Origin of the sequence: Massilia sp. X63, from assembly GCF_041023745.1 — a bacterium.
Lineage (GTDB): Bacteria > Pseudomonadota > Gammaproteobacteria > Burkholderiales > Burkholderiaceae_D > Telluria.
This window is the reverse complement of record NZ_JBFTEF010000009.1, coordinates 1-52,749: the sequence shown is the minus strand read 5'-3', so window position 1 is coordinate 52,749 and position 52,749 is coordinate 1. Positions and strand designations below refer to the sequence as shown.

Below are 52,749 nucleotides of genomic sequence, written 5' to 3'. Positions count from 1 at the left end.
GGCGCCATCAACGCCGCTGACCTGACCCAGCCGATCACCCTGAAGAGCTACGTCTTCCCGGCCGGTAGCAAGGGCAAAGACAAGGAGGGCAACGAAGTCATCCGCCAGAAAGACGAAGTGCGTCTGGTCGGCTACCAGGGCGAGCAGAAGCTGGCCAACAAGTACGGCGAAGGCGAAGTGCAGATTCCGCGCGTCGAGAAGATCGAAGTGACGAACCCGGCCGGTAAAGTGATCAGCACCGTCAACGACTTCTCCGCGCAACACGAGTTCACCCTCGAACTGGCGCGCGCAGTGGACGCGAAAGTGAAGGCTGCTTCCGGCGCCCAGCCGGCACCGGTGGCGCCGCAGGCTCAGCCGGCACCGGCCGCAAGGCTCGACGAGGATACCTCGCTGAACGTGGCCGACATCCTGGGCGAAGAAGACGGCGGTGCCGCCGACGCAAACGCTTTCGGCAACAACCCGTAAGCGAACTCGGCCGCGAGAGCGGTCGTCTGTACAAAGCCTCGCCATGTGCGGGGCTTTTTTCGTTGTGCGCCCAGCATGGGCGCACTCTTGCGGGTGCAAGTCCCGCCGTGAGCTGACCACAGCGAGCGAAGTGAAGCGCAACTGCGTAAGGGCGACCGAACGTGGAGAGGAAGCGTGGAGCGAAACTGCGAGCCGATGGACAAGAACCGGATACAAGGCGCTACCGAGCAGGGCGAGCGGGCAATGATCCGCGAAGCTCTCGTGGTCAAGGCGAAGTGGCGTAAATCCGGCGGTTGTGCAGGGAAGGAGTGCGTTCTTACCTTGGGGAGATCTCGCCTTGTGCCTGAAAGGGCGACGTGGCGACACGGAGCGAGAAGTCAGCAGAGGCCATAGTAGCCGAGTCTTTTTTTTCAGCGAAGGGCCGAACGAGTAGGAGTGTCGAACAACTTGTCGATGAATCGTGTACGGCATCAGATGCCCGCACCAGCGGGGCGGGTCGCGGTAAGGCGGGGTGAAGCCTCGTCCAAAGCGGCCAGCGATGAAACAGGATTCCCGCGACAGGAACTGGAAGGCACAGGGCGAGACTTGCTCACGCAAGCGCTCGCGAGGGAAAACATGCAACGCGCGTGGAAACGCGTGAAGGCGAACAAGGGAGCCGCAGGCGTCGATGGTCTGGACATTGCCCAGACCGGACAACACCTGAAGCACGCTTGGCCTCTCATCAGGCAGCAACTGGTGAATGGCACGTATCGGCCCATGCCGGTACGGCGCGTCGGCATTCCGAAGCCGGATGGAAGCGAGCGTGAACTGGGGATACCTACCGTGACCGACCGTCTGATTCAGCAGGCACTATTGCAGGTGCTGCAACCGCTGATCGATCCCACCTTTAGTGAACACAGCCACGGGTTCCGGCCTGGTCGGCGTGCGCGCGATGCCGTGCTCGCAGTACAGCAGTACGTGCAGGAAGGCTACCGCACCGTGGTCGACGTCGATCTGTCGAAGTTCTTTGACCGGGTCAACCACGACATCCTGATCGACCGCTTACGGAAACGCGTGAACGATGCTGGAGTGATCCGGCTGGTGCGCGCCTACCTGAACGCGGGGATCATGGATGGCGGCGTGGTGGTCGAGCGGGGAGAAGGGACGCCGCAAGGCGGACCGCTCTCGCCGCTTCTGGCCAACGTGCTTCTCGACGAGGTGGATCGGATGCTGGAACGACAGGGGCATCGCTTTGCCCGCTATGCCGACGACTGCAACGTGTACGTGCGCAGCCAGAAGGCAGGCGAGCGGGTGATGGCCCTGCTCAAGCGTCGATACGACAAACTGCACCTGAAGATCAACGAATCGAAAAGTGCAGTGAGCCGGGCGTTTGGCCGCAAATTCCTGGGCTATGAGTTGTGGATGGGCCCTAAAGGTGAGGTGAAACGCGCGGTGTCGAAGAAGGCGCTGGAGGCATTCCGGCAGAAGATCAGGCAACTTACTCGTCGATCAGGTGGACGCAGCATTGCCGAGGTAATTGATGGGCTGCGTAGCTACGTATCGGGATGGAAAGCATATTTCGGACTGGCGCAAACTCCGACTGCCCTGCGAGAGCTGGACAAGTGGATGCGCCACCGCCTACGTGCAATTCACCTGAAACAGTGGCGATGTGGGCCTACCATCTATCGAGAGCTGCGAAAGTTGGGGGCAACGCTGAGAGTCGCTGCTCTGGTTGCGGGGAACAACCGCAGCTGGTGGCGCAACAGCAGGCTTGCACTGAACAGCGTATTGACGGTTGCCTACTTTGACCGCCTTGGCATGCCTCGCCTCACTTAACCTCAACTACTCGAACCGCCCGGTGCGGACCCGCATGCCGGGTGGTGTGGGAGGGGCCAGTCAGCACGCTGACTGCCCCTATCCCGATTTGTGGGCAAGAAGCGCAACCACGCCTGCACCGTTCCTTTACCGTAGAGCTATCGGTCAGTTGCACATTGCAGAATTCACATACAGGAGTAAATATGCCGACTTGGTTCGATCTCGGTAAGGAAGGGGTAACACTGCGGTTCATCAAGGAAGAGGGGTTCAAAGAGAGCCTGCTCATCATCGCCGGTGTGCCGATTGGCTCCCCTGAGTGGGAAGCGTGCCAGCGCGAGCCCCTGGGCTTCAAGAAGGTCAAAACTGGCAAGCCGTTCCTGATCCGTCCGTTCTCGCCGACCAAGACGCCGATGCTGTCCGACTTCCGCACGGTCTTCCCGCTGGCCCGCCAGATCCAGGTCCCAAGCGCGCAGGACGTGCGCCTGCGCCTGCAAGGCGGCCCCACGCTGTCGGCGCAAGAAATTGCGATCACGGCCGCACTGCGTGTGGCAGCGCCGATCGGTATGAACCTGATGGGCCAACGCGTCTTCGAGCGCCCTGAAGGGGAGCGTTTCGTGGTCGATGCCGAGGGCCAGCGAGTCGAAGAGGGCGCGCTGCCGGCGGCATTCATGCTGCGTGCGGACGATTCCAACCTGGTAAGCTGCGTGCGCGGCTTCATCGCGGGCCTCATGGCCGGCTCGCACGCTGATGTCGCCGACGTCAACCGCTTCGTCGACGTCCTGTACGGCCGCGGCGCCTCGCTGGATCGCCGCAAGGTGGAGGAGGTTGCCCAGACCATCGAAGCGGAGATGGCAAAGCGTGTCCTCGAGCGCCACGAGCTCGCCGGCGACGCGGCGTACCGCGAAGCCCAGCTGCTATACGAGAATTCGCCACCCTATGCCGGTCCCCAGAAAGATGCTGGTGCTATCCCGCTGCCGGCCGCCATCGCAGCCCAAGAGCTGGTGCGCGCCTTCGGCGGTGAAGGCTCGGTTCCGATCTACATCCCGCAACTGAACGACGGTGCCGTCGCGTCGCTCCTGGGCCGTAACTACGTCGCCCTGACTGACCCGGCGACGCCAGAATCGGCCGATGGGCGCCTGCGCAGCTTTGTCCCGGACTCGGTGACTGTCGTCGAGCGCGCCTTCACTGAATCGGTGCCGCCGCACCGCCTGTCCATGATCAGCCGCGACGACGTGACGGCCGAGACGCTCGAAGACGTGCGTGGCGCCATGGCGCGCCGGCACCAGAATGGCTTGACCATCCTGACCTTCCCAGAGTATTCGAGCGCCGTCGATGTCGACCGCCAGGCCGAGAAAGAGCGCGTGAACGCTTTCCTGCGCGGCCTGCAGACCGACTACGATGTCCTGGGTATTGGCCTCTTGTCGCCGGTGATGCGCCGGAAGATGAATCTCCAGTCCGGTCTCATGATGGTCACGGTCGGCCGCAAGTTCAGCGCGAAAGAGCGCGAGCTGCGAGGCGACGATTGGGTGCCGCGCCGCTTGGAGACGATGTACGACTGGGATGCCCTGCGCACCTACACCAACGACGTGCTGGTGCGCGTGCACGAGTCGGCCGGCCGCAAGATGACCGCCGAGGAAGAAGCGGCGCTGCGCGCCAACGAGAACGCCGAGAACAGCTACCAGCTGCCATACGAATCCTTCTCGCGCAATGGCGACGTCCAGCTCATGATCCCGCGCAATCTGGCCGGCCCGAGCTACAAGGCGCTGCAAAGCCTCCAAGACCGCAGCGGCAACATCGACGAGTACGTGCGCAATGCGATCGGCTTCTCGGAAGAGCAGTTTGCCTACCTGGCCCCGGAGCAGGTCGACGCAGCTGCCCTGATGGTCAGTGCCCTGGACCGCGACAAGGGTTTCGTGCTGGGCGACCAGACCGGCGCCGGCAAGGGCGCCACCATTGCCACGTCGGTATCCTATGCCTGGCAGCGTGGCCTGTCCGTGATCTTCGTGACCAAGCAGGACAGCCTGTTCTCGGACTTCTATCGTGACCTCAAGAAGACCGGCCTGCACACGCAGCTGCGCCCTATGGTGCTGAACCATGGCGCGCAAGTGGTCGACCAGTTCTCGGAGAACCTGGACAAGATCGCCAGCGGCGTGACGCGCAAGAAATTCACCGAAAACTTCCAGTTCGGCCTGGAAGGTTTCGACAACCCGAACTTGGTTTTCTGCACCTACTCGCAGTTCAGCAAGGGCGAGGACTCCGACAAGGCTGAGTGGATCAAGTCGATCGCGCCGAAGTGCATTGTGATCTTCGACGAATCGCACATTGCCGCCGGCGACACGTCCCAGCTGGGGTCGGTGTGCACCTCCGTGGCCAATGCTGCCAAGGCCGTCGTGTACTCGTCGGCGACCTGGCTCAAGGATGCGCGCCAGATGAGCTTCTACAGCCGCATGCTTCCCGCCTCGATCGATACGTCGATGGTCTCGGAGGCGATGCAGGCCGGTGGCGAGAGCATCCAGGAAGTGTTCACTGCCATGCTGGCCGAGGATGGCCTGTTCATCCGCCGCGAGCGCGATGCTTCCCAGCTCGACATCATGATGACTGTCGACGATGCGCGCCTGGCAGAGAACGAGAAGATCTCCGACCAGGTGGCGGTCATCCTGCAAGGCCTGCAACGCCTTTGCGGCGTCACCGACCAGGTGGGCCGCCGCCTGACCCGTGGCCAGATCCAGAAGCTCGACACGGCGCAGCGCTTCATCCAGGCCACGCTGGACCGCGCCAACAACTCGTCCCGTGAGGCGATCCTGGCGCTGCGCTCGCGTGCCGCCCAGGACGCTAACGCTCCCGAAGAGGAAGTCGACGGCGGCAACGACGAGGCGATCGACGAGGCCGCGCGCCAGGCCGCGGAGCTGGTCGCCGGCACCTACGCCCGGCAGATGGCGAACGACGAGGGCGTCGCAGGTCAGGCAGAGGCCGAGAACGAGGAGTTCCTGGCTGCCGGCCATGCGGCGCATGTGATCGACGCTGAAGCGATCGCCCTGGACGAGGCGCAGGCGCTGCTCGACGGCGGCATGCCGGCCGAAGGTGGCCTGGCGAACCTATTGGACCTGCGGATCGAAGACCTGGGCCTGACGGCCGAGCAGACTGCCAAGCTGTCGAGCGACATCGGCATGCTGGGCGAGGATGGGGACGCGCTGCGCCGTCTGCAGACCGAGATGCGCCGCATCAAGCGCATGATCGACGGCGTCAAGACCCAGACCACCAGCTTCGGCAGCCTGCTGTTCACGACCCAACGCACGCTCAACGTGGCGCTGCAGGCCCGCTTTGCCGGTGAGCGCGCGGTGGAGAAGATCCGCGAAGGCAAGAAGCCGATTATCTTCCTGGAGCAGACCTTCGAGCAGCGCATCAAGGAGGCGCTGGACGACCCGGATACCGAGAAGAACGAGGACGGCACCTACACGATCCGCCCGCAAACCCTGAAGTTGACCCTGCGCGCCATGTACGACACGGTCGTTCGCATGACCCACGTCGATGCCGAGGGCAATCGAATCGAAGGCACCGTGCTGGATTCGCAATTCATGGCGTCCGAAGACGAGCGCGAGGCCATCAAGGAGGGCTTGAGCACCCTGGATGACATGATCGACCAGCTGCCCGACGATCTGTACTGCTCGCCGATCGACACGATCTGCAACGCGATCCGCAATGCCGGTTTTACGGTGGGCGAGGCGACTGGTCGTAAATATAAGGTCATCGAAATGAACCATGACCACTGGACCGTAGCGCCGCGCACGGCCCAGGAGTCGAAGATCAGCAATATCGAGCGCGGCTTCAACTTCGGCGACTATGACGCCCTGGTAGGCAACAAGGCGATGTCGACCGGCATGAGCCTGCACGCCTCCGAGGACTTTACCGACCAGCGTCAGCGCACCGAGATGTTCTGCCAGGTCTTCGGCGATATCGTTGACTACGTCCAGGCGATCGGCCGTGCCGACCGTCGCGGCCAGGTGGTCCCGCCGGAAGTGGAAATGCTCGCATCCGGCCTGCAGTCCGAAGCGCGAATCATGATGGTGCACTACGGCCATCTGCGTAAGCTCTACGCCTCGGCCACCAGTAACCGCTCCAGCCGCTTCGAGCTCCACGAGCTGCCAGATCTCTTCAACAGCGTGGGTGATGCATCCGTGCGCGATTTCCTGCAGGCGAATCCGGCGATCGCGACGCGCCTGGGTATTGAGTTCCGCTCTTTCATGCCGACAGCAATTCACCCGGACGGCACCGAGGTCAACGCGTCCATGCACGGCCTGGCCAAGCGAACCGTCTCGCGCCTGGACCTGCTGCCGGACAAGGAGTCGCGTACCGTGTACCAAGAGATCACCTACAACTTCAACGAGGTGGTCGCGGAGCTGAACGAGCAGGGGATCAACCCGCTGCGCACCAATGTGCTCGACATGGCCAGTTTCGATGCCGCGGCGATCACGGGGTCGGAAGACCTGTTGCCGGCGCGCCTGAACGAGCAGGGCGACGTCGATTCCGTCTTCGACGAGGCTGTCGAGCTGCAAACGGTGACGACCCGATATCGCGTGGCTGCCCGCAAGTGGGCCGATACCCTAGCCGAGATCGAGCAAAATACGCACCAGATGTTCTTCGAGTCGCAGCGTGCGCGCGCTGGCGGCGGCACGCCAGACTTCGTGCCGGACCTGGAAACCCCGGCGATTTATCGTTCCGCGGGCGACGACGTGGTGGGGCCGATGACCGGCGCCATCCGCATGGTCCCCTCGGGCCTGCGCAGCCGCGTTGAGAAGATGTTCGACGCCATGCTGGTGATGATGCGTTCGTCCGACGCGGCGCGCCAGGGTGCCGACCAAACCGTTGAGCCGGGCCGCGCACGGGATGAACATGGGAACCAGCTGATCACCCCGACCCAGGTGATCGAGCGCCGCCGCAACTGGGTGCTGCAGCACCTGCAACACTTCATGCCAGGTCAACACGTGGTGGTGCGTGAGCGCCACTTCGGTATCGGTGAAGACAAGGTCCTGAAGGGCGCGGTGACGTCGCTGACGCTGCCGCCGCGCGGCCGCGAGACCAATCTGGCGCGCTGGGTGGTCACGATCCAGATGGCCGGCTGGACGGCGCCGCAGCGCTTTACGCTGGCCGATCTGTACAAGAAACAGTTCACCGGCTCGGACCTGTGGCTGCCGGGCGCCGAGCGTATCGACGATGGCCTGCTCAGCCGCGAGGTGCCGGACGAGTTCAATGCCTACCTCGAGCGCGACCACGTCGCGAAGCGCTACGTCCTGTGCGGCAACCTGTTCCGCGCGGCCTCGATCGCTGCTAAGCACAGGATCGGTGCTGGTGCGGTGCTGCAGATGCCAGCAGAGGCTCCGCGCCGCGTGATCAACATCCGTCCATACATGACGAAGGAATCGATCTACTCGACGGTGCCGGTTGAGCTGGCGCCGGAGGGCGTCACCACGCTGTTCTGCTCGACCTGGTCGGCCCTGAATCGTCCGCCGGCGAAAAACGCCCACTACTGGCAGGAGTTCCTGCGTTCGAGCCTGGAAAGCCGTGCGCTGCATTCGAACGCCGATTCGAAGAACGCGGATGTGTCGCTCTACTGGCTGCCGACGCGTACCACCTGGCAGCAGGACCTGCAAGAAGGCTTGAGCGAGGACGAAATGGATCAGCGCCGCGGCGCTCGTAGCCAGCAGGGTGAGCACCTCCTCGCCGGTGTCGGCGCGCGCATTCGCAAGACCTGCCTGGACCGTGAGGAGCAGTCAGCGCTGGCCACGGCCATCAACTCCGAGCTCGGCTACGAGATGGTCAAGATCGAGCGCGGCAAGCAGGGGGCGGCCACGGTCCGGATGATCTTGCGCTTCGTCGATGCTGACGGCAACCGCGACAGCGACGACAAGATCCGCGAGAAACTGGCTGTGTTTACGCGCCACGTCATGAGTGCGACCGAGACCCGCCAGTTCTACTCGACGTCGCCGGAGATGCGTCTGCTGGCCATGGCGGTCACCCAGCGTACCCGTGAGCAGTCGCGTGCCCTGCGTGAGGCTGCGCACGAGGACAAGATGATGCGCCGGCAGATGCAGCGCCTGCACCTGGACGGGGACGATGAAGACCAGGGCGACGTCGAGGGCGAAGTCGAATCGGAACCAGGCGACGATGATGTAAGCGAGCCGCGGGCCGCCTGAGGTCGCTGAACGAAATAGTTCGGCATATCGTCAACAGGGGAGCGAGCTGATCACGGACCAGGTGTCTGGCTGGGCTCCTCCTCTGGTGCAGTCTCATCGCTCTGTGCTGGTCCCTCGGTAATTCGCTTGTCGAGGCGCGCTGAGATTGACGAGATCCGCTGCACCAGGCGCTCGGCCATGACTGTCTCTTGCGGGCCGAGGGCTGGGAGAAGCTGTTCGGCGGCGGCCGATGTTGCCGCCGGCACGCGGCGCGCCATGTCGCGAGCGAGGCTTGCCATGTACTTCGGTGCAACGCCGAGCGTATGGGCGAGATCGTGGATGTGCGCTTCAGTGATCTTGCCTGGCTCCGTCTCGCCGGCGATCTCGAAGGCGAACTTGGCAGCCAAGCCGGGATAGACCCGCGTGCACATCAGGTCGTAGAACGGCGCCAGGCGCAGCCCTTTGGGCGTAGCGATAATCGACAAGTTCTTCGCGTGAGAGTCGTCGTTTCCGGCGCACAGGTTAAAGAAGAGCCAGCGCAGCAGCTGCAGGCGGTCGACTGCCGGCAGCGCCGAGACCTCTAGCAGGTCATAGCAGTCTTTGAACGTTGGACCGCCCTCGGCCTCGTATTTGACGTCCGACGGCTTTTCCAGCATTTGGCAGAAGTCTGCCTGCCAGATGCGTTTCAGGGAGCCGTCAGGCTGCCGTTCCCGATCGTAGCGCTCGACGAGACACGCGCGAGTGTTCGGCTGGTACGCCACCTTCGCGGTCTGGAGTCCGCATTTGTCCGCCGCGAGCATGATAATCGTCTCGTTCACGGACGATGCGAACACCTTGATGTCGCTGCGCTGAATATCAGGCTTGAGGATGTGCGTTGAAGGCGCGTTGCCCATGGGTCGTGCAGGGTTGCCCTTTTCGTCGACGTACAGGAGGAGCTTGAACTGCGCACCAGATATGGACATGCGAGGCGCAGGCAGGGCAGCAGCCTCGCGTTCAATCTCCTCCCGCTCGGCCGACTGGGCTACGTCAGCGTGGACCAGAAGGTCTACCTGATCCCACGTGAGGTGCTGGTAGACAGGCGGCTGCAGGATCTCGCCCTGCGGAACGAGCACGAACGCGCCGGCGCTCTCACCGCCGACGCGCGAGAGCAAGCCGAATACCGTTGACACCTTCTCACGAATGCTGATGACCTTGCGTTGGTCCCCCTCAGGGAGAAGGTTTTCGAAGAAGGCGGCAACGGCAGGCGTCGCTACCTGGTCTGGCGTCAACGGCAAAGCCGGCACAATAGGCTTGGCGCCAGGCGTGGCCAGCCACGTTTCGCTGTAGCTGAACGACAACGGGTCGGAATTGTGGAGCGTACCGACCAGCCCGTCGGGGCTGTAGACCCAGAGGGCGTCGGGGATGCGCTTGGCAGAGGTTTGTTGGGAACTCACGATTTTTCCCTGATGATGAGCTCCAGTCCAAGAAGGGTCAGCACATCGATTACCATCTGCATCTGCAAGGTTTCTTTTCCCCGCTCGAGGTCGATGAGGAACCTGTTGCTTTTCCCAGCCAGCCCGGCCACGTCGAGCTGAGTAAGCCCCTGTTTTTTGCGCGCAGCACGCGCGATTTTTCCGAGTTGGACGGTCGAAGTCACCTTCTCATAATCAGTGATAGCCATGCTTGCCTCAAAGTGAACGTTCGATCATATTCTAGCACCGCTTACACCAAAACATTCAAAATATGAACGAACGATCACTTTGCCGCTGCAAAGCCATGGATTGGCGAGCAATGTGAGCGAGCGATCACCTTGACGGCGGTGATGCTGGTGATGACCATGAGAGGCTGCAAGGCTCAAGCACCCGGCCGAACCGTACGGCGGTTGTGTTTCTTTTCCGCAACCTACTATTGTTGACCGGGACAGTTTGTCAACTTTCAATTCCCCTTAGATTCTTGTACCATAGCCATCTTATGAAACAAAATTGCGACCTCTAGGATGCCTCTGACCGTGATCCTGGCCGAAAAAGCTGCGGTAGCGAAGGAGATTGCATCCTTCCTGGCGCAGCAGCAAGGCGGCCGGTCCAGGCGTGAGGAGTGCGGGTACCGGCTTCCAAATGGCGATTTCGTCGGCTACACCAACGGCCACCTGATCGACATGGCGCCCATAGATCATTACCTTGCGCCAGAGCTGGCATGGGAGGATCCTTTTACGTACCTGCCGGTGATCCCCCAAGTGCACAAGCGTTCGCCTCGGCCCGCACGGAAAGAGGACGGAACGGTTGTCACGCGCGATGGCGCTCCGGTCCCGGATCCACTTTATGTCGCCATCGAACGCGAAGTGAAGGCGGCCGACGTCATCATCAATGCCGGCGACAAGGGCAGGGAAGGGCAGCTCGTGATGGACGAGCTGTTCCGCCAGCTGGGGATCGATCCGGCCGGGCCCAACATTCTGCGCGCCGCGGTCACCGACATGCATCCCAAGGCCTTGGAAAAGGCATTTGCTGAGCTAACTCCCAACGGACTGCCCCGGTGGCAGTTCTCCGGTGAGGCCGCGCGTGCGCGTCAGGAGGGCGACTGGCTGGTCGGTTTCAACGGCTCGCGGGCATACCAGTCGCTCCTGCACGACCGGGCCGTCGCTGTCGGTCGCTTGAAAGGCCCGGTCCTGTACATGGTCGCAAAGCGCCAGCGTGAAATAGAACAGTTCGTCCCGACAAATTTCTACACGCCGGTCATCACGCTCCAGGACGGCACCGAGCTGAAATGGAAGGCGCGCCCTGGTTGCGAGAATACCGAGGGATTCGACGATCGGGGACGGATCACAAGCGAGGATCTCGCCAGGTCCATCGTCGATCGCGTCAACGGGGGCTTGCAGGGCCGGTACCAGAAGGCGGCCGTGCGTCGCAAGCGCAAGGCTCCTCCAATGCCGTTCACCAAGACGACGCTGGAGATGGAAGCGAGCCGGCGCCTGGGTGTGCCGATGGAGGATGTCACCGAGGCGATGCACAACCTCTACCTGAAGCACCGTTTGATCTCCTACATCGGCACCGACTGTCCGTATATACCGGAGACGATGCTTCTGGAGGCGCGCCAGATCATGGCCGGCCTTTCGCCAATGTTCGGCAAGGTGATGCGCGGCGCCAACGCCGGCGCGCGACCAGGATCGGTGGACGACTCCAAGATCGGTGAGAACGAGCACCATGCGATTGTGCCCCTGGGGACGCTTCCGGCATCCGGGCGCGATCTGAACGCGACCGAGCGGGAAGTGTTCGAGATGATCACCCATCGCTTCGCCGCCCAGTTCTACCCGGATTTCGAATACGACGTCACGACGGTCGAGGTGGCGTTCGGGGACGATGTGTTCGCCGCCGACGCGACGCAGGTGGTTCGCTACGGCTGGACCGAAGCCGACGCCCAGCAGCCAGAGTTGGATGTCGAGGACGATGAGGAGCCCCAGGCCGCGCCGGTGGAGCTCGAGCAGGACGACGACGCCGAGGCGCCGGCCGTATGAGCAAGCTGAATATCGCCTCCGTCCGTATCGGCGCCATCGTCGGCGCCGTCGCCGCGCGTGTAGAAGTCACGCAGAGCGAGCCGCCGCCGAGCTACACCGAGGCCGACCTGCTTGAGGACATGCTGCTGGCCGCGCGCCACGCGTCGAGCCCGGCCGACGCAGCGGTGCTCGAAGCGACCAACGGCATAGGCACCGCGCGCACGCGCAGCGAGGGTATTATCGACCTCATCCGGAACAAGTCACTGGTGCGCGAGACGCGCACCGTGGGCGGCCGCCCGACGACGGTGGTCGTATTGACCGAAGCCGGTAGAAAATTGGAAGCCGCTTTGCCGCCCGAGCTCAAGAGTGTGGGTCTCACGGCGAAGTGGGAAATGTTATGCAGGCGCATCGAACGAGGTGAAGTAACGGCCGAGAACTTCCTGGTCGTGATCCGCAAGTTCGTCGCCGCTGTGGTTGCGGACGCAAAAAAACGCAAGGCGAGTGGTCGAGTTGCAACCACGCCCGCACGCGTCCGTCAAAATTAAAGAGCGGTAAAGCCGTACATATTCGAAGGACAACCACATGAGATCGGAGCAAATAATGAAAACGCTGAACGGCGCGCGACGCGCAATTGGCTTGAGCGGTCAAGGGCTCGGCTGCAGCCCGGTCGTGATCACCAATACGCTCAGGCAGCTCGATCGCGAGAACTGCTCCGCGGCGCTGCCGCTGACGGTTGCGGCCCTCAAGAGCGTGCTGGAAAAGAAGACGCCAGTGTCGGAAAAAGTCGCGGTCGGCTCGCTGTCCGAAATCAATCAGCTGCGCGCGGAAGTCAAGCAGCGCATGACGATGGAGCAGAGCGAAACCGAAGCCCAGGACGAAGAAGATCCGAACGAGATGGCGCCAGGCCGTCCGTCGTAACTGGAGCGTGAAATGAGTCGCCAGAGCCAAGGGCTGTCGGTTGCCGTGTGCGCCTACGACGAATTGCCGGAGGAGCAGCGCGCGGTCTATCGGGCGCGGTACGTCACCGATGAGACGCGCGAGGCGACATGCCAGCGTCTCGGGATGGCGCCTGAGCGATACGACCAGGTGCTTGATGACATCATGCGCTCGCTGCGCAAGATGGTCGCCGCGCCGGCGCTTCAGGCCTCGGGCCAATAAGGGGGCAACATGCCAAAAATCGTAACCGATTTTGACAAGGACGTGCCCGCCGAGCTGATCGAAACTGGTCCGATCGACGGTTTCTCCGAACGCGGCCGCGGTCTGCTGTTTATCGAGATGATCGGCAATGCGGCCGGCGATCTCGTGGAGCCGGACAGCGAGCATTACGACGAAACGCTCGCCTGGGTAAAAGACCCGCGCAACATCGAAGCGTGGCTGCAAATTGTGGACGCTTCACCGTCGGTTATTCCCGCCCTGCAGACCGCCCTCCTGGAGCGCCCGAGCGAGCTGAAAACCGCATGCGCCTACTTGTCACGCTCCGCCGCGCGCACCGGCGGCAGCCTGGATCGCTTCATGCGGGCGATGGGCATGGAGGTGGCGACAAGCAGATCCTCGCTGGCGAGCTGGGATGAGGTAGAGGAAGAAGGCGTGACCTGTAGCGCCGACTACCGAGCAGCTTGACGCTCGAACTGAACCTTCTGCACGAATTTTTCGCTGAGATATCGGCGGCCCACAAGGAGAACTGATTTGAACCTGATGGAAGCTATGCTCGCTACCGCCGAGCGAGACGACCTCCCCGAGGAGCAGCGCACGACGTACTGGCTCGACGGCGGAATCATCTATGCCGACGAGGTATTCTCGGCCCAAGGCTTCATGCCGCTGCTGGGCCGTATGGCCGAGCGCAAGTTGATGCGCACGCTGACCTCGCCCGAGATCAACTGTGGCTTTTCGTACCTCCCCGATCGTGCCGGCATGTTCGGCGAGTGCTTCATGGTGGCCGTGGCGTCGACCGGCATCCTGGAAGACAGCCTGCGCCTGGCAGCCCTGTGTGAGGCGGCGCGCGACGTCCTGGGTATGGGTGTCCCTGGGATCATCGACATCACTCCGGTGTACAACTACTTCCGCGCCATGCCGCGTGAAGAGCGCAATGGCCTGAAACAGGCCGAGGATAAGGAACTGAAGCAATGGCCACTGTATCAGCCGCTGCAGCAGCCGCTGGCAGCGTAACCGCGGCGCCGGCCGGCGCCAACAAGGCTCAAGCCCTCGTCAAGCAGGTGCTCGAGCAGCACTTCCGATCTGCAGCCGACGACTCCAAGGACCGATTCTCGGCCGCCTGGAAGGACGCGAACGTTTCGATCCGGTACCTGAACCACATGAGCCCCTTGATGTTGGGGATCATTCAGCGCCCTGGCACCAACGCCAGTATGGAAGAGCGCAAGGAAGCACTCAACTTCATGGTTGCCTCGACCGACGCCCTGGCCAAGGTGATGTCGGACGGCCTCGGCGTAAGCCCGGAGGCGCGCGCATACGATCGTGTTGAGCTCAACTCCATGTTGTCGCACATCGTCGGCACCATCTGGGGAAAATCGAATCCTGACAACCAGCAGGCGCGCGTCGACGAGTTCGTCCGCACGGTGGCCTCGGTCTATTCCGACGCCGAGTTCCTCAAGGGCCAGGAGCGTACGGCCGGTCTCATGATGAGCAAGATTGGCTACCTGAAGGTCGATTCTCCCGAGACGATGCAGACCCGCCTGCAGGTGGCCATGCACCAGGCCACGTTGCGCTTCTACGAAGGTGTCGTGGACGACCGGCTGAAGAATCCGAAAGGGCTGTCCTTCACCTACGGGCAGAAGAAGACGGCTATTGTAGCGTCCATGCAATCTGACTTCGCAGAAGCGATGAAGGCATTCCTGGTCGACACGACTTTCTCACCCTCGCTGTCGAACGACCAGCGCACTGCCATCATGCAGGTGTGGGTCCGTCACGCATCAGAGGTCTACCGCGCCGAGTATGTGGCGAGTACCCAAAGAATGATGGACTGGTTCCGCGCCGGGCAGAGCGTTTCGCAAGAAGAATTCGAGCGCCGCTTTGAGCGTGCGAAGAACACGCTCCCTGACGTGCTTCTCAAGGCGAGAAACATCACTGTTGAGACGCTGTCGGATCTTGTCCAGGTCGCCGGCTTCGATGGCGTAGCAGCGCCAGCCGAGACCGACGATCCTCAGCCAGGTACCGGGAATGGACAGTAGCGCGAGAAATGTTTCCATGCGACACTTATGCATTCCCTTTGAAGGCTTGAAATGAAACGCCGCTTTTTTTTACCCATTGCTGTTCTGTTTTATGCCTATAGTACGTCTGTCGGCGCAGCGTCCACGTGTAACGAGTTCCGTGCCGACATGCAGGCAATCCAGCAGCAGGTCCGCCAGATCGAAATGAACCGGTCGACGTCGGTCCTAGATTCTGTCCAGCAGGCTTCCGAGACGGTGAAGGCGAGCTGCCTGGACCAGTTGTCGGGCCTCGACATGACCTCGTTCGGTTTAACCCCTGGTGCCGCGTCCATGATCACCAAGCTCGCCAACCAGGCATGCCAGAAGCTCTCGCAGCAGCTGAACCAGAAAATGAATGAAGTCCGCCAGAAGGCGCTCAACGGTGTGAACAGCGCGATCGACAGCGCAGGGCTGAGCACGAGCCCGTGGGCAGGTTCAGGTGGCCCGCAGCCTTCTACGGGCATGGCGAGCGAGCCTTCGGTCGGCCGATCCGCTACCGGCTATGTGGCCGATGCCTGGGACAAGCTCAAGAACTTCCTTTTGCCGTAAGGGCTGCAATGCGATTTAAGAAAACACTCCTGGCCGCAGCGGTGCTCGCGGCCGTAACCGCTACCCCATCATTCGCCATGGGAGATGCCGCGGTCCTCGCGCCACTGATCAACGCCACGACCGCCGCGGTGAACGCCACGACGGCCGCCGTGACCAGCGGTTTCGGGACCATCATGCAGTCCTTGATGCGCATCGAAAACCTGCTGTCGGCGAATTCGGCGAAGGTTGCCAACCAGGTGGCCGAGTCGAGCCAGAATATGGTTGAGCGCAACATCGACATCGAGCGCTCCAGGCAGACGGTTGAGCTCGAGCGTCGGACCAGGATGCCCCTTGATCCGTGCGCGAATGCCTCGCGCGGCATGGCCGACCCCAACTTTGACCAGATCAACCCTGGCTTCCGTGGAGCGAACGGCGCCACCTTCGGCCCACGCGGCATGGGTGCCAGCTTCCGCCCGAAGACTGGCTCTCCGACGCTGGACAAGGCCGTGGACATCGCGCGCAATGATGCGCCAGCGCCGCCACCTGAAGTGCAGGCGGTCATGGCGCAGCGCGGCGCATGCGAAGCCTATGCAAGCGGATCGGTGCGCGCGCAGGCCTGTACCTGGGCTGGCACTTCGCCCAAGCTGTCCAGTGGCCTGCCTGACGCCGACATCCGCGCCTCGACCATCTTCGACGGCGCGCAAACGGCGGCTGACCAGGCTAAGGTGTCCCTGACGTTCAACGAGAAGCAGCTCGCGGCCGCAGCCGCCTATGTCCGCAATCTATCGGTCCCGGTGCAGCTGCGCGATTTGACCAAGATCGAGGCGCAGACCGATGAGGGGCGTCGCTACCTGGCGCTGCGCGACAGCTTCCAGGCACGCGTCGACCTGGCCATGCGGCCGACCGAGGAGTGGACGAGCAACAGGACGCCGTACGCAGCGACGATCCCGATCCTCAAGGCGATGAAGGAAGGCAGCGGCGCAGCTTCCCGGTATCTGGCCAAGCACTTGCCGAAAGCTGCGCCTGAGTGGGAGTCGAAAGGCGTCTCGCTTCATCATCTGCAGTACATCGACGCGGCGCGCCGCTACGAAAATCCCGAGTGGCTCAAGGAAATCGGGGCCGCCGACGAGGTGACGCTGCAGCGCGAGCAACTCTTGATCTCGGCACAGATGGCGAGCCTTCTGTCGAAGAACCTGCTGGCAACCGAGAAGACGAACGCGCTGCTCGGCGCGGTCTACCAGGCGTCCCTGAACAAGGACTTCATGCCCGAGCTGGCGGCGCAGCACAAGCGCGCAACGTCGACACGCTAAGGCGGCGCGGGCGGCATGCCCGCGCTTACCTGGCATCGCGGCGAGCAACCACGTTTCGGCCAGCGTGATTGAATCATTCCTTGCCCACGTGGGCGTCGACAGTCTTAACGGAGTGACAATGAACCAGCAGAAAAACGAGCAGGTAGTATACCTGGACGCTTACTCGACAGAGAGCGGTTCGCTCGAAATCGAACCGCGCTACGCAAAAATCACTGCCGGTGCTACCTTCATGGCGCAGCTCAAACGCTTGCACACGCTGTGCCAAAAGGAGCAGCTCACCGAAGTACGCATGTCCTACGGCCCGGATATGTGGGGCCCGACTGGTGTCGAGGAGGCTATGCGGATGGAATGCCCGGAGCTGGTGGTAACCCAGTCTTCCTTCTGGTTCGCCGATCGCGGCCGCCACCAAGATGCGCACGTCGAGACCCGCGGAGTGAGTATTCTCCACCTCACCCAAGCCCTCGCCAGCGCGACTGGCCCGATCTTCCTTTGCAGTGATCCAACAGCGCTTGAGAACTACGTCGCGGAGGACATGCAGGACGAGGAAGAAGAGGAAGCCCCGTTCGAGGTCTTCCGCTAAATCCACCGCTACGGCCAAGTGGCCGTAGCAACCCCCCGTTCAAGAAGAGCATGGACAACAACCCACATTACGATCCTGGCAACCTGATTGACACGTTGCGCCGCATCCTGGGTGTGCAGCACGACAGCCACCTGGCGCAGCGCCTTGGTATTCATCCGCCCCAGATCTGCAAGATACGCAAGAGGCTCATCTCGGTATCGTCCTCGCTCTTGATCAACATTCACGAAGAGACCGGCCTGAGCTTCTCGGTGCTGCGCGGGCTTATGGGGGACTTCCGCACGAGCACCTCACCAACGGCCGAGCATCCAGCGATCCCGCCCAGGGCGCGTCTTCTCGAGGTGGAACACGTGCTCGAGACCAAGCACCCGCGCATGCTGCGTAATCCGAGGGCTGTAGCAGGGCAAGAGAGCCGTCCAGGTGGCGCGGCCTGACAAGATCTACGCTTCGCCGCGGCAGCGCTTCTCAACCGCCGAGTTGCAACGGATCGGCTTCAAGTATCAGCAGGACAGCGGCAGCGTGCTGGTCAAGCGCGGCGCCGGCCGCGTGTTGGTCGCGACAGCATCGTCCCTGGATGGCAGGGCATGGCGGGTGACGCCATACGTGCGCCGCTGGCGCTGAAAGGTGGCGCCAGGGTGCCCTAAGGCGTCAGGACCAGCACGCGCCGATCTGTCTCGGCCATGCCTTTCGCCGCGTCGGTACCCATCAAGAGCTCTCCGTTGGGCAGCGCGGTACCGTTTTTGATCCTGCGGCCGTTCTGCATCACGATCCCATCCGGGAGGATCTCCCGAATTCCCAGCTTCTCGCCGCTCGCAATGTCGGTCGGCTTGCTTCCCGCGGCCTTGCTCAGGCCTACCTGCGCGTGCACCTGTTCCGCCGGCTGCGGCGCGCCCACGTGTTCTGGCGGCTTCGACCTGGTGCTCTCGTGCGGCGCCGGCTGCAGAGCTGCAGCTCGCTGCGCCTTTACAGGCTTCGACGGCTCCGGGGCCTTTACGGGCGTGGGCGGTTCCTGCTCCTTGACGGCCGGTGCCGGCGTGCGAGGTGCCGGGGCAGGTTCAGCGGCGCGCGGCGCTAGCTTCTGCTTTGGCGCTGGTGCCGGGGTGGGGGGCCTCGCAGCTGGGCGCTGCTTCTCTTCGACCGGGCGCGGCTTCGCGACTGGTTCCCCACGCCGGGACGGTTGCGGTACCGCGTCCGCGGCGGCCGCGGCGGTCGGCGGCGGCGCGCTGCTCGGCGGGGGAGGTTCCACCGTCTTCACTGGCGCTGGGCGTGGTGCTGGCGCCGCCTGGTCGCGTGCTGGGACCAGTGGCGCGGGTACGGGCCGGTGGGGAACTGCTTCGATCTCATACGAGGCGAGGGCGACACGCGGCAGGGCCGTGCTTTGGCGGTACGCGATCGCGCCCAGCACGGCGCCGGCCGTTAGCGCACTGGTGACACCTCCAAGCACCATGGCCGCACGGTAGTGGGTCTTCATCCAGCCGTGGTCTTCGGGGACGTAGCGCTCGCCCAGCGCTGTCTCAGCCCAGTAGAGATCGACTTGAGCCATTATTCCAACAGTTTGGATTTCTGTTCGGCGAACATCGTCACCTCGGACAGCGGCCACATAAGGCGCCCGCTCCTGCGCTTCGCCACTGGCAGCCCGGCTGGCGGCTCCTGCAGGCGGCGCTCAGCCCGCTCCTCGGCCGACAGGGACTTCAGCCAGGAATAGTTGCGCAGGGTAGCTTCGGACAAGCCCATCAGTGCGGCGGCAGCCGGCGTGCTGATGAGCTCGTCCGCTGTAGCAGTCACGCCAGGCCCGGCCGACAGCGGAATTGAACTGCCGGCCGAGGGCATTTTATCGACGTCCGGCATGGTTACGACTGCCACGAATAGCCTTTTGGATTGCTTTGTCACGCGTCACACCTGGGCGAGCTGGCATCGCTGCAGCTGCTGGCGCTGGACGGGGTGTATGCGTCGGCGCGCGCGCTGGCGACGGTTCCGTACCTGGTGCCTGAGCAGCTGCTGGCGAGGGCGCCGCCAGGCCTGGAGCCGGTGCGTCCGGAACGTGCGGGAGCTGCGGGAGAGACGACGTGTAGCAGGTGGTCTGTGCGCGCCAGAACAGCTGAACCAGTGCCCCAGGCAGCTGACGCGACCAGTGCAGGATCGCAGACTCCTCTTGCTGCTGATTGACCATGAGTGCACTCATCCGGGCCGCATGGTCGATAAGACGACTCAAGGCGCTTTGCAGATCCGTCGCGGGCTCCACCAGATGCATCTCCACCGGGGCATTATGCTGCGCGAGCGCTTCTGACAAGCGATTCCTGGTGCTGAGCATCGCTTCGTGCCATGCAGCCACGATTTCGCGGGAATCGTTGGTCGAGGCGTCGCGCGGTATGGCTTCGTCGAGTAGGCGCAGGAAGGGCTCAACGTCGCGCTCGGCATGGTGCAGCATGTCGAACAGGCGATGTGCCTCTTCGATGTGTGGGGGCAGATTCGACCTGGCCTGTTCGTTCGCCGCCGAGACTGAAGCTTCGGTCAGCGTGCGATCGAGCTCTTCCCGTGCGGCGATTTCGTCGGCTGCCGCGCGCGCGGCAGCGGCGTCGGCTTCGCGCTGACGGTCTAAGCGTGCGGTCACCTCGCGCTCGATTTCGCGTTCTCGCTGGGCGGCCTGTTCCTGCTCGATGCTGCGCGCGCGCTCGGCATCGCGGCTGCCGGTGCTCTCGGGAGCGAAGCGGTGCTGGGTGGTGGCGCGGTCACGGCGGCGCAGAAGCACCAGTGCGAGCACGGATAATCCAGCGACACCGGCGCCGAGATACGCGGGCCAGTTGGAGTTGCTCTGCTGCTGGTTGATCGGAGCAAGAGCGGCCTGCAGCGGTTGGGTTTCCGTAGCCACTGGCATGAGAACAGGCGCCTGAATCTGGGCTGGAGCACCAGGTTGAGCAGCAGCCACATTCGGAACATAGGTCATTTGCACGGGCGCGGTAATGGGCGCGGCAACGGGCGCGGGCGGCGCGACTGCATCCGGCCGCAGCTGCGCCGCCGCCAGCATGATGCGTGCTGGAGCCTGAGCCGGGGCGCTCGCCACGTGCATTGCCGCCGCTGGCATCGCCATCGCGACCTGGGGTACCTGGGCATCGGAGAGCACGACGGGCAGCTGGGTAGCATTGCCGCCGGCAGCAGCTACTGCGAAGGGCGACTTCAATGCACCACCGTAGATCGCCATCCGCGGTTCGCTTCCGTGTGAGCAAGCTGAAAACGACGCCAACATGGCCAGGGCCGCAATATTGATCGCAGCGCGTGACGGGGCCGGCATTTCGCGCAGCTTACGCATGGTCCGCTTCCGAGCGTGGAATCATCTGACCGCGCACGCCACGGTTCGGGGTGGCGACGCTGAAGGTGTCATAGATGCAGTCGCCGATGACCTTGGAGCCGACACCGAGGTGCAGGTCGCCTACGTTGACCGTGGTCGGCTGGCCCTGGACGCCGATATCGCCCTCATTCCAGAGTGAGGCGGCGTGAATATTGCCTTGTACGACGCCGCCGGCCATCACCAGCACGCGGCCGGCACACTCGACGTTACCCATGACTTTTCCACGGATGACCAGGCTCTTGTTTCCACCGATGCGAATCGTGCCTTCGATGACGTCCTCGGCACCGATGGCCATGCTGATATCAAGCGTCTCGCACAAGACTTCGGCATTGGTACCATTGGCCACGTACTCGGCCAGGGAGGATTCGTTCGAGTGGGCGACGGGCGGTACGGCCACTGGTGGCTGCGGAGGCGCTGCCGGCGGATGCTTGTGCACGTGCGGCGTGTCGAGGGAAGGCATGGCGCCGAGGCTCAGGTCGGAAGGATTGCTCATTGCGGTTTAACTCCTGGTTGGGTGGGAATAGCCTTGAGATCGGCCTGGAACAAGATGCTCTGGCGATCAGTAATTCGGGTTGCGGTAAAGGTGCGGTGCGCAGGGTCCACGACATCGAGCCGATGGTGCCCGTCGGGGAAGAGGGCGCCGACAGCGACCGATACCGTCTGCTGGCCAACGCGGCAGATGACCGCGCTCGCGCTCGTGTTCGAGACCAGGCACGGCGCCGAGAACGATGCAGCAGTCGTGTCGGGATCGTTGCGTGATAGCTGCATCGCCACGATCGCGCCGACTGCCACTGCGAAGCCACAAGCTGCGCCAATTGCGAGGCTGCGCATCGTGGCGCGCTTGAGCATCTCCTTGGCCAGCAAGCGATATTCATCCGGCTGAACCCGGACAATGGCGACGCGCGTGATTTCGTAGGAGCCGTCCCGGCGGGCGTGAAGCCCATTGGGCGGGCCAGGTGGGAGCTTGGTCGCACCCTCGTACCGGTCGGCGATGACCAGCGGCGTCTTTATCCTCAGCCCTTCTTTCGGCAGCGTGAGCGCAGCGATCTGCGCATCGGTCATGCGATCTAGGCGTCGGACGATGTCGTGTAGGATGTCTCGCTGCATGAAAGGCACTACTTCGGTGTTGTTTCGTTTTATGTGCAAGTTGCAAAACAAGAGTCTAATGATATATCATTAGGTTGTCCAGAGGAACTATTGCCCCATGTCCACAAAACAGAACAAGACCCCAGTCGATTATTTTGAATACGCTGACGATGGAAGAAGCCCGTTTATCGTGCTGCAACATCGCCAGGGGAGGCTGCCCGTCCAGCGCACCGTTGTGACGGCGGCCGGCGTCGTCGAAATCACGGGTGCGGACGGTGTCATCGAGGTTCTGGGTTCAAACGAGCACCCGTGCAGCGTGAGCGTCCTCCAGCGCATCCGCACGCACCACGAAGGCCTGTTGCTGGTCGACGTGGACCCGTCGCGGATCAACGGGGTCCGCGAACAAGTGCTCACCGCAAGGTTTGTATAGATCCGACCAGCTGTTGCACCAATAGAAAACGGGCCGTGGATTACTCCTTCGGCCCGTTTCTATTGGTGAGCGCGAGCTGCGCCCGCCACGTCGCTACGGTCGTGGCGCTGGCGTTTCTGCCGCTTCGACTGCGCGGCCGGCGAGCGCCGCTAAGTGATAAATCGCGTCATTTTCGGCGGTCGCGTGTGGAAATGCGCCACTGTCATACATCATTCTGGCCATCGCGCTGACCAGGTCTCCGATATTGTCCAGGTTTGGCCACGCACCTTTGATCGGTACGATCAGAACAGTGCGCATGCCGTGATCGAACGAGATCGAAACGCTTGCCGAAGACACGTCGTCAGCCTGGGCCAGGGTGTGCAGGTACTGATTGAAGTCGATACCAGGGTCGTTCAGCGAGAGGCCAGTGATGCTCTCCTCCGGGTCGTAGAGGAACCGAATTGTCTCCGGGGCTGCGTCAGGGGTGCGCTGCGCGCCGGCGCGGACAACTGCGAAGTCGACGCACGTGATGTTAGGAGGAGTGTCGGGGATGGAGAACATGTCTTTGGCTGCTGTAGCGTTTGGAATGGAGCGATTATAGGGCAGTACGCCCTTGCAGGAAGGCGTGGTTGCAGTGGCGCCGGCCAGCGCCACAGCGCGCCTGGCCGCCGGCACCCGCCGCTGATCAGGCTCGAGGTGCGTCGCCGCCGGCCTCGTCTTCCGACGCATCGGCGATCTGCAGGCGTGCCGTGAAGAGATTTCGGATCCGGTCGTACAACTGCATTGCCTCGGCCACTTGCTCGGGAGGGATCTTTGCATCCTGGTCGGTGAAAGGTGCGACCGCATCCCAGATCTTGCGATCGTACTCGTCGAGGTCGTGGATCGGGCTCCCACGGTCGGCGGAGCACACCATGTCAACCACTTCCGGCTTGGCCAGCACGCGAAGAACCCCAAGGCGTTCGGCATCGTCAGCCAGGTGCGCAAAGATGGGGTGGTCGCAGAATGCCGACTCGATCAGGCCAACATCTGGCTCGGCGGCGTAGCCGTCGTAACCGTAGTGCACCACGTCGGCGATCCAGCCGTCGTCGCCGTTTTTTTCCCAGGACTGTCGCGCGCCGACCATGCCATTGAGCAGGTGCTGGCGCTCGTCCTCGGACAGGATCGAAACGCGCTCACGTGCATGCTGGCGCAGGATAGTGGTGACGGCCAGGCTAATCGCCCGGAGGGCGTCTGGCGAATCGGCCAGCGACGGCGCCAGCAGCTGCCACACGGCTTCGGCCGGGGAGGCGGCGTGGGTGACGGCAATCGATTCGATGATGGTCGTTTCGTCGTCGATCGACGTGAGCATGCCCTCGTTGCGGCCGATCGCGATTGCTTGTTCGAAGCCGGCGCGCATGGTGGAGGCGTCGAGATCCGGGCCGGCCGCGTCGACGGCGATGATGAAGTGTTTCGGCGAGTTCTTTGCGGTTGTCATTGTCGAGTGTGGTCGTGGTGATAACAGGGTCTGATGCGATTACATGCCGGGCCCCGGCGCCGGGTCGTCCTCGGTCGGTGAGGCCTCGGATGATGGCGGCGGCAGCAGATGCGTGAACTGCGGCGCGAGCTCGCGGACCCGATCGGCGCACAGCATCTCGAGGACGTATTGGTAGGCGCTGACCTGGGCGCGATGCCATATCCCGGCGTTTTCCGCATCCATCCCCAACGGCGAGTCGAGGTGATCGGCGCGCGCCGACTGCCCGAGGCATTTTTCGATGATGCCCAGGCCGCTGACGACACCACATTGACCGAACAGCAGGTCCGCGATCGCGCGGTCCTGCGCATCCTGGCTCGCGCCCGCGCCCGCGGCCGGCGCGGGGCCAAACTGGGCCAGCATCTCACGGATGTACTCGCTCGATACCATTTCCAGGCTGTGCGTGTAGGCGGCGACCGAGGCCCGGTGATAGATGTTGGCCTGGGCAGGTGTGAGGGGATACGGGGCGTCGCCTGACGCTGCATTTTTCGCGATTCCCAGCTGGTGCTCGACCAGCGCTATCCCAGGCAGAAGGCCGTGTGGCCCGGTGAGTGCGTCGCGGAGAACCTGGTGACTTGCGCTGTGAACAGCCGTCGGCGCAGGCGACGCTGCGACTGCGGCACTAGGGACAGGTGAGGTGGTCATGCTCGATCCTTGGGGTAGTTGAAACAATGCAGTGATACTAGGCGGGAGCTCGATGCGTGGTTGCACCTGCAACGGGGAAGGGCGCGTGGGCGCTTGACCTTCAGGCCAGTGCACGACCACGCCGGCAGCCGCAAGGATCTCCTCGCATCGCACCTTTACGGCCTCGCGATGAGCACGGTAGGTGACATAGAGTCTCGGCGAGCGGCATTCGGTCTCGCGATCGAACGCAGGGGCGCGCAGCAGCGCCAGCCGGGCCGCGATCGCGCGCGCGCCGAGGTTGTGTGCTTCGGTCTGGATGTTGACGAATTCCAGCGCCGGCGCGTCGGCCACGCACTGCTGGTAGGCCAACGCGCTGAGGATCGTGGCCAGGCCTTTTCCGCTGGCTTCAGGACGCACCCCGTAGGAGATATTGCAGCCCACGGCGCCCGTCTGCTTACTTCGGATAGTGCCGGCCCAGGCGGCGGCGACGACCTGGTCGCCCTGGCATGCGGTCACGCAGTAAGGGGCGCGGTGAATCCGCCAGTCCAAGAGGGGCACGATCTGGCCTACGGTGCGGCCGCATAGGTCGGTATAACGCTCGATATCGCCGGCGAGCATGTCGCGCACGCGCGCCAGGGCGAAGCCTTGGCCTTCGGCGTAGAGATTCAGGTCGTGGTAGTTCCCGAGGAGGATGGGCGCCGGGGGAAGAAACTGGTCGAGATACATGGCGATCGCACTGGTGGACAGCGATCATGGTGCCGCAGCGCGCAGCGCGCCGGGCGTGGTTGCGCCCGGCGCCAGGAGGCTTTACTTCGAGCCGACGTCGGCCAGTGCTTGCTTGAGTCGGGAGACCGACTTGGCCTTGTATCGCCGGGTGGTGGTGATGGACCCATGGCGCGCGATCTCCTGGCCGAGCGTGATGTCGCCCGTGGCATCGACGATCATCGTCACTTGAGTGTGCCGGGCGCAGTGCGATGCAAAGCTGTTGAGGCGGCTGGCTGCGGCCGGGTTATCGGACGACACGGCAATCTCGGCGGCGCGTTGGAGTAGCTTCTTGATCGCCCGATTAATCGTCTCGGGGTGGACATTGCGCATCTGGCCGCGCAGCGGCAGCACCAGTGGGGTCTGATCCTTGTCGCTGGTGGGAAGTGCCGGCAGGCCCCTGGCCAACCGATACTCGCGCATCCCATCCATGAACTGATCGGCCAGCGGCACGGTGTTCACGGTGCCGCCTTTACCCAGGATCTCGATCATCCAGGTAGGCTCGCCATCCTCGTCATTGTCCTGATAGACGTTTCCCGCGACGGCGCCTGCCAGCTCGTGCCGGCGCAGAGCCGCCCAGAGCAGCGAAGTCCACACCCATTTTTGCTGGTGATACTCAAGGATGTGCCCTTCGCGCTTGAGTTCGTCCAGCGCTTCCTCGACATAGCCCCGTTCCTTCGCAGTCAGCGCCTTCTTACGCGGAGAGGCCTTGCTCATCACCGAGGCGACCCTGAATCGGTTGAAGGGGTTGCGCTCGATCGTGTAGCCGTTTTCCAGCGACATCTCGATAAGATCGGCGTACATGGCCTTAAGCGCGCTAATCGCGCGGTCGACACTGGCGCTGGCCAGCGGCGCCGACTTGAAGGGTTGCCTCTCGAGGCCGGCACGCTCGAGTACGGCCTGAGGGATCGCGCAGTCCTTCGCCCCGGCCAGGAAATGGGCATAGGCCGCGGCATCGAGCGAGGTGGCCTTATCCAGCCAGCGAGTGAATGGCTGCCCGGCCTTGCACCACATCAGCCAGGCTAGCCAGCGCCGCGCCTCAAAGCCGAACGCGCGCCGAGTGTGCTCGGAATTACGCTTGGACGCTACCCAGGCAACGATGGCCTTGAGGTCGTCTACTGCGAGGCCCGGTGCCAAGGCCAGCGCGCTTGACGAAGGCTCCAGAAGTACAAGTTCACCATCACGCATTGGTTTCTCCTATAGCCGCGTCTAGCGCCGGCGCTTCGCCGATGAGTTCGTGCACGGTGCAGCCCAAGACGTTCAGCATGCCGCTGACCACGTCCATGTTCACCCACGAGCTCTTGTTGTCGATGATGCGCAGCAGCTGCGCGTCGGATATTTCCACCCCGGAGTCCAGCAGCAGCCGGCGCAGTGCCGCGGCCGATCGAATCGAGCGGCTGGCCATGACTTCGCGCACGCGCAGCACGATCCGGCGTGGCTGGGGGGAAGTGGGAACAGGGGAGGCTTCAAAGGACTGGACATGCATCCAGTCATTGTAGAGCTACCGCGCATTCGGTGCAAAAAAATTGCATTAAATGATAGTCCGGCGCGTGCTGCACGTTCTCGGCGCCCACGGTGCGTTGCTGCGCCTGGATTTCCGCCTGGCGACACTCGACCACGAAGTTGAAGTGGTCCTGGCTCAGTTCGGCGAGCCTGGATACACCGAAGAAGTCGCACATCGAGTCGACCAGCTGCACTTCGTGTGGGCCATCCCATTGCACGTGTGCCTGGCCAATGACGTCGGACGAATCGTTGTTGTCTCGAATACGGATAACGTCCTTGTACGGCATCGACAGGATATGCAGCGTGGCATCGAAGCGCTCTTCGTCGAAGTAGATCGCGTCATCGCCCTTACGGCCGCCCCAGATCTGTTTGGTGAAGTCGCCCATGATCCGGCGCGTCGAAAAGGAAGCCACTGGCACAGCAGTGTTTTCCAGTTCAACGGTCACGGTCACATCGGGCTTTTTCAGGCCGTGGTAATTGCGGGCGAAGGCGATCGCTTCGGGCAGCGTGTCTTCGGCCCCGACCTTCATAAAGGTCACCTGGGCCTTGCTCATCTGGTGGATGGTGTACATGCAATCTCGCGAGAAGGTGAATTCTGGATCAGCGGTTACGCGTAGCTCAGGGACGAGACTTCAGCCTCCTCGAGCGGCTCGCCATGGGCGTCAAAGCGCTCCTCGCTGGCATAGATCATGTGCACAGCATCGAGGCCGGTGAACTTGGCGAAGGCCGCTGCGACGTCGCCGTCGAGCAGGTCCACCAGCGCCTCGGGCACGTATACGTGCTGGCCGACGCCGTCGTAGTCGCCGCCGCGGTAGTTGCGGTCGAACTCCACTTCCACATGCGGATCTTCAGGCTCGCACATCATGGCGTTCATTTCCGCGCTCGAGAAGTTGGCCACGAATGCGGCGTGCTGGTCCCTCGACCAGTCGCGGCCGGGCATGCCGACCAATTTGGCGCGCAGGCGCCAGACGAAGGTGTCGCCCACCGGGGCTCCGTCACGGTCAACGTAGTCGTCCGCGAAGATGCCGGCCGCGCGGTTATTGAAGTAGAAGTTGGTCATGATCGCTCCACGATATTGATACGAAGCGATGGTAATGGCGGGAAGCGGGCGTGGTTGCACGCCCTGGACTGTTACGGAGCCGGACGCTCGCTTTCGCCCTCGCTCTCGCTCTCGCCGTCGGTTTCACCCTCTTCCGGGTCAGCGGGGCGCGCCTCGGCCTTGACGGCTAGGTGGAGGAGGCGGTGATATTCACGGTCAGCCTGGACGTAGACTCTGGAAAAATCACCGCGCAGGAAGATCCACTCGTCGCGTACGAGGCGGCCATACAGGGTGCACATCTCGCTACTCGATGCGCACGCAGCCAAAGCCTGCAAATGGGGCTGCAGCAGGGCCGACATGCGGTCCTCCGCGCAGTCATGCACTCGGCACCCAAGCCGACGTATTTCCGGCATGGCGCGCACAGTCGCGCTGGCATGCACGTTTGCTGCCTGTTTCACGCCACGCATTGTCGTTGCCGACCTGATGCGTGCTTGCGCAGAATCGCACTGGGACGAAAACTGGTTGAATAGCTGTTGAAGATAGAGCTGCATGCTGATATTCATTCGATGTCTTCCTCAAGGAGCCGGAGCCTGGTGTTCTTCGTCGTCGGGGGAATCCAGTGCGGCCGCGACGGCAGCGTGCTCGGCGCGCATCAGGGTCTCCACATACTGAAGCAGGCGATCGGCCAACTGGTCCTCGACTTGCACACGGCCCTTGAAAAAGCTCATGTCCGGGGCGTACATATTGGCGGCATCCACCCACGGCACCAGGCCGCCGCCGTCCTGCGCCAGCACGAAGGCATGTTTGCCCATGAAGAGCACTGTCGCGCGGGTATTACTGCAGACGACGTAATCGCGTCCGCCATGGCGCGCCACTGCGGTCATCATGATGTCGTTACGCTTGCCAGGAAGATCCGGCACCTGCTTGAGGATCTCGACGGCTACACGCGTAGCTTTGTTGCGCAGCGGCTCGTCGTGGGCGTCGTCGATGATGGCGGCGATGGTTGCTGGGTTGGCGCTGGGGGGCTGGCTTTCTGGCATGATGGTTCCTATTGCTGCGGGCGCAGCGTTGGTCGTTTCTGGTGCGGAGATGGTATCGACAACGGCCCCCGGCGGCAGTGCAACCACGCCACCCAGGGCCGACTGGCGGCGCAAGGCTAGGCGGTTGGCGCCGGCTCGGCCGCCTCGCGCGCTTGCTCGCGCTGCTCGATCACCAGGTCGATGAGCTGGTCGAAGGCATCGATGTCCAGGCATGCGATGTCGGACGGCTCAACGGGCTTGTCGTTGAACCAGAGGTCTGGGCATGCCTCCGGGATGGAGCTGACCTCGATGTCGTGCTCGCCGATGAAGTGCAGCGCCGCGCGCGGAATAGCGCGCGATCCTGCGCCAGTGCTGGCGGCGGTCGGCACGTAGCTGACCAGGGACACAGTTCCTACGGCCTCGCCGTTCTCGGCCAGTTCGATGGCCAGCGGGCGGGCGCTGGCCGCGTCGCCTGCTCGAACGAAGGCTTCGAAACCGCGCCGGCGCAGTACCTCGGCCATCTGCGCGATCGGCGCGCGCGCGACAGGCAGCAGCTTGTCCCAGAACGCCTGATCTCGGTAGCTCGCGAGCTGCTGGTCAATCCTGTCCGGCGCGCAGACAAGCTTGAGCGCAACCTCGCCGGCCGAGAAAGCGTCGGCCGGATCGACGGTGATCGTGACGGTAGCCTGGCAGCTGTAGATGCGATCGCGCCCAGCGTCGGGGACGGATTCCTTGACCGAGATAGCGATCGGCTCAGCGTTGGCCGATCGGGTCAGCTTCTCGCCGGCAGCCGCGCGAATCGGTCCGACCGTGTAGTTCCACGATCGAAGGTATTCGTGGGCGTCGTCGGCCGCGTACTTGCTGGCCGTGAGGCGGTTGGTGGCGGTCACCTGGAAATCATGGGCCGTGAGGTCGACTGAGTATCGCGACAGCGCTGGCGTGGCGCTCGAGGTAGGGGCGGTTGGAGTGCGCATGGTGCTTGTGGAAGTAGGGATGCGCAACCGTACCGTAACGAGAGATGGGATGCAGTGCAACCACGCCTTCGACAAGGCACAAGCGCCAGCGCCGGGCAGCCCGAGTGACTGGCTTCGAGCGAGACTTTAGAAGGCGTAGCGCGCGCCCACGCCGCGCGGTGAGGCGGATCGGGTGGGGCGTAGGGTGGTGCAGTAGAGGCGGCCGGCTATGCAAGCGGCCGCCGGGCGGATAGTCATTGCCCGGGGCTGGCCGGGACGATCAGTCGAAATCTACAGCGGTGGTGAGCGCCGCGATCTGGCGGAAGCAGAACGTCTCACGCAGGGCGTGGCGCAGAGGATCGGTAGGGGCCAGCAGCATCGCGTCGGCGAGCTCCGCGCGCGAGCAGGTGAAGCGGTCGAGATCGGCCAGACAGGCTTCGAAGACTGGGTGTGCGGCCAGGAGGATATCCCATTCCGCTTTCGCGCCGGCGAGAACTACCGCAGCGCGCTCGTCCACAGGTGGCTGTTGGAGGTTGAGCATCGCGGCCGTCTGGTCGCGGCAGTACGCGACCTCGCGCAGGGCCTGACGAACTGCACTGGTCGGAGCTTGAGCGATCAGCTCGGCGAGGCTCACCAGATCGCAGACGTAGGGATCGCTCGACTCCAGTTTGTCCGCGAATTCGGGGTGCTGAGCCAGGAGCAGCGCCCAGTCTGCCTGCATGAGGTTAAACATGGCCATGTCGTCCGCCATATCCAGGGCCTGCATTAGCGCCGTTTCCTGGCGTGCCGAGCGCATCACAGCAATAGCCGGTGCACGTGAAATTAATTTGGCTACGCCCCGAGTGTCGCGCGATCGTCCCGTTGCGAGTTCCGTGAAGTTCGAACTGCCCATTTTGTTCCTCTAAATTGTAATTCAGTCAAATTTCACAGTTCGGACTGAATGTGCAACTATTGCCGCAAGGCAAATTGTAACTTTACGTGACACTTGCGGGCCAATCAAGAAATGGGTTTGTACAAATGGAACATTCATCACCGATTGTCGCCACATCGCGACATTACTTAATGCGCATATAACGATTTTGTGATAATTGGTGAGAATCTAACGAGGATAGTATTGACAAATACGGAAACTAAGAGCGCCTAACAAAACCGTTCGACATACCGCCAACAGATGATCGAGCAGGCAAGCGAAAGGAACGCTTGATGGATGTCCGCCCGTCGCTCGTGCCGAATGCGCAATCTGCGAAAGCGGTGTAGCCATCCTAACGTGCGCTCAACGACCCAACGCCATCGGCCGAGCCGTTCACGCGACTCAATGCCGTATCGCGCGATACGTGCTGCAATGCCTCGCCGGCGTAGCCACGCGCGATGCGCTCGTGAAGCGTACGCTCGATCGGCGTGCAGCTTACCTGGACGCTTGCGCGCACGACCGGAAAGCCCTTTAACCGCTGGGACAGCTTCTACGAGTGGAATAAGGAAACGCGAGTCATGCACTTGGGCGCCCGAGATCTTAGCTACCAGCGGCAACCCACGTTGATCTACGAGCAGATGGTGTTTGCAGCCGAGCTTGCCACGATCGGTCGGGTTTCGGCCCGTATGCTCGCCACCCGCAGGGGCAGGCACACTGGCAGCGTCAACGCAAGCTCGATCCCACATAATCTGGTCGTGCTCGCGCAGCCGTCGTAGAACTGCCTCGTGGATGCGCTGCCAAACGCCAGCTTTCATCCATTCGTGGAGCCGGCGCCAACAAGTCATGCCACTGCCGCAGCCGAGTTCGCGCGGCAGGTATTCCCATGGTATCCCGGTCTTGAGCACAAACAGGATCCCGGTTAGGGTCGCCCGATCGTTGATACGTGGTCGTCCGCCTTTAGGCGATCTACGATGGGGCGGGAGATGAGCTGCTACAAGCGACCAAAGGTCTTCGGGGAGAAGTGCTTGGGCCATGGCATCGGTCCGTCTGAGAACACGGGCGCCATCTTAGCTGCCAAACTACGGCCGTGTACGTCCGCTATCGACCCAAAGCGGACATGTCAAATCAGAGAAGTAGTTTGCTTGCAACATTCATGTTGTGGACAGCCTGATGAGCCGTCGTCGACTCGGCTTGATTGTACAATTCTAGGATGCGGAAAAAAATTCTCTTAGTCGACGATCAACTTCTGGATGTCGCATTGACTCGACAGGCGTTGAATGATTGCAGCATCCAACATGAGATCGTGGCGGCTTTTGATGGGTTTGAGGGACTGACTCAACTTAGCTCAAAGAAGTTCGACGTAGTGGTTCTCGACCTGAAAATGCCGAGAGTAGACGGATTTGAAGTCCTGGCGGAGATGCGCAAGCAGCCGGACCTGTCGATCGTCCCTGTAATTGTCGTATCAAATTCAGACCTTCAGGTGGATCGCGTTCGCGCTGCAACGTTAGGGGCCGTTGAGTACGTTCATAAATCCCTGGATTACTCCGAGTTCAAACACAGCCTGAAAGCTGCACTAGGACGGCATGGGTTCTGTTGACACCGTTATAGCGGCCCTCGTTTACCAAGGCACGCTCGTGGCCAGTTATGGTCTAGAGCGACCGGCCGCTCTCGACTCGAAGTAGCCATACACGCTGATGATTAAAATTTTCCAAATTTCGCAACATGCTAATCGTTAGCAATACCGTAGGAAATGGCCATAGCAAGATCAGGCTTACCGTTAATTCCTTTGATTAACCTGCCGCGAGTTACATAACACCTCGAGCCCACTGAATGCTCTCGAATAAATGTCTCTCCCGCAAAAATCGCCGTGTAATCTGCTAGATACTGGCTCAACAGTTCCGCTGGCACTACGTCGGCAAGATGCTTTCCTTCAAAGTCTGAAGCCCTCATTCCTGCGTCGATAAGACCATCGCCCCCTGCTAGGACGTAGCGAAAATTATGGTCAAGCACAAAAACAGCCGCATCAGGAATGTGTTCAGTGAGTGCGCGAAAGAGTACGACCCCACCTGGAAGTTCGGATGGCTCTGTAATTTGCTTGTTCCCCACTAACGGCGGAATTGTTCTGCTTGTCACGGTGCCCTCAGCCAATGTTGTACATGTAACAACTTAGCATTATAGTCGATCAATAGAACGTATTGACAGCTATTTCGTCCGCTCCTGGCCGATTCCGGCCGTCCAACTCAGCATAACAGGTTGCCGAGCTAGACAAGTCGTGGACGTCACGATAAGCCGCTGCCTAGCCGAAGCAGTCATATTAGGCGGCCTCATCCGGCTCCGTCCACTTCTATTAGCGTTGCTCTACAACAGATTGTTTCAATCTAATTTTTCGAGATTTGACTTTTTCGTGACCATTGAGGAGATTTCAGCAGCCTCTGCTGTCATAAAATCTGGAACGATCAATCACTGGAACGCTAAGGAACACGAAAAAGATCCTTATTCTTTGCAGCATACTGTTTTTCGCCAACTCAGCCTCGGCGCAAACAGTCTGCCAGAACATTGGAAACCAGCGAAGCTGCTCCAACGCGAATGGCACAAGTTCCAATACGACCCAGATTGGAAGCAGTTCGTTCACCAATTTTAGCGATGGCAGGTCATCGACGACCACCCGGGTGGGCGATCATCGGTTCACCAATAACAGCGACGGCACGACAGCGACCACTACAAGGGTCGGAAACACAGAGTTCACCACCCGGAGCGACGGGAGTTCAGTTACTTCTCGGCAAGTTGGTAATTCCACTTTTATAAGGGATGACAAGGGCAACACTGTTACCTGTCAAACCATTGGTACCCAGCGATTCTGCAATTAGTGCCGTATCTATACGGTTGTGAAACCAAGCAGAACTTGGCAAACTTCTGGCGCGACTGGCTTCACTCCGTTGCGATCCCTACATCGGCATTCCGCAAATGCTGCTCTAACCCAAAGCGGGAGATTGGCTAGGGCTCAAAACAAGATCTATAGCAAATATCCCGGAAACGCATACGGATTAAACAGTCAATCGAGGGTCAAGCTGCTCACGTACCATAAGACAACAAGGACGTAGAAAAATTATATGCTGAGCACGGTGCCTTCGATTGCCGAACTTCGATTGCAAGCTTACTTGGTTGTCGCTACGATCGTAGTACATGGCTTGACCATGGTGCTCAACGAGTTATTTTTTGTCCGCGCCGAATTCTTGCAGGGGATAGGCTGGGTTTACATTCCCGCTGGCACACGATTGATCTGCGCATTGCTCTTCGGCTCTGCGGGAGCCGTCGGGCTACTGATGGCCGGTTGGGCTGCGTGCTACTGGTATTATTTTCCAGGTGATGCAACACGCGCGGTCGTGGGTGCGATTGCAGGTGCGGCCGGGCCTTACCTCGTCTATTGGATCTATAGATGGAAGTATGGTACTCGGCCCCTGCTCAGCAGCCTTTCACTAGAAAAACTACTCATCTGTTCGACGGGATGTGCCTTCATGAGTCCAGCCCTTCATCACATCTGGTTTATGCTGGAACGTCATGACGAGGTGATCCTGAGCTTCTTCGTCATGTTCGTCGGGGATCTGGCGGGGACGCTGATCGTGCTGCTTGTAGCAAAGACGCTACTGCCAAGAGTTCGCGCGCAGGACTTCGCTTGAATCAGGCGCTGCGGAGGTCCGCAGTGTGCGTGTCCGCAATTGTGCTTGCGCGAGATTGTCGCTGGTTCCACACCTATCTAACGCGGAGTTCGCGTTGCACGAAGAGATCCGCCGCCACGGCATCCGCAATCCGCACCTGACCTCAATGGCACCGACCTGCACCTTCTCGCTGGTCTTTACCAACAATGCTCGAATGGCATCGAGCCGCCCTACGCCTGAACGTGCTGGCGCAAGAAGGGGCTGCCGGACGACAATATGCGCACCTAAGACGTCGAGGACCACGCCGGGCGGCGATACCGGTGAGCTGCCAGCACCCTCGGTGACGCATTTCGAGATGCACGTCCAGGACCGCCTGAACATGGTGCAGACGGTCCAGCCCTTCATCGACACGGCGATCTCCAAGATTGGCAACCTGCCAGCCGACTATCCTTACGAAGACTTCGAACACCTGGACCTGCACGCTTGGCGCGCCTGACCAAAGTGACTTTACACCTACTGTCCACACGCGGTGCAGGGCAACGCGCTGAACGACGCGGCCCTTGAGCTCAGCATAGTAGGTCGCCACGTCCGAAAAAAATCGCAAACTGTCAAGAAGGACCGTATGCCATTCCAACATATCGAATGATTTTGTTAGCACCTATAGTGTGTGCGTCGCAATCTAACTGCGAAGTACTTTGAGGAGGGTATCCATTTTGTAGGGCTTCTCTACAAACAGATAGTCCCGTTCGCGGTTTCTCAACAGTTCAGGCAATACATATCCCGACATAAGAACGATTTTGATAGACGGATACATTAGTTGAATATTCTCCGCAAGTTGCAATCCCGTCATGCCTGGCATCATAATGTCCGACAACACGATGTCGATATCACGTTGTTTCCGCAGAATCTCTAAAGCATCAGATGCTGAGTGAACGACAACGACTTCTAGGCCATGCGACCTCAGCAACACGGCAGCAAAATCAGCACCGTCAGCTTCATCGTCAACATGAAGAAGCTTTCGCATTGGCAGATTGTAGATGGCGTTCGGCGTGCCTGCCGATATTGGTGATCGATCAACAGCGCTCTCACTGCTGTTGTCTGGGGAAGTTTGCATCATATACCTCGCTGTCGCACGCTTTGAACACAACGGTGGCGATGTATTGGTCACCAGCTCAATACCCAATAGATCCGTTTGAAATATCAAAGTAGACCCGAAAATTTAATCGACGGCCCTTCTCCGTCTTTCGCGTGGCATCCATAAGGGCAGCGGTTGAGTAGCAGGCTTGCCCCAGCTTGAACAGTCCAACGCGGACAAGGCGTTGCTGGCCACGGCGCGCGGCCTGCTCGATCGAGCACTCGCTATCCAGGAGGGCCGCGGCGTGATCCCGGCCGGCGTTTCCCCGATCCGCATCCTCAACGCGATCGAGCGCGTCTCAACTGCGCACCATGAGATCTTGATGCGCTTCGGGAAAACGCTGGACAGCGCCACGTTGGTGCGCGGTATCCGCGTGGTCGGCGAGGCAGCCAAGCTGCTCGAAGAGATCTATGGCCAGGCCGTGCCGGAGGAGCAGGACGAAGAAGAGGGTGAGGCGCCTGGCCAGCGCTGAGAAGCGGTGCATCCAGCACCAGGCTTCGGGATACAATGGGGCATGAAGAGATTCAAGGCTCCACTGACCAGAGCGGTCCTCCAGGAGATCCAGGCACGCAATCCGCGGCGCCCTGGTGACCAACAATCAGACGACCTGTACGCTGCGCTATGGGAAATACAGCGCCTGCGCGCCATGGTGCTGCGCGCCGACCAGCTGCAGCGCGCATATGGTGAGAAAGTCGTGGGGGGTGGTCTGGAGCTGGTGCTTCAGGCGTTTCGCGCCGACCTGGCGCAGGAGCCGTGTGTATTGGAGCAGGTGTCCCTGCCCGAGCTGTCGGCCGGCCCCAGGATGCGGCCGGGAGAAGAGCCGGAGGGGACCGGCCCTTAGAGCTGGTTCACATGCCTGGGGCTTCGCTGGCGCCTTCTTCCTCGTCTTCGTCGTCAGCGCCGGCGAAGAGGTCGAGCGTCTGCGGCGCGATCCGTTCGGTCGCTTGCATCGGTGCTCGGGCCGGTCCCACGGCAGGCGCGTGGGTGGGTGCCGCGGTCGGCTTGTACTCTGGCGCTCGTTCGCTCGCGGCCAGCATCGCATCATAGTCGACCGTCGGCGCCCAAAATGGCTGGACCGGAACGAGCTTGGGGACTGGCATCGGCTTCACAGGCGCCTGGATGGCGCTGCTGCGGCGCTTGTAGGCCTCATGCTTCTCGTCGTCGCTGAGGGAATATTCGTCGCGGCGGGACAGGTAAGTTCGCGCGCCCCGCGCGTTGCCGTAGTTACGGAATCGACCCATGTTATTGCTCCTTTACGATACGGATGGGGAAGTGGCTTCTTCGTCTTCGTCGAGATCGATGCTGTCGGGCGCGTGTTGCGGATTCCTGCAGGCGTAGATGCTGGCCGTGAGCGAGGCCCGCATGTGTTCAAGCCCGCCGGCACCGTGGCGGAACGTCACGGACACCGGCGACTCGGTGCTCACCAGCAGAACTCGGTCCGGGAAGTGCTCCTGCCTGGCCAGGCGGAGCCAGCCGAAGCCGACGTCGCTGGCGGCCGGGTGCTCACGCAGTTTGCGGGCGCGTGCGTCCGAGACGTGCTCGCATTTGATCTCCAGGGGCGGTACGGTAGTTGACGGTTGCATGCTCTTCAATGACAAAAGTAGAGCGCCCAGTATCGCGCGCGCGGCGAGCCGTGGTTGCAAAGATGGTGGCGCGCGAGACGTGCACGGCCTGGCGAGCAGGTAACCGACGCCGGGCGCGAGCTCGCCCGCGCGTGACCGTTCTTCACCCGATAGTAGGCAGTGATGGTAGCTGGTACTGGTCTTCCGTTGCGTGCGCGCCTAAGTCGGAATGCCGATCGAAATAGGTTTGTGGCGTCCGATGTTTCTACCAGTCCGGCTCGCCGTATGAGCCTTCAGAGAACTGCGTTTGCGTGATGATGTTGCCGTTCGAGCAGCGATAGACTGGCTCCGCGTCGTACTGGCGAGCCGGTACTTGGCCGCAGCCATGTTCTGACAGGTAGCGCGCGAATTGTTCTTCGTTTTCGCGGTTAACATGAAGGTCGCCGATAGCGAATGCGGCGATTGCGAAGGAAATGAGGATGATAATCTTGAAGTCCTTGGAGTCCTTCGCATGGTTACCTCCTTCCCCATGCCATTTGGCCCATGCAAGGATGCCAGCCACACCCAGCATCGCGACCGCTAGTATCGTAGACCAGACCGACGCAGCCATCGCCAAGAAGTAGCAGGCAACCCCGGCACAGGAACGGGTGCGAGAAGGGATAGTCAGCAGGGATTGGAGAGGCATGGGTTTGTCAGTAGGTTGTTATTCCTGCAATATTATCCCTGCCGCGGCGTCTTGTGTAGGGATCGGCGATTGCGGCCAATCGTTTTCGTGGCAAACGCCTTGCCGCCGGCGGGCCGCAGAGTCGGTTTCATGCGCTCGGCCTGGGTGGCGCCAGCGTGCGCGGCGCGCAGCGCTTCGGTCATGCGCCTGACTTCCTCGGCGTGCGCTTTACGCAGGCTCTCCAGCTCCTTGCGCGCCGCAGCAGCCTCTGACTGGGCCTGCGCATGTTCGTGCACCAGGCGCCTGTTTTCACCGACTTGGCCCTGGAGCGAGAGCTCGACGCTCTTGGCGCGCTGGCGAGCCATGTCGATCTCGAGCTGGTGGCGCTGCCGGTCCTTGGCTGCGTCTTCGAGCAGCTTGTCGGCGCGGTCACGCTCGGTCCTGCGCACCTCGTTTAGCTGGACCTCGTGCTCCGCCTGCTTCTCGTATGCGGCCTGCAGCTTGGCATTGAGCTCGCTCACCTCCGTGCCGGTCGCCTCCAGCTGCTCCTTCGTCCCGGCATGCGCCTGGACTTCGGCCTCGTACTGGCCCTGCACCTCGGCCAAGCGCTGCTCTATGCCCTGCACCTGCTCCTGCAGGTCGCGCACCACTTTCTCAGCCTCTTGCGCCTGGAGCTGGAAATCGGCGCGCTCGCCGTCGAACTGCGCACTGGCCGCCGTCTGCAGCTGCATGACGATGTTGTGGAAGGACTCAGTAAAGATCCGCTTCACTTCAGCCGGAAAACCGCTCTCTTGCGGCACGGTTCCCATCGCATGATAGGTTGGCCAGAACACTTCCTCGTGCCACTTCTTGATCTCGTCCTGGATCGTCGACGCTGAGGGCTTCATGACGCCGTTCGTGACCTTGCTGATTTCCTTTCGAATCACCTCAGCGTTGGGATACTGGTTTCTCGCCACCATCCGGTTGGCCAGGTAGCGCGCGAGCTCGCGAGAGTTCTGGAAAGAAGCGTAGTCGACGCTGGTGTGATTCGGTTCGGTCATATGTGTTCTTGTTCGGGCCGGCGCCTCACGCAGGGGCGCAGTCCAGGGTTTCTTCGATATCGGCTATCAGGGCGCTTTTCGGCGCCTGTCGGCAGGCCCAGTACTGCCGGCTCACTCCTTCGCTCGGCACCAGCGCCACCATTTTGCGTAGCTCGGGCACGGCGGCGAAATACTGCTTCAGTGCGTCGGGCAGCGCCAGCGGCTTGCTTGGTAGGTCCAGACAGGCACGGTCGATGTCACCGAGACATCGAATAATAACCTTGTCCTGATGGGTTTCATACTCGCAGGGCATCCACAGGCCGTGGACGCGCACGTATTCGAGCGTGACGGGGGTACTCATTGCATTACAGGTGAATCCGTAGGGTCATGGTGGGGTGGCGGAAGATACTTCAGTACCGGCTGGGTTTCGGCGAAGGCCAGGCTCACTCCGTTTTCGAAGGGAAGCCGACCAGCCCGATCTGGCCAGAGCAACTGGACGGCCCGCAGCGACGTCGATGTGGCCACTGCGTAGTCAAGGGCGAACAGTGCGCGGTGATTGGCCTGATCCGTCGGCACGTGGACCAGCATGGCACGCGTGCCTTTGAATACGTCGTGAAGCACGGTGTTCATCGGGAACGGGGACGGGGCTGCGGCCGGGTGACCTGCTAACGCTTTTCTGATGATGCCTTCGGCAGCCTCGATCGCGACGCGTGGGTCGAGGCCAATGTGCGGCTCATATCCCATCCGCATGTCGGGGCCGACGATGATGAGTTCCGGAAGGCCCTGCTCCGCCAGACCAATCGTGTAGCAGTAGGCTGGGAAGACTTCGCCCGAAACTGCTCCGTCGTCGCGTCCAGCGCACATCCACGCCCAGCCCCTGCTGTCGATCTGGTCCAGTAGATTATTCCAAATGGTGGCGCTGATCGACATTCACATCCCTCAGTCAAATAGATAGGCCCAGCGCGCCGCCGAGCAGGACAACTGTGTGATTATGCCGCAAAAGTTGTTACGCAGCATAGGCACGAGGCGTAAATGTTGCGCCAAGGAATCAAAGTAATCGTGTGAGTGCCAATTATGCAATGTGAACTTCGCATCGGGCAAAATAGAGCCCCACAACCACTGGAGGATTGCCATGAGCACCACCGCAAAGAACACTACCTGGAACGTAACGGTCGAGGATGAAGAGGGCGAGAGCCGCGTGATCGATATTCAGTGGGGCGCGACGGCGCCGACGGTTGGCGAGGCGGCCAGCGCGATCAGGCACATTGTCTTGTCCGACACGATGTTCCCGAAAAATGACACGCGCGAGTCGAGCGACCACACTGCGACGCTGCTTGAAACGCACGGCCACAAGATCACCAAGATCGAGAAGGCCTAGAACGGCAGGACGCCCTGCGCGACCTGATCGTCGGCCAGGTCTTCCTCGTCGACGTCGGCGCTGGGCTCCGCGTCCGGTGCGCTGAACTGTGGTGGCGCCGGCGCGGCCGCGGCGATGAGCGGATCGTCGATCGGGACGGCTGTATCCATCTTCTCTGGCCGCCACGCGAGCTGGGCTTCAGGCGGGAGCTCCTCGAACGGTACCGAGCGCGCCAGCAGGTCTTCTACCGAGTACTCGAGGGAGAGCCCCTGGCGATCCTTGAAGGCGGTACGGCGCAGGACTTCATCGTGCTTGGCCAGCTGCCCGTGCGAGAGTGTGAGAACGCCCAGCAGTACGTATCGCTTGTAAGCGAAGCCGGCGCCGTTACCGACGTGTTCCCCGTCGATGTGCTCGTAGATCCTCTCCAGCTCGAAGTCCTCGAACATCAACGCCGCCTCCATGCCGACACCGAACTGCAGCTCGTGGTTGACGTCCCAGACCTTCGTGCCGTCCTTCAGTTCCGTAAGCGATACGGAGCCACTGTCACCGACGAGGCCTTCTATGTAGTCGCTGCGCAACCCGGTGAAATCTGACCTGCTGTTTTCGTCCCAGTCGGTACCAACGTACAGGTACCGGGGGCGGGGCATCGGCTGAGCAGGGGTGGTTGGCACCTCCGGGATGTCGTAGCGGATGCCGCGTTGGTGGATGTCGCGATAATCGGCCCACACCTGGAAGGGACGTGCCACGCCGTTGAGACTTTGCATCGCATCGACAGCGATCATCATGTCGAGAGGGAGCAGCTTGAACTTCGGCGGCTCGCCGGCGCGCCGCGCCCGCACCCCTTCATCGTGGTCGAGCTGCAGCATGTAGCGGGTGAGCTCGCGCAGGAATTTGGGGTGATATGTATCGGGCTTGACCTCGAGCCAGCCGCCCTTGATCGTGCGGCCGATCCAGTGGCGCCTGGACCAGTCATAGCGCGTTGCGCGGATCAGTTTGTTGAGCTTGTTCAAGCCCTGGGCGTAGGCATAGCGGGGATCGAAAGCGATCATCGCTTCAAGGCTTTTATCCTCGGAGCGCTGACAGCTGTGACATCCGTGTCTTGCTCCGCAACCTTTGCTCTTGCGCGCTCCCCCGGTGTCAGAATAGTTGTCGCGTCACCTGAATGGAGTGGGCCATACCGGGGGCGGGCAAGAGAGATCGTGTGGGACAGTATTCAGCAGAACGAAAAGAAGCGCTGTTGCGGCAGATGATGCCGCCACAGAACCGGTTGGTGTCCGAACTGGCCCGGGAGAGCGGGATCACCGAGCAGACGCTTTATACTTGGCGTCGTCAACTTCGTAGTCAAGGAACGCCAGTGCCAGGTAGTGGAAAAAGTGCAGAAGAATGGAGCTCGGAGGACAAGTTCGCGGTGGTGCTGGAAACGGCGGCGCTGAACGAAAGCGAACTGTCTGAGTATTGCCGCCGCAAGGGGCTTTTTGCGGAGCAGATCGCTACGTGGCGGGCTGCGTGCATGTCGGCCAACGCAAGCGTGGCACAGCAGGCTCGAAGCCTACAGGCGCAGTCGAAGGAAGACAAGAAACGCATCCGCCAGTTGGAGAAGGACCTGCAGCGCAAAGAGAAGGCGCTGGCCGAGGCGGCAGCTCTGCTGATTCTGCGAAAAAAAGCCCAGGCGATCTGGGGGGACAAAGAGGAAGACTGATCAGCGTCCCAGATCGCCTGTTGTGTGTTGAGTTGATCCGGGAAGCAGAGGCAGCTGGCAGCCGGCTGGCACCAGCATGCAGTGAGCTTGGTATCACCCTGCGAACTTTCCAGCGTTGGGTTCGCAATGGCGACGATGCCATCGGTGCCGACAACCGCCCAACCACTGCGAGGCCGGAACCAAGGAACAAGCTGAGTGACGAGGAACGTACCGAGATCCTGGCAGTGGCAAACAGCGAGGAATTCGGCAGCATGCCGCCGAGCCAGATCGTGCCGACGTTGGCTGACCGAGGTGTATACATGGCCTCGGAATCGAGCTTTTACCGGGTCTTGAAGGCTGCGTCGCAGCAGCACTACCGCGGTAAGGCAAAGAAGCCTTCCGGACGGGTGGTCACGAGCCATTGCGCTACGAGGCCGAACCAGGTTTGGAGTTGGGACATCACGTGGCTGCCGGCCGCGATCAAGGGTAAGTACTACTACTGGTACATGGTGCTCGACATCTACAGCCGGAAAATTGTCGGTCACGAAGTGCATGTGGCCGAATCTGCGGAATCGGCGTCAAGGCTGATGCGCCGCGCTAGCCTGGCCGAAGGCTTGGCAGGCCGCCCACTGGTGCTCCACTCGGATAATGGCAGCGCAATGAAAGGCGCCACCATGCTGGCCACGTTGGAGCAATTGGGTGTCGCGCCGTCGTTTAGCAGGCCGCGCGTGAGCAACGACAATGCTTTTGCGGAGTCGCTGTTCAGGACGTGCAAGTACCGCCCGGACTACCCGAGCAAACCGTTCAACAGCTTGGAAGAAGCACAGGCGTGGACACAGAAATTTGTGCGCTGGTACAACCAGGATCACAAGCACAGCGGCCTGAAATTCGTGACGCCGGCACAGCGGCATGGCGGCCAAGCTGATGCGATTCTGAGCCACCGTGAACAGGTGTACCAGGAGGCCAGAAGCCGCAATCCGCAGCGCTGGTCGCAGAATGTCAGAAACTGGAACCTGGACGATCAGGTCTGGTTGAATCCGGAACGGATTCGGCCAGAAGAATTAAAGCAAGTTGCGTAAGGTGACGCGACAACTACGTTGACAAACACCGCGCTTGATGCTCGTCCATAGCCACCACTGAGCACGATGTTCCGGCCGAGTGTGCATAGATCCGGTCAGTCTCTATCATGTCCGAGTACGAGTCGAGCAGGCCATTCGAGATGTTGCCAAGGTGTTCGAACACGTCGTCTTCGGACCAGTCTGCGATCGGCGACAGCACCAGTTCACCGGCTTTGTTTCGAACCGGCTCGATCGCGTTATCGCCTCGTGCACGCATATTGTTGCCGCGGGCGACCGATTCATCCAGGCGCATGCCGAGCACAGTGACTGGCTCCGGTAAGCCTTGATTCAGCCAGGAGGCAAACAGGTTCTTCCGGAACCGTTTTTGTGGCCCACCCTTCAAGTCCGCGCTGCAATCAGCGGAGCCGCCGGGGAAGCTTGGAATGCCGCGGCCGGACAGGATTTTCACCTGCCAGGTCGAGGCCAGGGTCGGCTTAACAATCGCGGTTTTGAGGTTCAATCCGTGCCTGCGCGCGTACTGGCCCATCTTGTTGAGTTCGCTGCGATAGTGATTCGAAATTTCCGGATTTTCAACGAGAGTGTCACTTGTCCCGACGACCAGGACAGGCTCGCCACCTTCGGCCTTGAAGCGGCGCGCTGCCCGCAGACCAATGTCCACACATACGCTCGAGTCCTTTCCGCCGCTGTATCCAAAATATGCAGGTCGACCTTGCACAAACAGGCGGTAGATTGCCTCCTCCGCAACCGCGAGCTTCTCTGCGATATCGTCGGAGATGGCGGGCTTGCGGGGATGGAACTGCAGAGTTTCGATCTTCATCGGCGATGCTGTTTGCGTTCCCACACACACAAACGTTTGTGGGAGACACGCGTTCTGTTTGTGATGCTCGGAGTGTAGGAGTCAGCGAGACGCGTGGTTGCAACGCAACCGGCAGCGGCGTGGCCAAGCCACCGAACACTGGAAGGTGCGTGGATACATGTGATAACATTCTCATTGACAACATTTGCATGGGTGATTACCATGTATCCACAGCGAGAGAAACGATGAAGCTTAGAAAGATCGGCAATTCCCAGGGCACCACGTTCAGCCGGGACGTCTTGAACAAGGCTGGCTTTGCGGACGGCCAAGAACTCGACATCGTGGCCTCGCCAGGCGAGATAAAGATCGTTCCGGCCGCGGTCGAGGGCGTGTTGGTATCGCTCACGGTTGCCGAGGCGAGGGCGCTCGCTTCCGGGAAGATCGACTCGAGGCCCGGCCTCGCTGCTGTAAATAAGGTCCGGCGCCTAATCGGCGAGGAAGAGAATTAAGAGAATGGCAATCAAAACCACTGGCGCAGAATTCTGGCGCTTCTATAACGACGAGAAGGCGTGGCCCGAAGGCGCATGGCATGAGGACACCGTTGTCAAGGTTGACGGCGAGGTCGTCGATGATTACACCCGCGAGCTGGTGCCTGATGGCGCGCAGGTTGTGATCGATGGCGGCGTGATCTACATGGACGAGCGCGGCGATAAGAGCGCTGCGTTCGAGAGCCACTTCCGGAAGTGGCGCAAGGCCCAGGATACCGTCGCGCTCGTGGTTGAATGCCCAGCTGAGGTCGTGGAGACGGTCAAGGCAGCCATCAAGGCTGCAGGCGGCAAGGTGATTTGAAGGGGGCAACATGCGAGACGTATTTGAACCGCGCAACGAGCCGGCCAAGAGCATCTACTTGGCGTTCCAGGCAGAGGCGGCGAAGCGCCAAGGACGCCCGCTTCAAGACCGGCTTGAGGCCGAGCGCGCGGCGGTGCATCAGGAGTGTCAGCGCCAGGCCGAGAGCCGCGGCCTGAACGCGCCGACGATCGACGAGGTAGCCGCTGCCGAGCGATACGCCATGGGCTCGATCGACTACGGCTTCAAATGGGCATATCAGCTCGCGCGCATCATGACTCCCGTCGCCGGCGCGCCGGCCAAATAGGAATAGAGAAATCATGGCTTCACAGAAGTGCTGGCTCCTCAAGTACGTCGTCGGTAATCCCGCGATGTTTTCGCGCGTGACGACCGACGATTCCAGCCCGGCGCGACGTGCCTTGGTGCTCGAGGACGCGGCCAAGGTGGCGGCAAACGGCTGGCGGGTATGGGTCGAGCATGCAGTCACCGGCGCGCGGATTTTCGAGAGCGACGCTGAGAAAGCGCACCAGAAGGCCGCCAAGGCCGGATAACACTCAACCGATTTGAAAATGACCGAGAGCTGCACGTTGAGGAAGAGCGCGAGGCCATGTCGAGCTTGCCCATGGCGCGAGGACGCCAGCGCGCGCGACATCCCGAACTTCGACATGGATTTGGCCGAATCCTTGGCCGCGACATGCCCGGATGAGCGCGGGATGGGGCCAGACTTCAGTGTCAGCCTGTTCGCATGCCACAAGAGCAGGGAAGGCAAGGAAATCGCCTGCGCCGGTTGGCTGGCGATGGTGGGTCACCGGCATCCCCAGGTGCGCCTGGCAGTACTGACCAAGCGCCTCACGCCTTCTACGCTGGAGCCTGGCGCTGGCTGGCCAGCCCTTCACACGAACTACCAGCAGGTGCTCAAGAAGCTTCGCGCGACCAACCCGGCGCCGGCTCAAACGCTGCCTCCGGCTGCAACCTGACCCCACGAGGACAAGATGAACGAAGACTTGATCGAAGCGTTCGGCCAGTTTAACGATGCTGCCTATGCCATGCAGCACACCCAGATCGCGGACGCGAGTGCTGCGGCCGCCCGCCTAGAAGCTACGCGCCAGGCCTGTTACGCTCTGTTCATGCAGGCGGTAAAAGACGAGGTCACCGCGCTCCGTGGCCGGAGTTGATGGAATGAAGGCTGCTCTCACACGGGTGCTTGATCACCTGGCCGCAATCGGCATCGAAGTACACATTGTGCCAGGCGCCACTGGATTCATTCCCGGCTGCCGTATCGAAGCCGGCGCGCTGTTGGTCGATCCAGAGTGCGCACCCTCCGCAGTCCTCCACGATGCCGGACATGTAGCGCTGGTACCCTCACGGTTTCGTTCCTACATGTCCGACAACCTGGGCGATGGCATGAAGCGGATGTTCGATGAGCTCCACGAGATGGACCTGCCGCCTGACCACCCACTTCAGCGCGCGGCGATCCAGTGTAGCGATCCCGAGGCGACGGCTTGGGCCTGGGCTGCTGGAATGGCTGTCGGCCTGGCGCCGGAAGAAATCATCCTTGACGCAGAATATGGCGGTACCGGCGCCGAGATCCGCTCGATGCTGCAGGCGAACCAGTATGTCGGCATCAACGGACTTGCTCACGCAGGGATGTGTAAGCGCGGACACTGGGTGGCCCCAGAGGCGCGGTACCCGAACATGCATTGCTGGCTGCAGGCGGCGTAACAGTCAGGCTGTTTTTTGCGCAGGAGGCAAAATGGTGGCACTAACAGATTTAATTGTGGCACAGGCCGGAGAGTACGACGAGATGCAACGCCAGTTCAAAGCCGAGCGCGTGGAAGTGCCGAGTGACGCCGAGGTGCTGACGGCGGCGCTGCGCGATTGGGTTGGCGCGGACGGAACCCCGGTGCTGGCCGCGGGAGAATATGCCGACCTCGATGACACTGAGGTTGTGACCAGGCGGATGAACTGAGCGTGGTGGCCAGGATGAAGCCTACAGAGCCGGACACAATCGACTCTGCCGATCAAGCCAAGCTCATCGCGCTCTACAAGCGCTTGTGCCCCGACGACCAGGTTACGCCCGACGATCCACGGATGCCAGTGATCGCGGCAGAGGTGCTCGACGTGGGCCGGGCAGCTACGCTCGAAGAGGCACTCGATGTCATCGGCTACTGGAGCTTGCCGCAGGACTGGGCGCGCGAATTTGCGACGTCCGTGCGGCGATCGATCAGGCGGATGAAGTTGACCGGCGATTGACGAACTTTTAATGGCGAACTCGTGTGGGCTCGCCGAACAGGCGCCGCTGGCGCTCCGCACCGGACGGCATCCGGAATTCAACCAGACCCATGAAACTTCTCGCTACTCTCCTTGCCGCCATGGCCTTCATCGCGCCGGCGGCTGCCGCTTCCAAAAACGACACGACTACGCCGGCGAGCTGGCTCAAGTACTACCAGGCTAACCTCCCCGAGGCGAAGGCCATGCTCCAAGCATGCGTTGCCAAGGGTTTCGACGTACTCCGCGGCGAAGAACTCATCAAATGCGAAGCAGCGCGCGACGCATGGCACTTCCAGCCCTATAAGCCCAAGAAGTAGGCAGCTTGCGGGAGCGTTGGCCATGGCCATCTCCCGCGGCCGTCATGCAAATGCCAGCTGCCCGAGCCCCTCGTTTTCGTCGAGATCGGCCTCGAGCTCGCATGGTGCGGCGGGCAAGTGATCCTCGATCCAGTCGGCAAGGGTCGTTTTCCCTATCCATCCCGCAGTCTCGCGCCTGAGGGCATTGTCAATCTGGAGCCAGCTCCAGCGGCCGCCTGGAGCGGCCGCCCCGAGACTTTGTCGGGTCGGGTAATGGCCATGCACACCGACATAGGCGCCGACCCAGGCATGCAGATTTGGCTGGGTGAGCAGGCGTACAGCGGGATATTCCTGGTCTAGCCATACACTCAGGCGCATCTTCTCCGACCAGCCCATCGCACCCCGCTCCATCACGGCGCTGATCCTCTCCCACGTCCAGCCGCTTCTCGCAGCCACAGGCGTCTCGCAATCCTTGGTGGGGAAGCAGCCGTGCATGGCTACGTGGTCCCGGACCCACCGGCGCAGGTTTGCCGGCGTCAGAAAGCGCTCGTCAGGATAGGTGCGATCCAGCCACTTGGCCAAGCTCTCGCCCACTACCCAGCGCCAAGCACCCCGCACCATGGCGCTCTCCACCTGAGCCCAGGTCCAGCCGGCGCCCTCGATCGGCCCCGACTTCGCCGCTGGCAGCGCGCGGCCGTTCCGATCGGCATAGTCCTCGACCCAGCGGCGCAGCCGCGCTTCAGGCACTTCTTCGTACTCGGGATAGCGCTTCTGCATCCATTTAGTCAGGCTGCTGCCGGCCTGGATAAGGGTGTTGTCGAGGTTCGCCCAGGTGAAGTTGTGCCCGGCGACCTTACCGGACTCCCGGAAGGGATACTCGCCGTCATGCGATACCCGGTACGCTGCGACAAGCTCATTGATCCTGTCTGCGGTCAAGCGTGCCGACCGGGTTCGCTTGAGCTGCGGGTACTGGTCGGCCAGCCAATCGGCCAGTGAGGCACATGTGGTGAAGCTGAGCTTCCCGGCGCGCATCGCGTCGTTCACAGATAGCCAGGTTCGATCGGCGCCGGGAATGGCGCCTGCGTGCGCATGCGGGAGCGCACCGTCGTTGGCAGCCATGTGCGCGGCAACCCACTCCCGCAAGATGGCGCTGGTGATCGAGGATAGCGTCACGACATGCCCATTCCCATGCCGCTCGTATCGTCTTCGTCGCTTTGTTCGCCGCCGGGAGAGTAGAGCTGGCCGGTGGCCGCCAGCTCGTCCTTCAGCTCGTCCCAGTGGGTCGCCACCCAGCCACTATCACGGTTGCCGAAGTTCAGCTCGAGATCCGCGCGAACCCGCGTCAGCAAGGTTTGTGCGAGGTGCTGCATGTGCGCGTCATCCACATAGTTGTGCTGGAGTTCGGCATCCTGCTGAACCAGGCGAAGCGCGTCGCCAATGCCCCACGCAGCAAGGGCGACCCCGCGATCGCGTAACATCGCCGCAAGGTCCGCGTTACCCAGTTTCTCGGTCATCAGCGCGGCCAGTTTATTTCCCAGCTGCTCGCGTGTGCCCGTGTCCACGACCGAGCCCAGGATTTTCTCGACCTGCAGCGCGAGGTGCTTCGCCGCGGCATCCAGGTCGTTGTGGGCCAGCGCCTGGTCGATGTCACTGCCGAAAACCTTCGCACTGGACGAATCGACGCTGTAGCGCACGTTGCGGCTCAAATACAGGCCATCGCCGCCGAATTCGAAGAGTCGAGGGCGATCGCTATGCCAGCATCCTTCCAGTTTCATCGCCTTCAAGCCATGGCCGTCGTCGAAATGGTTCGCAAGCGCGAAGACGGTCCCGAGACCGGCGCTACCTTCGAAATTGTGATTCTCGAGAAGCTTGTTGAATGCAACATCATCCGCGGTGCCGAAGTGCTGCGCCAGCAACCGCAGGTAGTCCTGGATGGATTCGTCGGCGGGATCGGGCAGCGGCAGATTCAGGTCGCTCGCCAGAGACGCAAGCCCGTCGTGAATTTCATCCCAGGTGGGTTCATCGGACTCAGACATGCTTGCGATGTAGACCTGGCCGTCACCAGGCTGGCTTTCATCCAGGTTGAATGCGCCGAACAGGGCGGTGATGACAGGCGTCACGTTCTTCAGCACGAGCACGCCGGTGGAATCGTAATAGTTGTTTGCCATTTCAATCCTTCTTTAAATTGCAGGTATTCAGGCGGGGGCGAAAGTGCTCTCGGAAGAATCCTCTTCTTCGTCTTCTTCGTCCGGGAAGAGCTGCTCGAAGCCTTGCGCTGCGTGCCAGGCCGGGTTCGGTCCATCAATCTCGTTACCTGTGACCAGGTCGAGCCAGGCGCCCAGCTGCTCGTCGACCTCTTCGGCCTCGACCGGGAGGAGAGATGCAGTGCGGCTCACCTGCGCGCCGGCCGCTTTGGCGCGGTTTTTTTCTACCCAGTCCAGCATGTACTGGCCGCGCAAGTCCATCGTGCGGCCCGTAGGGTGGTCTTTTCGAGCAGCGAAGTCCCAGGCGAGGGAGTCGATACTTGCGATGCGCGGGTGCTGGCCCAAGTGCTGCATGCTTCGCCCTTTAACGCCAAAAAGGTGAATCTTGGTATGTGGTGGCAAGATACCATCTAGACCATCCAGCACGGCGAAAACCCCGACATCGCCATGCAAATTACGCCGGCACATGGAGCCCACTCCAATCAGATCGGGCCACTCGAAAAGAGGCAGCCTTTCGGCGCAATAGACGTACTGCGAAGGCGTCCAGCCTTGCAGCACCGGCATCGGCGGCGGGAGGCCACGGTCAGCTGCAGCGCGGCGCAGTTCGCCATACATACGCGCCGTCTCAGCTACCCTGAACATCACTCCAGCTTTGTCGCCGGCAATTTCCGGTTCGACACAATGATCCATGCTTGCGTACCACGCCCAGTCATACGATTCGACCAGATTCAGGTACTGCTCAACGGACCACGGAAAGCCATTATATTTCTGCGCGGCAACAAAACCACCACTGTCCAAGGCGGCGTTCAGGCCGCCAAAATGGGCGCGATCAGCCATGCGCACGCTCGTGATTTCACCGAACTCATTGCGCCGCATGAAGGCGTTAGCCGAGAAAAGGACAGGAAGGCCGGCGTCCCGTGCGATCTCGACCAGACGGCCGCCGGGAAGCGGGATACCCGCGCGGATCATGACGGGAGAAGTCATTCGTTTCTCCAGTCGTCACCGGCCAGCGCGCGCAGCTCGCGCGCGTCCTCGGCGAGGCGCCGAGCCCTGGTGCGTTGGCCAGTGACGGTCGCGTGCGCGCGGGCCGACATCGGCGGTGCCGTCATGATGGTGCGCAGGCTTGCCTGGTTTTCGCCAAGCTCTAGATTGCGATGGGCGATGCTGCGGGTAGGGGCGAGTGTCATGGTGCAGATCCTGGTCGTTACGTTAATGCCCACTCGATCAGCTTGCCGATGAAGTAGCCAACCACCATGGTGCGAGCCGTCCACCAGTAGAACGCCCGCGAGCTGGTGCGATACATCGCCGTCAGGCCCCAGGAACGTGTGCGAGGGTGGCCGCCTGGCCCACCGATAGAAACGATCCCTCCGATGCGCTGGGCGAATGAAGGCTTGGGAAAATTCTTGGTCATGTTCAATCCGGAAGGTGGTTGTGCGATCGGGCGAGTATAGGAATGCCCTTGAAGCGTGGTTGCAACTTGGGCATGCCCACGCCGCACGTCATTGCACAGCTTTTGGGGCCGATGCAGCCAGCACCTGGAACACGGCCGCCTGTGTGTCGTTGGCGCTGGTAAGTGCGATCGAGGTCGCGAGGAGCTGGTCCAGCGCGCCGCCCGAGATGTGCTCGGCTACCCAGGCCTCGGCGCCGGCGATCGCGTTCTCCTGGTCGGCTGGGTCGTCCGTCGCAGCATTGGCGGCGGCCGCCGCAAGATTGCCCTTGGCGCTGTCCACCACATCCCAGCGGAACTCGTCTTGAGCTTCGTCTCCGCCCGCCTCCAGTTCGAGCGCCAGCTCGCCGATGAGCAGGCCGTGCTGCACCTTGCAGAAGGCGATCTCACGCTCGAACTGGGTCACGGCCGCATTGCGGGCTTCCGGCGCCGACCAGGCCGGCAGTTCGGCCTCGAGCGCGAATCCTTCGGCCACCGGGTCCGCGAGGACATGGGCATTCGCCGTCAGGAGGCTCTCTTGGACGTCGGCCACGTCCGCGCGGCCGGCGTCGACATACCCGCGAGCTGTGTGCAGCTGCATGGCGACGACGCGCTGCTGCGCGGTATCGAAGGCAATGCGCAGGTCGGTCGGCGCGCAGCCTTCGGCAAAGATATGGGACCACTCACCGACGATGTAGCGGCAGACCGCGCCTTGCGGCCGCTGGTCTGGGGAAATAGGGAGGACAGTTGGGTCCGGCATGGCTTGCTCCGAATTCGAGTTGCGTAGTGCGAGCAAGTGTAGAGAGCAGCCCAAGGCGTGGTTGCAAGAGCCAGATTTGCAGCAGGTACAGGCCGTGCTTATATTCGGTGTCGACAGGCGACACCTGGTCGCCGCCGATAAGGAAATCAAAATGACCCAACCTGTTATTCCGCCAACCCCCACCGGGCCGCGCATTCGCAAAGTAGCGCCCGAAGCGCTCAAGGCCGCATATCTATCTCTTTATCCCGCGGTGGCGTCTGGCTTGGCCGCCCATCCTGCCGCTGCCCAAACGTGGATTTCGGTAGTCGAGGCGGATCCCGCCGGCACCATCGGCCAGGGTGGAAAATTTTGGAGCCTCGCACTGGCCTACTTCAAGGCGCTTGATCTGCCTCGCCCGAACACACCAGAAATGGCGCTGTTCGTCTTGACGAATCCCGACCTGGAAAAGCAGCCTACCGAGCTGACCTACGTGAAGGCATCGACGCCGGGCGGGGACAATATTGACCTCATCGTGAGGGCGATCTCGCGCGAGCACGCGGTGCTGGCCTGGCGTGACCATTTCGACGGCTGGGATTTGCCTGATCGCCCAACGTCTGTCACGGTGCTGCCGCACGTTGGGCCGCCGGGGGCGCTTCCATGGAGCGACTTCAATGCAGATGAAGGGGATGACGAGCAATCGGAAAAATCGCACGCGCCAACGCCTTAATACTGGCGAGACCGTAAATGGGTCGAATAAAATGAATGTTCGACCCACTCGAATATCTACTAATTAACATGATCGACCTGCTTAAACTGGACTACAGCCAACTACGCGAATTGGGCCAACAAGTCGCCCAACAAATTTCCGTGGCGGAGAAACAGGAATTAAAACGCGCGGCCGAGCAGATCGAGGAAATTGCAAAGTCGCTCAACATGAGCGTGCCCGAATTACTCGATGCGACCGGAGTAATGTCCCGAAAGGCGAAAAAGACGGCGAGCGTGGCGAACGCGAAAGGCCAGGCGCGCTATCAGAATCCCGAGAATGAATCGGAGACTTGGACTGGTCGCGGCCGTAAGCCGTTCTGGCTTGTCAAATACCTGGAGGCGGGCGGCGCGTTGGACGCGCTGCGAGTCGCCCAGTAAAGCGCCACATCAATCACGAAAAGGAGCTGCAAGGCTCTAATGCCGTTCAGTTAAGGTAGCTTCTTGACCTTTCGAATGGCATAGCGCTTCGGCGCTGCCTTGACGGCCCGGTCGCATTTGCGGCCGGGCCGTTCGTCTTTCAGGAGGCTGACCAGCCTTTCCCGAAGGTGCTTCATCGAGGCAGGCAATTTGCCGTAGGACCTG

Annotated in this window: 71 protein-coding genes (1 of these 71 only partly in view); 36 read left to right on the top strand and 35 right to left on the bottom strand. The window is 61.6% G+C overall.

What is annotated here, in order from left to right:
- From AB3347_RS17735 to AB3347_RS17725, 3 genes are all read left to right on the top strand, one after another.
- Positions 1-465, top strand: partial view of a hypothetical protein gene (locus tag AB3347_RS17735; protein WP_027866350.1) — the 3' portion only. 327 nt of this gene lie to the left of the window's left edge; only the last 465 of its 792 coding nucleotides appear in the window; its start codon lies beyond the left edge, outside the window; its stop codon occupies positions 463-465.
- Between the two features lie 447 nt (positions 466-912).
- Positions 913-2,280: a group II intron reverse transcriptase/maturase gene (ltrA, locus tag AB3347_RS17730; protein ID WP_369093179.1), complete on the top strand. Its 1,368-nt coding sequence runs from the start codon at positions 913-915 to the stop codon at positions 2,278-2,280.
- A 182-nt stretch (positions 2,281-2,462) separates the two neighbouring features.
- Positions 2,463-8,450 carry a strawberry notch C-terminal domain-containing protein gene (locus AB3347_RS17725; RefSeq protein ID WP_369093098.1) on the top strand — a complete coding sequence of 1,996 codons (5,988 nt, stop codon included), beginning with the start codon at positions 2,463-2,465 and terminating at the stop codon, positions 8,448-8,450.
- 50 nt (positions 8,451-8,500) lie between these two features.
- Here the strand turns inward: AB3347_RS17725 and AB3347_RS17720 are convergent, their stop codons facing one another.
- Positions 8,501-9,862, bottom strand: a complete 1,362-nt coding sequence (locus AB3347_RS17720) for a type II toxin-antitoxin system HipA family toxin (RefSeq protein ID WP_285376609.1) — start codon at positions 9,860-9,862, stop codon at positions 8,501-8,503.
- Positions 9,859-10,089 carry a helix-turn-helix domain-containing protein gene (locus AB3347_RS17715; protein WP_369093097.1) on the bottom strand — a complete coding sequence of 77 codons (231 nt, stop codon included), beginning with the start codon at positions 10,087-10,089 and terminating at the stop codon, positions 9,859-9,861. The genes AB3347_RS17720 and AB3347_RS17715 overlap by 4 nt, the downstream gene beginning before the upstream one ends.
- 327 nt (positions 10,090-10,416) lie before the next feature.
- Between AB3347_RS17715 and AB3347_RS17710 the strand changes: the two genes are divergently transcribed.
- The 12 genes from AB3347_RS17710 (at position 10,417) to AB3347_RS17655 (ending at position 18,134) form a co-directional block, all read left to right on the top strand.
- Positions 10,417-11,916 (top strand): DNA topoisomerase, encoded by a 1,500-nt coding sequence (locus AB3347_RS17710; protein WP_369093096.1) that lies wholly within the window; start codon positions 10,417-10,419, stop codon positions 11,914-11,916.
- Complete coding sequence (locus tag AB3347_RS17705) at positions 11,913-12,440, top strand: DNA topoisomerase (RefSeq protein ID WP_369093095.1); 528 nt, start codon at positions 11,913-11,915, stop codon at positions 12,438-12,440. Before AB3347_RS17710 ends, AB3347_RS17705 begins: the two co-directional genes overlap by 4 nt.
- 55 nt (positions 12,441-12,495) lie before the next feature.
- Entirely contained in the window at positions 12,496-12,813 is a 318-nt protein-coding gene (locus tag AB3347_RS17700) for a hypothetical protein (RefSeq protein WP_285376617.1), read from the top strand.
- Between the two features lie 12 nt (positions 12,814-12,825).
- Positions 12,826-13,053: a hypothetical protein gene (locus tag AB3347_RS17695; protein ID WP_369093094.1), complete on the top strand. Its 228-nt coding sequence runs from the start codon at positions 12,826-12,828 to the stop codon at positions 13,051-13,053.
- Between the two features lie 9 nt (positions 13,054-13,062).
- Positions 13,063-13,515: a hypothetical protein gene (locus AB3347_RS17690; protein ID WP_285376619.1), complete on the top strand. Its 453-nt coding sequence runs from the start codon at positions 13,063-13,065 to the stop codon at positions 13,513-13,515.
- 66 nt (positions 13,516-13,581) lie between these two features.
- On the top strand, positions 13,582-14,061 hold the full coding sequence (locus AB3347_RS17685; RefSeq protein WP_285376621.1) for a hypothetical protein: 480 nt from the start codon (positions 13,582-13,584) through the stop codon (positions 14,059-14,061).
- Positions 14,019-15,080: a hypothetical protein gene (locus AB3347_RS17680; protein ID WP_369093093.1), complete on the top strand. Its 1,062-nt coding sequence runs from the start codon at positions 14,019-14,021 to the stop codon at positions 15,078-15,080. Before AB3347_RS17685 ends, AB3347_RS17680 begins: the two co-directional genes overlap by 43 nt.
- A 51-nt stretch (positions 15,081-15,131) precedes the next feature.
- Positions 15,132-15,647, top strand: a complete 516-nt coding sequence (locus AB3347_RS17675; protein ID WP_285376625.1) for a hypothetical protein — start codon at positions 15,132-15,134, stop codon at positions 15,645-15,647.
- A gap of 8 nt (positions 15,648-15,655) precedes the next feature.
- Entirely contained in the window at positions 15,656-16,936 is a 1,281-nt protein-coding gene (gene traW / locus AB3347_RS17670; protein WP_285376627.1) for a conjugal transfer protein TraW, read from the top strand.
- A 118-nt stretch (positions 16,937-17,054) separates the two neighbouring features.
- Positions 17,055-17,516, top strand: coding sequence for a hypothetical protein (locus AB3347_RS17665; protein ID WP_285376630.1), 462 nt, complete (start codon positions 17,055-17,057; stop codon positions 17,514-17,516).
- Positions 17,517-17,566: 50 nt separating this feature from the next.
- Positions 17,567-17,947, top strand: a complete 381-nt coding sequence (locus AB3347_RS17660; protein ID WP_369093092.1) for a hypothetical protein — start codon at positions 17,567-17,569, stop codon at positions 17,945-17,947.
- Complete coding sequence (locus AB3347_RS17655) at positions 17,934-18,134, top strand: hypothetical protein (protein ID WP_285376633.1); 201 nt, start codon at positions 17,934-17,936, stop codon at positions 18,132-18,134. Before AB3347_RS17660 ends, AB3347_RS17655 begins: the two co-directional genes overlap by 14 nt.
- A gap of 19 nt (positions 18,135-18,153) precedes the next feature.
- Here AB3347_RS17655 and AB3347_RS17650 read toward each other — a convergent pair whose 3' ends face one another.
- The 5 genes from AB3347_RS17650 to AB3347_RS17630 all read right to left on the bottom strand — a co-directional run bounded on the left by AB3347_RS17650 (position 18,154) and on the right by AB3347_RS17630 (position 21,966).
- A complete protein-coding gene (locus AB3347_RS17650; RefSeq protein ID WP_369093091.1) occupies positions 18,154-18,408 on the bottom strand; it encodes a hypothetical protein in 255 nt (84 codons plus the stop codon).
- A gap of 647 nt (positions 18,409-19,055) precedes the next feature.
- Positions 19,056-19,361 carry a hypothetical protein gene (locus AB3347_RS17645; protein WP_285376636.1) on the bottom strand — a complete coding sequence of 102 codons (306 nt, stop codon included), beginning with the start codon at positions 19,359-19,361 and terminating at the stop codon, positions 19,056-19,058.
- Positions 19,345-20,820: a hypothetical protein gene (locus tag AB3347_RS17640; protein ID WP_369093090.1), complete on the bottom strand. Its 1,476-nt coding sequence runs from the start codon at positions 20,818-20,820 to the stop codon at positions 19,345-19,347. The genes AB3347_RS17645 and AB3347_RS17640 overlap by 17 nt, the downstream gene beginning before the upstream one ends.
- Positions 20,813-21,352: a polymer-forming cytoskeletal protein gene (locus tag AB3347_RS17635; RefSeq protein ID WP_285376639.1), complete on the bottom strand. Its 540-nt coding sequence runs from the start codon at positions 21,350-21,352 to the stop codon at positions 20,813-20,815. The genes AB3347_RS17640 and AB3347_RS17635 overlap by 8 nt, the downstream gene beginning before the upstream one ends.
- Complete coding sequence (locus AB3347_RS17630) at positions 21,349-21,966, bottom strand: hypothetical protein (RefSeq protein ID WP_285376641.1); 618 nt, start codon at positions 21,964-21,966, stop codon at positions 21,349-21,351. The genes AB3347_RS17635 and AB3347_RS17630 overlap by 4 nt, the downstream gene beginning before the upstream one ends.
- Positions 21,967-22,063: 97 nt before the next feature.
- On the opposite strand from AB3347_RS17630, the gene AB3347_RS17625 reads away from it, so the two are divergent.
- A complete protein-coding gene (locus tag AB3347_RS17625) occupies positions 22,064-22,375 on the top strand; it encodes a hypothetical protein (protein WP_285376643.1) in 312 nt (103 codons plus the stop codon).
- A 93-nt stretch (positions 22,376-22,468) separates the two neighbouring features.
- Here the strand turns inward: AB3347_RS17625 and AB3347_RS17620 are convergent, their stop codons facing one another.
- The 12 genes from AB3347_RS17620 to AB3347_RS17565 form a co-directional block, all read right to left on the bottom strand.
- Complete coding sequence (locus AB3347_RS17620) at positions 22,469-22,915, bottom strand: hypothetical protein (RefSeq protein WP_285376646.1); 447 nt, start codon at positions 22,913-22,915, stop codon at positions 22,469-22,471.
- Between the two features lie 124 nt (positions 22,916-23,039).
- Entirely contained in the window at positions 23,040-23,828 is a 789-nt protein-coding gene (locus AB3347_RS17615; RefSeq protein WP_285376647.1) for a hypothetical protein, read from the bottom strand.
- A gap of 39 nt (positions 23,829-23,867) precedes the next feature.
- Complete coding sequence (locus AB3347_RS17610; RefSeq protein ID WP_369093089.1) at positions 23,868-25,214, bottom strand: GNAT family N-acetyltransferase; 1,347 nt, start codon at positions 25,212-25,214, stop codon at positions 23,868-23,870.
- 81 nt (positions 25,215-25,295) lie between these two features.
- The gene (locus AB3347_RS17605) at positions 25,296-26,438 is read right to left on the bottom strand and encodes a tyrosine-type recombinase/integrase (protein WP_369093088.1); all 1,143 of its coding nucleotides are present in this window, start codon (positions 26,436-26,438) and stop codon (positions 25,296-25,298) included.
- On the bottom strand, positions 26,431-26,736 hold the full coding sequence (locus tag AB3347_RS17600) for a helix-turn-helix domain-containing protein (protein ID WP_369093087.1): 306 nt from the start codon (positions 26,734-26,736) through the stop codon (positions 26,431-26,433). The genes AB3347_RS17605 and AB3347_RS17600 overlap by 8 nt, the downstream gene beginning before the upstream one ends.
- A 4-nt stretch (positions 26,737-26,740) precedes the next feature.
- Positions 26,741-27,325 carry a hypothetical protein gene (locus AB3347_RS17595; RefSeq protein ID WP_369093086.1) on the bottom strand — a complete coding sequence of 195 codons (585 nt, stop codon included), beginning with the start codon at positions 27,323-27,325 and terminating at the stop codon, positions 26,741-26,743.
- Positions 27,326-27,360: 35 nt separating this feature from the next.
- Positions 27,361-27,813: a hypothetical protein gene (locus AB3347_RS17590; protein ID WP_285381991.1), complete on the bottom strand. Its 453-nt coding sequence runs from the start codon at positions 27,811-27,813 to the stop codon at positions 27,361-27,363.
- 71 nt (positions 27,814-27,884) lie between these two features.
- Positions 27,885-28,355 (bottom strand): hypothetical protein, encoded by a 471-nt coding sequence (locus AB3347_RS17585; protein ID WP_369093085.1) that lies wholly within the window; start codon positions 28,353-28,355, stop codon positions 27,885-27,887.
- Positions 28,356-28,367: 12 nt separating this feature from the next.
- A complete protein-coding gene (locus tag AB3347_RS17580) occupies positions 28,368-28,832 on the bottom strand; it encodes a hypothetical protein (protein ID WP_369093084.1) in 465 nt (154 codons plus the stop codon).
- 116 nt (positions 28,833-28,948) lie between these two features.
- The gene (locus tag AB3347_RS17575) at positions 28,949-29,701 is read right to left on the bottom strand and encodes a hypothetical protein (RefSeq protein WP_369093083.1); all 753 of its coding nucleotides are present in this window, start codon (positions 29,699-29,701) and stop codon (positions 28,949-28,951) included.
- A 343-nt stretch (positions 29,702-30,044) separates the two neighbouring features.
- Positions 30,045-30,530: a hypothetical protein gene (locus AB3347_RS17570; RefSeq protein WP_369093082.1), complete on the bottom strand. Its 486-nt coding sequence runs from the start codon at positions 30,528-30,530 to the stop codon at positions 30,045-30,047.
- A gap of 374 nt (positions 30,531-30,904) precedes the next feature.
- Complete coding sequence (locus tag AB3347_RS17565; RefSeq protein ID WP_369093081.1) at positions 30,905-31,708, bottom strand: IS5 family transposase; 804 nt, start codon at positions 31,706-31,708, stop codon at positions 30,905-30,907.
- 176 nt (positions 31,709-31,884) lie between these two features.
- Between AB3347_RS17565 and AB3347_RS17560 the strand changes: the two genes are divergently transcribed.
- Positions 31,885-32,271, top strand: coding sequence for a response regulator (locus AB3347_RS17560; protein WP_369093080.1), 387 nt, complete (start codon positions 31,885-31,887; stop codon positions 32,269-32,271).
- Positions 32,272-32,399: 128 nt separating this feature from the next.
- On the opposite strand, the gene AB3347_RS17555 is transcribed toward AB3347_RS17560, so the two are convergent.
- Complete coding sequence (locus AB3347_RS17555) at positions 32,400-32,807, bottom strand: PAS domain-containing protein (protein WP_369093079.1); 408 nt, start codon at positions 32,805-32,807, stop codon at positions 32,400-32,402.
- A 271-nt stretch (positions 32,808-33,078) separates the two neighbouring features.
- On the opposite strand from AB3347_RS17555, the gene AB3347_RS17550 reads away from it, so the two are divergent.
- From AB3347_RS17550 to AB3347_RS17540, 3 genes are all read left to right on the top strand, one after another.
- Positions 33,079-33,315 (top strand): hypothetical protein, encoded by a 237-nt coding sequence (locus AB3347_RS17550; RefSeq protein WP_369093078.1) that lies wholly within the window; start codon positions 33,079-33,081, stop codon positions 33,313-33,315.
- 469 nt (positions 33,316-33,784) lie between these two features.
- Positions 33,785-34,351 (top strand): hypothetical protein, encoded by a 567-nt coding sequence (locus AB3347_RS17545; protein ID WP_369093077.1) that lies wholly within the window; start codon positions 33,785-33,787, stop codon positions 34,349-34,351.
- A gap of 94 nt (positions 34,352-34,445) precedes the next feature.
- The gene (locus tag AB3347_RS17540) at positions 34,446-34,826 is read left to right on the top strand and encodes a hypothetical protein (RefSeq protein WP_369093076.1); all 381 of its coding nucleotides are present in this window, start codon (positions 34,446-34,448) and stop codon (positions 34,824-34,826) included.
- 183 nt (positions 34,827-35,009) lie between these two features.
- Here the strand turns inward: AB3347_RS17540 and AB3347_RS17535 are convergent, their stop codons facing one another.
- Positions 35,010-35,447: a response regulator gene (locus AB3347_RS17535; protein ID WP_369093075.1), complete on the bottom strand. Its 438-nt coding sequence runs from the start codon at positions 35,445-35,447 to the stop codon at positions 35,010-35,012.
- A 166-nt stretch (positions 35,448-35,613) separates the two neighbouring features.
- On the opposite strand from AB3347_RS17535, the gene AB3347_RS17530 reads away from it, so the two are divergent.
- Together AB3347_RS17530 and AB3347_RS17525 are read left to right on the top strand one after the other, a co-directional pair.
- Positions 35,614-35,937 carry a hypothetical protein gene (locus AB3347_RS17530; RefSeq protein WP_369093074.1) on the top strand — a complete coding sequence of 108 codons (324 nt, stop codon included), beginning with the start codon at positions 35,614-35,616 and terminating at the stop codon, positions 35,935-35,937.
- A gap of 42 nt (positions 35,938-35,979) precedes the next feature.
- Positions 35,980-36,306 carry a hypothetical protein gene (locus AB3347_RS17525; RefSeq protein WP_369093073.1) on the top strand — a complete coding sequence of 109 codons (327 nt, stop codon included), beginning with the start codon at positions 35,980-35,982 and terminating at the stop codon, positions 36,304-36,306.
- Between the two features lie 7 nt (positions 36,307-36,313).
- Here AB3347_RS17525 and AB3347_RS17520 read toward each other — a convergent pair whose 3' ends face one another.
- The 6 genes from AB3347_RS17520 to AB3347_RS17495 all read right to left on the bottom strand — a co-directional run bounded on the left by AB3347_RS17520 (position 36,314) and on the right by AB3347_RS17495 (position 39,640).
- Positions 36,314-36,706: a hypothetical protein gene (locus AB3347_RS17520; RefSeq protein ID WP_369093072.1), complete on the bottom strand. Its 393-nt coding sequence runs from the start codon at positions 36,704-36,706 to the stop codon at positions 36,314-36,316.
- A gap of 12 nt (positions 36,707-36,718) precedes the next feature.
- Positions 36,719-37,048 (bottom strand): hypothetical protein, encoded by a 330-nt coding sequence (locus tag AB3347_RS17515; protein ID WP_369093071.1) that lies wholly within the window; start codon positions 37,046-37,048, stop codon positions 36,719-36,721.
- 244 nt (positions 37,049-37,292) lie between these two features.
- On the bottom strand, positions 37,293-37,712 hold the full coding sequence (locus tag AB3347_RS17510) for a hypothetical protein (RefSeq protein ID WP_369093070.1): 420 nt from the start codon (positions 37,710-37,712) through the stop codon (positions 37,293-37,295).
- Positions 37,713-37,744: 32 nt separating this feature from the next.
- A complete protein-coding gene (locus AB3347_RS17505) occupies positions 37,745-38,731 on the bottom strand; it encodes a DNA-binding protein (protein WP_369093069.1) in 987 nt (328 codons plus the stop codon).
- A 25-nt stretch (positions 38,732-38,756) separates the two neighbouring features.
- Positions 38,757-39,071 (bottom strand): hypothetical protein, encoded by a 315-nt coding sequence (locus tag AB3347_RS17500; protein WP_369093068.1) that lies wholly within the window; start codon positions 39,069-39,071, stop codon positions 38,757-38,759.
- Positions 39,068-39,640, bottom strand: a complete 573-nt coding sequence (locus AB3347_RS17495) for a DUF4262 domain-containing protein (RefSeq protein WP_285381952.1) — start codon at positions 39,638-39,640, stop codon at positions 39,068-39,070. The genes AB3347_RS17500 and AB3347_RS17495 overlap by 4 nt, the downstream gene beginning before the upstream one ends.
- A 202-nt stretch (positions 39,641-39,842) precedes the next feature.
- Between AB3347_RS17495 and AB3347_RS17490 the strand changes: the two genes are divergently transcribed.
- Complete coding sequence (locus AB3347_RS17490) at positions 39,843-40,088, top strand: hypothetical protein (protein WP_285381951.1); 246 nt, start codon at positions 39,843-39,845, stop codon at positions 40,086-40,088.
- Here AB3347_RS17490 and AB3347_RS17485 read toward each other — a convergent pair.
- Positions 40,085-41,116 carry a hypothetical protein gene (locus AB3347_RS17485; protein WP_369093067.1) on the bottom strand — a complete coding sequence of 344 codons (1,032 nt, stop codon included), beginning with the start codon at positions 41,114-41,116 and terminating at the stop codon, positions 40,085-40,087. The genes AB3347_RS17490 and AB3347_RS17485 overlap by 4 nt on opposite strands.
- A 152-nt stretch (positions 41,117-41,268) precedes the next feature.
- Between AB3347_RS17485 and AB3347_RS17480 the strand changes: the two genes are divergently transcribed.
- Positions 41,269-42,824 (top strand): IS3 family transposase gene (locus AB3347_RS17480; RefSeq protein WP_369093066.1). Its coding sequence is split into 2 segments (ribosomal slippage): positions 41,269-41,731 and positions 41,731-42,824, totalling 1,557 coding nucleotides; the frame shifts between segments, so codons are not numbered across the junction.
- 13 nt (positions 42,825-42,837) lie between these two features.
- On the opposite strand, the gene AB3347_RS17475 is transcribed toward AB3347_RS17480, so the two are convergent.
- Complete coding sequence (locus AB3347_RS17475) at positions 42,838-43,641, bottom strand: hypothetical protein (protein ID WP_369093065.1); 804 nt, start codon at positions 43,639-43,641, stop codon at positions 42,838-42,840.
- Between the two features lie 188 nt (positions 43,642-43,829).
- Between AB3347_RS17475 and AB3347_RS17470 the strand changes: the two genes are divergently transcribed.
- The 10 genes from AB3347_RS17470 to AB3347_RS17425 all read left to right on the top strand — a co-directional run bounded on the left by AB3347_RS17470 (position 43,830) and on the right by AB3347_RS17425 (position 47,054).
- Positions 43,830-44,129, top strand: coding sequence for a hypothetical protein (locus AB3347_RS17470; protein ID WP_285381948.1), 300 nt, complete (start codon positions 43,830-43,832; stop codon positions 44,127-44,129).
- A gap of 4 nt (positions 44,130-44,133) precedes the next feature.
- Entirely contained in the window at positions 44,134-44,469 is a 336-nt protein-coding gene (locus tag AB3347_RS17465) for a hypothetical protein (RefSeq protein WP_369093064.1), read from the top strand.
- A 10-nt stretch (positions 44,470-44,479) separates the two neighbouring features.
- Positions 44,480-44,773 carry a hypothetical protein gene (locus tag AB3347_RS17460; protein WP_369093063.1) on the top strand — a complete coding sequence of 98 codons (294 nt, stop codon included), beginning with the start codon at positions 44,480-44,482 and terminating at the stop codon, positions 44,771-44,773.
- A 13-nt stretch (positions 44,774-44,786) separates the two neighbouring features.
- Positions 44,787-45,017, top strand: a complete 231-nt coding sequence (locus AB3347_RS17455; RefSeq protein ID WP_285381945.1) for a hypothetical protein — start codon at positions 44,787-44,789, stop codon at positions 45,015-45,017.
- Positions 45,018-45,035: 18 nt separating this feature from the next.
- Complete coding sequence (locus AB3347_RS17450; RefSeq protein ID WP_369093062.1) at positions 45,036-45,443, top strand: DUF6283 family protein; 408 nt, start codon at positions 45,036-45,038, stop codon at positions 45,441-45,443.
- 15 nt (positions 45,444-45,458) lie between these two features.
- Positions 45,459-45,641: a hypothetical protein gene (locus AB3347_RS17445; RefSeq protein WP_285381941.1), complete on the top strand. Its 183-nt coding sequence runs from the start codon at positions 45,459-45,461 to the stop codon at positions 45,639-45,641.
- 4 nt (positions 45,642-45,645) lie between these two features.
- Positions 45,646-46,188, top strand: coding sequence for a hypothetical protein (locus tag AB3347_RS17440; RefSeq protein ID WP_369093061.1), 543 nt, complete (start codon positions 45,646-45,648; stop codon positions 46,186-46,188).
- Positions 46,189-46,219: 31 nt separating this feature from the next.
- A complete protein-coding gene (locus tag AB3347_RS17435) occupies positions 46,220-46,435 on the top strand; it encodes a hypothetical protein (RefSeq protein WP_369093060.1) in 216 nt (71 codons plus the stop codon).
- Positions 46,436-46,449: 14 nt separating this feature from the next.
- Positions 46,450-46,719 carry a hypothetical protein gene (locus AB3347_RS17430; RefSeq protein ID WP_369093059.1) on the top strand — a complete coding sequence of 90 codons (270 nt, stop codon included), beginning with the start codon at positions 46,450-46,452 and terminating at the stop codon, positions 46,717-46,719.
- 89 nt (positions 46,720-46,808) lie between these two features.
- Positions 46,809-47,054 (top strand): hypothetical protein, encoded by a 246-nt coding sequence (locus tag AB3347_RS17425; protein WP_285381934.1) that lies wholly within the window; start codon positions 46,809-46,811, stop codon positions 47,052-47,054.
- A 42-nt stretch (positions 47,055-47,096) separates the two neighbouring features.
- Here the strand turns inward: AB3347_RS17425 and AB3347_RS17420 are convergent, their stop codons facing one another.
- The 6 genes from AB3347_RS17420 to AB3347_RS17395 all read right to left on the bottom strand — a co-directional run bounded on the left by AB3347_RS17420 (position 47,097) and on the right by AB3347_RS17395 (position 51,423).
- Positions 47,097-48,152 carry a hypothetical protein gene (locus AB3347_RS17420; protein ID WP_369093058.1) on the bottom strand — a complete coding sequence of 352 codons (1,056 nt, stop codon included), beginning with the start codon at positions 48,150-48,152 and terminating at the stop codon, positions 47,097-47,099.
- A 50-nt stretch (positions 48,153-48,202) separates the two neighbouring features.
- Entirely contained in the window at positions 48,203-49,201 is a 999-nt protein-coding gene (locus AB3347_RS17415) for a hypothetical protein (protein ID WP_369093057.1), read from the bottom strand.
- Between the two features lie 27 nt (positions 49,202-49,228).
- On the bottom strand, positions 49,229-50,221 hold the full coding sequence (locus AB3347_RS17410; protein WP_369093056.1) for a hypothetical protein: 993 nt from the start codon (positions 50,219-50,221) through the stop codon (positions 49,229-49,231).
- Entirely contained in the window at positions 50,218-50,424 is a 207-nt protein-coding gene (locus tag AB3347_RS17405) for a hypothetical protein (RefSeq protein ID WP_369093055.1), read from the bottom strand. The genes AB3347_RS17410 and AB3347_RS17405 overlap by 4 nt, the downstream gene beginning before the upstream one ends.
- A gap of 17 nt (positions 50,425-50,441) precedes the next feature.
- The gene (locus AB3347_RS17400) at positions 50,442-50,648 is read right to left on the bottom strand and encodes a hypothetical protein (RefSeq protein WP_369093054.1); all 207 of its coding nucleotides are present in this window, start codon (positions 50,646-50,648) and stop codon (positions 50,442-50,444) included.
- Between the two features lie 88 nt (positions 50,649-50,736).
- On the bottom strand, positions 50,737-51,423 hold the full coding sequence (locus tag AB3347_RS17395) for a hypothetical protein (protein WP_369093053.1): 687 nt from the start codon (positions 51,421-51,423) through the stop codon (positions 50,737-50,739).
- A 76-nt stretch (positions 51,424-51,499) separates the two neighbouring features.
- On the opposite strand from AB3347_RS17395, the gene AB3347_RS17390 reads away from it, so the two are divergent.
- Together AB3347_RS17390 and AB3347_RS17385 are read left to right on the top strand one after the other, a co-directional pair.
- The gene (locus AB3347_RS17390; RefSeq protein ID WP_369093052.1) at positions 51,500-52,129 is read left to right on the top strand and encodes a hypothetical protein; all 630 of its coding nucleotides are present in this window, start codon (positions 51,500-51,502) and stop codon (positions 52,127-52,129) included.
- Between the two features lie 35 nt (positions 52,130-52,164).
- Positions 52,165-52,545, top strand: coding sequence for an H-NS family nucleoid-associated regulatory protein (locus tag AB3347_RS17385; protein ID WP_369093051.1), 381 nt, complete (start codon positions 52,165-52,167; stop codon positions 52,543-52,545).
- Positions 52,546-52,749: the final 204 nt, after the last annotated feature.

Excerpts from the sequence above, each read along its gene's own strand:
- AB3347_RS17725 (WP_369093098.1), top strand. The coding sequence starts at position 2,463 with ATGCCGACTTGGTTCGATCTCGGTAAGGAAGGGGTAACACTGCGGTTC.
- AB3347_RS17715 (WP_369093097.1), bottom strand. The coding sequence starts at position 10,089 with ATGGCTATCACTGATTATGAGAAGGTGACTTCGACCGTCCAACTCGGA.
- AB3347_RS17705 (WP_369093095.1), top strand. The coding sequence starts at position 11,913 with ATGAGCAAGCTGAATATCGCCTCCGTCCGTATCGGCGCCATCGTCGGC.
- AB3347_RS17700 (WP_285376617.1), top strand. The coding sequence starts at position 12,496 with ATGAAAACGCTGAACGGCGCGCGACGCGCAATTGGCTTGAGCGGTCAA.
- AB3347_RS17695 (WP_369093094.1), top strand. The coding sequence starts at position 12,826 with ATGAGTCGCCAGAGCCAAGGGCTGTCGGTTGCCGTGTGCGCCTACGAC.
- AB3347_RS17690 (WP_285376619.1), top strand. The coding sequence starts at position 13,063 with ATGCCAAAAATCGTAACCGATTTTGACAAGGACGTGCCCGCCGAGCTG.
- AB3347_RS17680 (WP_369093093.1), top strand. The coding sequence starts at position 14,019 with ATGGCCACTGTATCAGCCGCTGCAGCAGCCGCTGGCAGCGTAACCGCG.
- AB3347_RS17675 (WP_285376625.1), top strand. The coding sequence starts at position 15,132 with ATGAAACGCCGCTTTTTTTTACCCATTGCTGTTCTGTTTTATGCCTAT.
- traW (WP_285376627.1), top strand. The coding sequence starts at position 15,656 with ATGCGATTTAAGAAAACACTCCTGGCCGCAGCGGTGCTCGCGGCCGTA.
- AB3347_RS17665 (WP_285376630.1), top strand. The coding sequence starts at position 17,055 with ATGAACCAGCAGAAAAACGAGCAGGTAGTATACCTGGACGCTTACTCG.
- AB3347_RS17660 (WP_369093092.1), top strand. The coding sequence starts at position 17,567 with ATGGACAACAACCCACATTACGATCCTGGCAACCTGATTGACACGTTG.
- AB3347_RS17645 (WP_285376636.1), bottom strand. The coding sequence starts at position 19,361 with ATGCCGGACGTCGATAAAATGCCCTCGGCCGGCAGTTCAATTCCGCTG.
- AB3347_RS17640 (WP_369093090.1), bottom strand. The coding sequence starts at position 20,820 with ATGCGTAAGCTGCGCGAAATGCCGGCCCCGTCACGCGCTGCGATCAAT.
- AB3347_RS17635 (WP_285376639.1), bottom strand. The coding sequence starts at position 21,352 with ATGAGCAATCCTTCCGACCTGAGCCTCGGCGCCATGCCTTCCCTCGAC.
- AB3347_RS17630 (WP_285376641.1), bottom strand. The coding sequence starts at position 21,966 with ATGCAGCGAGACATCCTACACGACATCGTCCGACGCCTAGATCGCATG.
- AB3347_RS17625 (WP_285376643.1), top strand. The coding sequence starts at position 22,064 with ATGTCCACAAAACAGAACAAGACCCCAGTCGATTATTTTGAATACGCT.
- AB3347_RS17620 (WP_285376646.1), bottom strand. The coding sequence starts at position 22,915 with ATGTTCTCCATCCCCGACACTCCTCCTAACATCACGTGCGTCGACTTC.
- AB3347_RS17615 (WP_285376647.1), bottom strand. The coding sequence starts at position 23,828 with ATGACAACCGCAAAGAACTCGCCGAAACACTTCATCATCGCCGTCGAC.
- AB3347_RS17610 (WP_369093089.1), bottom strand. The coding sequence starts at position 25,214 with ATGTATCTCGACCAGTTTCTTCCCCCGGCGCCCATCCTCCTCGGGAAC.
- AB3347_RS17605 (WP_369093088.1), bottom strand. The coding sequence starts at position 26,438 with ATGCGTGATGGTGAACTTGTACTTCTGGAGCCTTCGTCAAGCGCGCTG.
- AB3347_RS17600 (WP_369093087.1), bottom strand. The coding sequence starts at position 26,736 with ATGCATGTCCAGTCCTTTGAAGCCTCCCCTGTTCCCACTTCCCCCCAG.
- AB3347_RS17595 (WP_369093086.1), bottom strand. The coding sequence starts at position 27,325 with ATGTACACCATCCACCAGATGAGCAAGGCCCAGGTGACCTTTATGAAG.
- AB3347_RS17590 (WP_285381991.1), bottom strand. The coding sequence starts at position 27,813 with ATGACCAACTTCTACTTCAATAACCGCGCGGCCGGCATCTTCGCGGAC.
- AB3347_RS17585 (WP_369093085.1), bottom strand. The coding sequence starts at position 28,355 with ATGAATATCAGCATGCAGCTCTATCTTCAACAGCTATTCAACCAGTTT.
- AB3347_RS17580 (WP_369093084.1), bottom strand. The coding sequence starts at position 28,832 with ATGCCAGAAAGCCAGCCCCCCAGCGCCAACCCAGCAACCATCGCCGCC.
- AB3347_RS17570 (WP_369093082.1), bottom strand. The coding sequence starts at position 30,530 with ATGCAGGCCCTGGATATGGCGGACGACATGGCCATGTTTAACCTCATG.
- AB3347_RS17565 (WP_369093081.1), bottom strand. The coding sequence starts at position 31,708 with ATGGCCCAAGCACTTCTCCCCGAAGACCTTTGGTCGCTTGTAGCAGCT.
- AB3347_RS17560 (WP_369093080.1), top strand. The coding sequence starts at position 31,885 with ATGCGGAAAAAAATTCTCTTAGTCGACGATCAACTTCTGGATGTCGCA.
- AB3347_RS17545 (WP_369093077.1), top strand. The coding sequence starts at position 33,785 with ATGCTGAGCACGGTGCCTTCGATTGCCGAACTTCGATTGCAAGCTTAC.
- AB3347_RS17535 (WP_369093075.1), bottom strand. The coding sequence starts at position 35,447 with ATGATGCAAACTTCCCCAGACAACAGCAGTGAGAGCGCTGTTGATCGA.
- AB3347_RS17525 (WP_369093073.1), top strand. The coding sequence starts at position 35,980 with ATGAAGAGATTCAAGGCTCCACTGACCAGAGCGGTCCTCCAGGAGATC.
- AB3347_RS17520 (WP_369093072.1), bottom strand. The coding sequence starts at position 36,706 with ATGGGTCGATTCCGTAACTACGGCAACGCGCGGGGCGCGCGAACTTAC.
- AB3347_RS17515 (WP_369093071.1), bottom strand. The coding sequence starts at position 37,048 with ATGCAACCGTCAACTACCGTACCGCCCCTGGAGATCAAATGCGAGCAC.
- AB3347_RS17510 (WP_369093070.1), bottom strand. The coding sequence starts at position 37,712 with ATGCCTCTCCAATCCCTGCTGACTATCCCTTCTCGCACCCGTTCCTGT.
- AB3347_RS17505 (WP_369093069.1), bottom strand. The coding sequence starts at position 38,731 with ATGACCGAACCGAATCACACCAGCGTCGACTACGCTTCTTTCCAGAAC.
- AB3347_RS17500 (WP_369093068.1), bottom strand. The coding sequence starts at position 39,071 with ATGAGTACCCCCGTCACGCTCGAATACGTGCGCGTCCACGGCCTGTGG.
- AB3347_RS17495 (WP_285381952.1), bottom strand. The coding sequence starts at position 39,640 with ATGTCGATCAGCGCCACCATTTGGAATAATCTACTGGACCAGATCGAC.
- AB3347_RS17490 (WP_285381951.1), top strand. The coding sequence starts at position 39,843 with ATGAGCACCACCGCAAAGAACACTACCTGGAACGTAACGGTCGAGGAT.
- AB3347_RS17485 (WP_369093067.1), bottom strand. The coding sequence starts at position 41,116 with ATGATCGCTTTCGATCCCCGCTATGCCTACGCCCAGGGCTTGAACAAG.
- AB3347_RS17475 (WP_369093065.1), bottom strand. The coding sequence starts at position 43,641 with ATGAAGATCGAAACTCTGCAGTTCCATCCCCGCAAGCCCGCCATCTCC.
- AB3347_RS17470 (WP_285381948.1), top strand. The coding sequence starts at position 43,830 with ATGGGTGATTACCATGTATCCACAGCGAGAGAAACGATGAAGCTTAGA.
- AB3347_RS17465 (WP_369093064.1), top strand. The coding sequence starts at position 44,134 with ATGGCAATCAAAACCACTGGCGCAGAATTCTGGCGCTTCTATAACGAC.
- AB3347_RS17460 (WP_369093063.1), top strand. The coding sequence starts at position 44,480 with ATGCGAGACGTATTTGAACCGCGCAACGAGCCGGCCAAGAGCATCTAC.
- AB3347_RS17455 (WP_285381945.1), top strand. The coding sequence starts at position 44,787 with ATGGCTTCACAGAAGTGCTGGCTCCTCAAGTACGTCGTCGGTAATCCC.
- AB3347_RS17450 (WP_369093062.1), top strand. The coding sequence starts at position 45,036 with ATGACCGAGAGCTGCACGTTGAGGAAGAGCGCGAGGCCATGTCGAGCT.
- AB3347_RS17445 (WP_285381941.1), top strand. The coding sequence starts at position 45,459 with ATGAACGAAGACTTGATCGAAGCGTTCGGCCAGTTTAACGATGCTGCC.
- AB3347_RS17440 (WP_369093061.1), top strand. The coding sequence starts at position 45,646 with ATGAAGGCTGCTCTCACACGGGTGCTTGATCACCTGGCCGCAATCGGC.
- AB3347_RS17435 (WP_369093060.1), top strand. The coding sequence starts at position 46,220 with ATGGTGGCACTAACAGATTTAATTGTGGCACAGGCCGGAGAGTACGAC.
- AB3347_RS17430 (WP_369093059.1), top strand. The coding sequence starts at position 46,450 with ATGAAGCCTACAGAGCCGGACACAATCGACTCTGCCGATCAAGCCAAG.
- AB3347_RS17425 (WP_285381934.1), top strand. The coding sequence starts at position 46,809 with ATGAAACTTCTCGCTACTCTCCTTGCCGCCATGGCCTTCATCGCGCCG.
- AB3347_RS17420 (WP_369093058.1), bottom strand. The coding sequence starts at position 48,152 with ATGGCTGCCAACGACGGTGCGCTCCCGCATGCGCACGCAGGCGCCATT.
- AB3347_RS17415 (WP_369093057.1), bottom strand. The coding sequence starts at position 49,201 with ATGGCAAACAACTATTACGATTCCACCGGCGTGCTCGTGCTGAAGAAC.
- AB3347_RS17410 (WP_369093056.1), bottom strand. The coding sequence starts at position 50,221 with ATGACTTCTCCCGTCATGATCCGCGCGGGTATCCCGCTTCCCGGCGGC.
- AB3347_RS17405 (WP_369093055.1), bottom strand. The coding sequence starts at position 50,424 with ATGACACTCGCCCCTACCCGCAGCATCGCCCATCGCAATCTAGAGCTT.
- AB3347_RS17400 (WP_369093054.1), bottom strand. The coding sequence starts at position 50,648 with ATGACCAAGAATTTTCCCAAGCCTTCATTCGCCCAGCGCATCGGAGGG.
- AB3347_RS17395 (WP_369093053.1), bottom strand. The coding sequence starts at position 51,423 with ATGCCGGACCCAACTGTCCTCCCTATTTCCCCAGACCAGCGGCCGCAA.
- AB3347_RS17385 (WP_369093051.1), top strand. The coding sequence starts at position 52,165 with ATGTTCGACCCACTCGAATATCTACTAATTAACATGATCGACCTGCTT.